56 protein-coding genes, 2 tRNA genes and 1 riboswitch (1 of these 59 cut by a window edge) are annotated in these 55123 nt (G+C 63.6%); of the genes, 29 read left to right on the top strand and 29 right to left on the bottom strand.

Features of this window, described 5'->3' with window-relative positions:
* From DMX12_RS22530 to DMX12_RS22515, 3 genes are all read right to left on the bottom strand, one after another.
* Positions 1-309, bottom strand: the 5' portion of a protein-coding gene (locus DMX12_RS22530; protein WP_110679485.1) for a DUF1329 domain-containing protein. 1056 nt of this gene lie to the left of the window's left edge; the window shows 309 of its 1365 coding nt (coding positions 1-309); it begins with the start codon at positions 307-309; its stop codon lies beyond the left edge, outside the window.
* A gap of 25 nt (positions 310-334) precedes the next feature.
* On the bottom strand, positions 335-2221 hold the full coding sequence (locus DMX12_RS22525) for a DUF1302 domain-containing protein (RefSeq protein WP_110679484.1): 1887 nt from the start codon (positions 2219-2221) through the stop codon (positions 335-337).
* A 331-nt stretch (positions 2222-2552) separates the two neighbouring features.
* A complete protein-coding gene (locus tag DMX12_RS22515; protein WP_009682934.1) occupies positions 2553-4235 on the bottom strand; it encodes a fatty acid--CoA ligase in 1683 nt (560 codons plus the stop codon).
* A 209-nt stretch (positions 4236-4444) separates the two neighbouring features.
* Here DMX12_RS22515 and DMX12_RS22510 point away from each other — a divergent pair, with 209 nt between their 5' ends.
* The 3 genes from DMX12_RS22510 to DMX12_RS22500 all read left to right on the top strand — a co-directional run bounded on the left by DMX12_RS22510 (position 4445) and on the right by DMX12_RS22500 (position 7315).
* Positions 4445-5410, top strand: a complete 966-nt coding sequence (locus tag DMX12_RS22510) for a 2-hydroxyacid dehydrogenase (RefSeq protein ID WP_110679486.1) — start codon at positions 4445-4447, stop codon at positions 5408-5410.
* Between the two features lie 54 nt (positions 5411-5464).
* Entirely contained in the window at positions 5465-6463 is a 999-nt protein-coding gene (locus tag DMX12_RS22505; RefSeq protein ID WP_110679483.1) for a class I SAM-dependent methyltransferase, read from the top strand.
* A gap of 39 nt (positions 6464-6502) precedes the next feature.
* Positions 6503-6641, top strand: a riboswitch (yybP-ykoY riboswitch).
* A gap of 89 nt (positions 6642-6730) precedes the next feature.
* Positions 6731-7315, top strand: coding sequence for a TMEM165/GDT1 family protein (locus tag DMX12_RS22500; RefSeq protein WP_110679482.1), 585 nt, complete (start codon positions 6731-6733; stop codon positions 7313-7315).
* A 43-nt stretch (positions 7316-7358) separates the two neighbouring features.
* Here the strand turns inward: DMX12_RS22500 and DMX12_RS22495 are convergent, their stop codons facing one another.
* The 4 genes from DMX12_RS22495 to DMX12_RS22480 all read right to left on the bottom strand — a co-directional run bounded on the left by DMX12_RS22495 (position 7359) and on the right by DMX12_RS22480 (position 9355).
* Positions 7359-8177: a M48 family metallopeptidase gene (locus DMX12_RS22495; RefSeq protein WP_110679481.1), complete on the bottom strand. Its 819-nt coding sequence runs from the start codon at positions 8175-8177 to the stop codon at positions 7359-7361.
* A 99-nt stretch (positions 8178-8276) separates the two neighbouring features.
* On the bottom strand, positions 8277-8897 hold the full coding sequence (locus DMX12_RS22490; protein ID WP_110679480.1) for an SOS response-associated peptidase: 621 nt from the start codon (positions 8895-8897) through the stop codon (positions 8277-8279).
* Between the two features lie 15 nt (positions 8898-8912).
* Entirely contained in the window at positions 8913-9173 is a 261-nt protein-coding gene (locus DMX12_RS22485) for a putative signal transducing protein (RefSeq protein WP_029887158.1), read from the bottom strand.
* The gene (locus tag DMX12_RS22480) at positions 9173-9355 is read right to left on the bottom strand and encodes a CPXCG motif-containing cysteine-rich protein (protein ID WP_009682943.1); all 183 of its coding nucleotides are present in this window, start codon (positions 9353-9355) and stop codon (positions 9173-9175) included. Before DMX12_RS22480 ends, DMX12_RS22485 begins: the two co-directional genes overlap by 1 nt.
* Positions 9356-9479: 124 nt before the next feature.
* Between DMX12_RS22480 and DMX12_RS22475 the strand changes: the two genes are divergently transcribed.
* Entirely contained in the window at positions 9480-10646 is a 1167-nt protein-coding gene (locus tag DMX12_RS22475; protein ID WP_054912104.1) for a 1-acyl-sn-glycerol-3-phosphate acyltransferase, read from the top strand.
* A gap of 33 nt (positions 10647-10679) precedes the next feature.
* Here the strand turns inward: DMX12_RS22475 and DMX12_RS22470 are convergent, their stop codons facing one another.
* Positions 10680-10940 (bottom strand): hypothetical protein, encoded by a 261-nt coding sequence (locus DMX12_RS22470; RefSeq protein WP_110679479.1) that lies wholly within the window; start codon positions 10938-10940, stop codon positions 10680-10682.
* A 160-nt stretch (positions 10941-11100) separates the two neighbouring features.
* Here DMX12_RS22470 and DMX12_RS22465 point away from each other — a divergent pair, with 160 nt between their 5' ends.
* A complete protein-coding gene (locus DMX12_RS22465; RefSeq protein ID WP_009682946.1) occupies positions 11101-11307 on the top strand; it encodes a hypothetical protein in 207 nt (68 codons plus the stop codon).
* Between the two features lie 95 nt (positions 11308-11402).
* Here the strand turns inward: DMX12_RS22465 and DMX12_RS22460 are convergent, their stop codons facing one another.
* Complete coding sequence (locus DMX12_RS22460) at positions 11403-11987, bottom strand: YajG family lipoprotein (protein WP_029886852.1); 585 nt, start codon at positions 11985-11987, stop codon at positions 11403-11405.
* Between the two features lie 765 nt (positions 11988-12752).
* Here DMX12_RS22460 and mqo point away from each other — a divergent pair.
* Positions 12753-14261, top strand: coding sequence for a malate dehydrogenase (quinone) (gene mqo, locus DMX12_RS22455; RefSeq protein ID WP_054881708.1), 1509 nt, complete (start codon positions 12753-12755; stop codon positions 14259-14261).
* 268 nt (positions 14262-14529) lie between these two features.
* On the opposite strand, the gene DMX12_RS22445 is transcribed toward mqo, so the two are convergent.
* From DMX12_RS22445 to DMX12_RS22435, 3 genes are all read right to left on the bottom strand, one after another.
* Positions 14530-14820, bottom strand: a complete 291-nt coding sequence (locus tag DMX12_RS22445) for a PA4642 family protein (protein WP_009682950.1) — start codon at positions 14818-14820, stop codon at positions 14530-14532.
* Between the two features lie 68 nt (positions 14821-14888).
* The gene (locus DMX12_RS22440; protein WP_054912102.1) at positions 14889-15359 is read right to left on the bottom strand and encodes a hypothetical protein; all 471 of its coding nucleotides are present in this window, start codon (positions 15357-15359) and stop codon (positions 14889-14891) included.
* A 44-nt stretch (positions 15360-15403) separates the two neighbouring features.
* Positions 15404-15961, bottom strand: a complete 558-nt coding sequence (locus DMX12_RS22435; protein WP_009682952.1) for a hypoxanthine-guanine phosphoribosyltransferase — start codon at positions 15959-15961, stop codon at positions 15404-15406.
* A gap of 158 nt (positions 15962-16119) precedes the next feature.
* On the opposite strand from DMX12_RS22435, the gene upp reads away from it, so the two are divergent.
* Together upp and DMX12_RS22425 are read left to right on the top strand one after the other, a co-directional pair.
* Complete coding sequence (gene upp, locus DMX12_RS22430; RefSeq protein WP_009682953.1) at positions 16120-16758, top strand: uracil phosphoribosyltransferase; 639 nt, start codon at positions 16120-16122, stop codon at positions 16756-16758.
* Positions 16759-16760: 2 nt separating this feature from the next.
* Positions 16761-18035, top strand: a complete 1275-nt coding sequence (locus DMX12_RS22425; protein ID WP_009682954.1) for a uracil-xanthine permease family protein — start codon at positions 16761-16763, stop codon at positions 18033-18035.
* Positions 18036-18113: 78 nt separating this feature from the next.
* Here the strand turns inward: DMX12_RS22425 and hemH are convergent, their stop codons facing one another.
* Both hemH and DMX12_RS22415 read right to left on the bottom strand, forming a co-directional pair.
* A complete protein-coding gene (gene hemH / locus DMX12_RS22420; protein ID WP_110679478.1) occupies positions 18114-19136 on the bottom strand; it encodes a ferrochelatase in 1023 nt (340 codons plus the stop codon).
* 13 nt (positions 19137-19149) lie between these two features.
* Complete coding sequence (locus DMX12_RS22415) at positions 19150-20055, bottom strand: TIGR01777 family oxidoreductase (protein ID WP_110679477.1); 906 nt, start codon at positions 20053-20055, stop codon at positions 19150-19152.
* 187 nt (positions 20056-20242) lie between these two features.
* Between DMX12_RS22415 and DMX12_RS22410 the strand changes: the two genes are divergently transcribed.
* The 5 genes from DMX12_RS22410 (at position 20243) to DMX12_RS22390 (ending at position 25319) form a co-directional block, all read left to right on the top strand.
* Positions 20243-21229, top strand: coding sequence for an NAD(P)/FAD-dependent oxidoreductase (locus DMX12_RS22410; protein WP_009682957.1), 987 nt, complete (start codon positions 20243-20245; stop codon positions 21227-21229).
* Positions 21230-21328: 99 nt separating this feature from the next.
* Positions 21329-22297 (top strand): DUF523 and DUF1722 domain-containing protein, encoded by a 969-nt coding sequence (locus tag DMX12_RS22405; RefSeq protein WP_110679476.1) that lies wholly within the window; start codon positions 21329-21331, stop codon positions 22295-22297.
* Positions 22287-23186 (top strand): MerR family transcriptional regulator, encoded by a 900-nt coding sequence (locus DMX12_RS22400; protein WP_110679475.1) that lies wholly within the window; start codon positions 22287-22289, stop codon positions 23184-23186. The genes DMX12_RS22405 and DMX12_RS22400 overlap by 11 nt, the downstream gene beginning before the upstream one ends.
* Positions 23177-24598, top strand: a complete 1422-nt coding sequence (gene phrB / locus DMX12_RS22395; RefSeq protein WP_029886859.1) for a deoxyribodipyrimidine photo-lyase — start codon at positions 23177-23179, stop codon at positions 24596-24598. The genes DMX12_RS22400 and phrB overlap by 10 nt, the downstream gene beginning before the upstream one ends.
* A gap of 19 nt (positions 24599-24617) precedes the next feature.
* Positions 24618-25319, top strand: coding sequence for an SDR family NAD(P)-dependent oxidoreductase (locus DMX12_RS22390; RefSeq protein WP_110679474.1), 702 nt, complete (start codon positions 24618-24620; stop codon positions 25317-25319).
* Between the two features lie 65 nt (positions 25320-25384).
* Here DMX12_RS22390 and DMX12_RS22385 read toward each other — a convergent pair whose 3' ends face one another.
* From DMX12_RS22385 to hemA, 6 genes are all read right to left on the bottom strand, one after another.
* Positions 25385-25903, bottom strand: a complete 519-nt coding sequence (locus DMX12_RS22385) for an acyloxyacyl hydrolase (protein ID WP_033744719.1) — start codon at positions 25901-25903, stop codon at positions 25385-25387.
* Between the two features lie 104 nt (positions 25904-26007).
* A complete protein-coding gene (gene murI, locus DMX12_RS22380) occupies positions 26008-26805 on the bottom strand; it encodes a glutamate racemase (RefSeq protein WP_029886862.1) in 798 nt (265 codons plus the stop codon).
* Positions 26798-27553, bottom strand: a complete 756-nt coding sequence (locus DMX12_RS22375; RefSeq protein ID WP_110679473.1) for a molybdopterin-synthase adenylyltransferase MoeB — start codon at positions 27551-27553, stop codon at positions 26798-26800. Before DMX12_RS22375 ends, murI begins: the two co-directional genes overlap by 8 nt.
* Positions 27547-28377: a peptide chain release factor N(5)-glutamine methyltransferase gene (prmC, locus tag DMX12_RS22370; RefSeq protein WP_110679472.1), complete on the bottom strand. Its 831-nt coding sequence runs from the start codon at positions 28375-28377 to the stop codon at positions 27547-27549. The genes DMX12_RS22375 and prmC overlap by 7 nt, the downstream gene beginning before the upstream one ends.
* Positions 28377-29459, bottom strand: coding sequence for a peptide chain release factor 1 (prfA, locus tag DMX12_RS22365; protein ID WP_110679471.1), 1083 nt, complete (start codon positions 29457-29459; stop codon positions 28377-28379). Before prfA ends, prmC begins: the two co-directional genes overlap by 1 nt.
* The gene (gene hemA / locus DMX12_RS22360) at positions 29456-30733 is read right to left on the bottom strand and encodes a glutamyl-tRNA reductase (protein ID WP_009682968.1); all 1278 of its coding nucleotides are present in this window, start codon (positions 30731-30733) and stop codon (positions 29456-29458) included. The genes prfA and hemA overlap by 4 nt, the downstream gene beginning before the upstream one ends.
* Positions 30734-30962: 229 nt before the next feature.
* Here hemA and DMX12_RS22355 point away from each other — a divergent pair, with 229 nt between their 5' ends.
* The 11 genes from DMX12_RS22355 to DMX12_RS22300 all read left to right on the top strand — a co-directional run bounded on the left by DMX12_RS22355 (position 30963) and on the right by DMX12_RS22300 (position 41694).
* Positions 30963-32684 (top strand): tetratricopeptide repeat protein, encoded by a 1722-nt coding sequence (locus DMX12_RS22355; protein ID WP_110679470.1) that lies wholly within the window; start codon positions 30963-30965, stop codon positions 32682-32684.
* A 4-nt stretch (positions 32685-32688) separates the two neighbouring features.
* Positions 32689-33306 (top strand): lipoprotein insertase outer membrane protein LolB, encoded by a 618-nt coding sequence (gene lolB, locus DMX12_RS22350; RefSeq protein ID WP_047149785.1) that lies wholly within the window; start codon positions 32689-32691, stop codon positions 33304-33306.
* A 4-nt stretch (positions 33307-33310) separates the two neighbouring features.
* Positions 33311-34171, top strand: a complete 861-nt coding sequence (gene ispE / locus DMX12_RS22345; protein WP_110679469.1) for a 4-(cytidine 5'-diphospho)-2-C-methyl-D-erythritol kinase — start codon at positions 33311-33313, stop codon at positions 34169-34171.
* A 21-nt stretch (positions 34172-34192) separates the two neighbouring features.
* Positions 34193-34267, top strand: a tRNA-Gln gene (locus DMX12_RS22340).
* A 48-nt stretch (positions 34268-34315) separates the two neighbouring features.
* Positions 34316-35257: a ribose-phosphate pyrophosphokinase gene (locus tag DMX12_RS22335; RefSeq protein ID WP_003247410.1), complete on the top strand. Its 942-nt coding sequence runs from the start codon at positions 34316-34318 to the stop codon at positions 35255-35257.
* 120 nt (positions 35258-35377) lie between these two features.
* Positions 35378-35977: a 50S ribosomal protein L25/general stress protein Ctc gene (locus DMX12_RS22330; RefSeq protein WP_009686184.1), complete on the top strand. Its 600-nt coding sequence runs from the start codon at positions 35378-35380 to the stop codon at positions 35975-35977.
* Positions 35978-36056: 79 nt separating this feature from the next.
* The gene (pth, locus tag DMX12_RS22325; RefSeq protein ID WP_009686183.1) at positions 36057-36641 is read left to right on the top strand and encodes an aminoacyl-tRNA hydrolase; all 585 of its coding nucleotides are present in this window, start codon (positions 36057-36059) and stop codon (positions 36639-36641) included.
* Positions 36642-36665: 24 nt separating this feature from the next.
* On the top strand, positions 36666-37766 hold the full coding sequence (gene ychF / locus DMX12_RS22320; RefSeq protein ID WP_064314338.1) for a redox-regulated ATPase YchF: 1101 nt from the start codon (positions 36666-36668) through the stop codon (positions 37764-37766).
* Positions 37767-38269: 503 nt separating this feature from the next.
* On the top strand, positions 38270-38659 hold the full coding sequence (locus DMX12_RS22310; protein WP_029887927.1) for a nuclear transport factor 2 family protein: 390 nt from the start codon (positions 38270-38272) through the stop codon (positions 38657-38659).
* 92 nt (positions 38660-38751) lie between these two features.
* Positions 38752-40251 carry a cytosine permease gene (locus tag DMX12_RS22305; RefSeq protein WP_110679467.1) on the top strand — a complete coding sequence of 500 codons (1500 nt, stop codon included), beginning with the start codon at positions 38752-38754 and terminating at the stop codon, positions 40249-40251.
* A 12-nt stretch (positions 40252-40263) separates the two neighbouring features.
* Complete coding sequence (locus DMX12_RS22300; RefSeq protein WP_110679466.1) at positions 40264-41694, top strand: aldehyde dehydrogenase family protein; 1431 nt, start codon at positions 40264-40266, stop codon at positions 41692-41694.
* A gap of 77 nt (positions 41695-41771) precedes the next feature.
* Here DMX12_RS22300 and DMX12_RS22295 read toward each other — a convergent pair whose 3' ends face one another.
* Genes DMX12_RS22295 through DMX12_RS22285 form a run of 3 tightly spaced genes read right to left on the bottom strand, consistent with a single transcriptional unit; the run spans position 41772 to position 45979 of the window.
* Positions 41772-44183: a DUF3772 domain-containing protein gene (locus DMX12_RS22295; RefSeq protein WP_110679465.1), complete on the bottom strand. Its 2412-nt coding sequence runs from the start codon at positions 44181-44183 to the stop codon at positions 41772-41774.
* Positions 44184-44239: 56 nt separating this feature from the next.
* Positions 44240-45298, bottom strand: coding sequence for a bifunctional DNA-binding transcriptional regulator/O6-methylguanine-DNA methyltransferase Ada (gene ada, locus DMX12_RS22290; protein ID WP_110679464.1), 1059 nt, complete (start codon positions 45296-45298; stop codon positions 44240-44242).
* 54 nt (positions 45299-45352) lie between these two features.
* Positions 45353-45979 (bottom strand): DNA-3-methyladenine glycosylase, encoded by a 627-nt coding sequence (locus DMX12_RS22285; RefSeq protein ID WP_009686122.1) that lies wholly within the window; start codon positions 45977-45979, stop codon positions 45353-45355.
* Positions 45980-46149: 170 nt separating this feature from the next.
* Here DMX12_RS22285 and DMX12_RS22280 point away from each other — a divergent pair, with 170 nt between their 5' ends.
* Together DMX12_RS22280 and DMX12_RS22275 are read left to right on the top strand one after the other, a co-directional pair.
* Positions 46150-46665, top strand: coding sequence for a sigma-70 family RNA polymerase sigma factor (locus tag DMX12_RS22280; RefSeq protein WP_009686121.1), 516 nt, complete (start codon positions 46150-46152; stop codon positions 46663-46665).
* On the top strand, positions 46658-47608 hold the full coding sequence (locus tag DMX12_RS22275) for a FecR domain-containing protein (protein WP_110679463.1): 951 nt from the start codon (positions 46658-46660) through the stop codon (positions 47606-47608). The genes DMX12_RS22280 and DMX12_RS22275 overlap by 8 nt, the downstream gene beginning before the upstream one ends.
* A 73-nt stretch (positions 47609-47681) precedes the next feature.
* On the opposite strand, the gene DMX12_RS22270 is transcribed toward DMX12_RS22275, so the two are convergent.
* The 3 genes from DMX12_RS22270 to DMX12_RS22265 all read right to left on the bottom strand — a co-directional run bounded on the left by DMX12_RS22270 (position 47682) and on the right by DMX12_RS22265 (position 50381).
* The gene (locus DMX12_RS22270; protein ID WP_054903914.1) at positions 47682-48839 is read right to left on the bottom strand and encodes an MFS transporter; all 1158 of its coding nucleotides are present in this window, start codon (positions 48837-48839) and stop codon (positions 47682-47684) included.
* A gap of 83 nt (positions 48840-48922) precedes the next feature.
* Positions 48923-49060: a hypothetical protein gene (locus DMX12_RS29540; RefSeq protein ID WP_165944152.1), complete on the bottom strand. Its 138-nt coding sequence runs from the start codon at positions 49058-49060 to the stop codon at positions 48923-48925.
* A 106-nt stretch (positions 49061-49166) separates the two neighbouring features.
* Positions 49167-50381, bottom strand: coding sequence for an MFS transporter (locus DMX12_RS22265; RefSeq protein ID WP_009686117.1), 1215 nt, complete (start codon positions 50379-50381; stop codon positions 49167-49169).
* A gap of 182 nt (positions 50382-50563) precedes the next feature.
* Here DMX12_RS22265 and DMX12_RS22260 point away from each other — a divergent pair, with 182 nt between their 5' ends.
* The gene (locus DMX12_RS22260) at positions 50564-51496 is read left to right on the top strand and encodes a FecR family protein (RefSeq protein WP_110679462.1); all 933 of its coding nucleotides are present in this window, start codon (positions 50564-50566) and stop codon (positions 51494-51496) included.
* Positions 51497-51591: 95 nt separating this feature from the next.
* Positions 51592-51668 (top strand) — tRNA-Met (locus tag DMX12_RS22255).
* A 105-nt stretch (positions 51669-51773) separates the two neighbouring features.
* Here the strand turns inward: DMX12_RS22255 and DMX12_RS22250 are convergent.
* Positions 51774-52388, bottom strand: a complete 615-nt coding sequence (locus DMX12_RS22250) for a LysE family translocator (RefSeq protein ID WP_110679461.1) — start codon at positions 52386-52388, stop codon at positions 51774-51776.
* A 187-nt stretch (positions 52389-52575) separates the two neighbouring features.
* Between DMX12_RS22250 and DMX12_RS22245 the strand changes: the two genes are divergently transcribed.
* Complete coding sequence (locus tag DMX12_RS22245; protein WP_110679460.1) at positions 52576-53493, top strand: LysR substrate-binding domain-containing protein; 918 nt, start codon at positions 52576-52578, stop codon at positions 53491-53493.
* A 27-nt stretch (positions 53494-53520) separates the two neighbouring features.
* On the opposite strand, the gene rimI is transcribed toward DMX12_RS22245, so the two are convergent.
* Together rimI and DMX12_RS22235 are read right to left on the bottom strand one after the other, a co-directional pair.
* On the bottom strand, positions 53521-53976 hold the full coding sequence (gene rimI / locus DMX12_RS22240; RefSeq protein ID WP_029887538.1) for a ribosomal protein S18-alanine N-acetyltransferase: 456 nt from the start codon (positions 53974-53976) through the stop codon (positions 53521-53523).
* Positions 53973-54758 carry an energy transducer TonB gene (locus DMX12_RS22235; RefSeq protein ID WP_110679459.1) on the bottom strand — a complete coding sequence of 262 codons (786 nt, stop codon included), beginning with the start codon at positions 54756-54758 and terminating at the stop codon, positions 53973-53975. Before DMX12_RS22235 ends, rimI begins: the two co-directional genes overlap by 4 nt.
* Between the last annotated feature and the right edge of the window lie 365 nt (positions 54759-55123).

The following is a 55123-nucleotide window of genomic DNA, read 5'->3' as shown; positions in this document are numbered from 1 at the left end:
GGCCATCTGGCCTGGCGAGAGCTTGTCCTTGTACTGCTCGGCGTTTTGCGCAGTGATGGTGAACAGTGGCTTCTCACTGCCGTACGGGTCGGACAGGAAGCCTTTGCCATCGACGCTGCCTGCGGTTTTCGACAAGGGCTGCCATGGGCCGATCGAACCATCGGCGTTACCGGCCTTTTCGGCGCCCATCGGGGTCAGCGTGCTACCCAGCTTGGCCGCCTCGTCGGCGGATACCGCAGCCATGACGCTGGTCGCCAGCAGGGACAGGCCCAGCACACCGGCTTGCAGCAGACTTCTGGTCTTGTTCATGTCGTGTTGTCCTGGATCTGTGGGCTTAGAAGTTCACGCCGAAGCTGAGGGCGACGAAGTCGCGGTCATCCACGGTGCTGTACTTGCCGTCGAAGAAGTTGGTGTACGACAGGCTCGCCGTGTAGGTGTTCTGGTACTCGGCGTCCAGACCCAGGCTGACTGCCTTGCGGCCTTCCTCGAAGTTGCCGCCAGGGCCTGGCGAATAGCCCGACACGTCGTGCGACCAGGCCACGCTCGGTTTCAGGTTGACCCCGGCGAACACGTCGTTGTAATCCCAGATCACGCGGGCGCGGTAGCCCCACGAGGTACTGGTGGTGTAGCCGTCGTTCTCGCAATTGCGGTTCAGGTTGGCGGTGAAGGCCCCTGCACCCGCGCCGGCGATGGTGCTGCTGTTGAGTGCCTGGCAGGTATCTGCGCCGCCGGTAGCGGGCAACGGGCCTGGGCCGAATACCGGGTCACGGCCGTAGCGGGTATCGTGCGCGTTCTCCAGGCCACCGACGTGGGTCACACCCAGCTCGCCGACCACGGTCATGCGGCTGGCGCCCATCACCTGGTCGAAGAAGTGCGTGAGGGTCGTCTGGAACTGAGTGATCTCCTTGCGACTATAGCCATGCAGGTCCTGGCCAGGGGTGCCTGTCAGCAGCGAGGCGTTGCTCAACGCGCCACCAATCGGGCGAACCCCGGCAAACAGGATGTCCGTGGTATTGAGCTGCACCGGTGCGTTGGGCCGGTAGCTGATTTCGCCGCTCCAGGCGGTGCCAGTGGGCAATGTGGTGGAGAAGCTCAAGCCATACAGGCGAATGTCTTCCGGGTATTCGACGAAGTACTCGGAATTGCCGGCCACGATCAGCGGCGCCAGCGCCCGCAGTTGCGCAGGCAGCGCGCTGAGCCCTGCAAATACCGAAGGTGCGGCCCCTGTGGCGCTGAAGATTGGCGCACGGCTGTGGTAGTTCATGAAGTAGGCACCGAACTCGGTGTCCAGCGGCTCGAACATGTAGCGCATGGCCACACCGAACTGCCCGCTGTCACGCGCATCGCGGTCGGCACCACGGCGCACCATCACGCCCTCTTCGTTGATGTTCACGCCGCGCGTGGCAAGAAACTGCTGGGCGGCGCCCGGTACCGTGCGGCTGCTGTTGAGCACGCGCAGGTTGTCGGTACAGCCATCGGCGATGATGTCGGGTTGCGAGAAGAACGTGCCGCAGTTGTCGACGACCGTCTGGTCCCACTCCAGCTGATAGAAGGCCTCGGCCGACAGGTTGTCGGTCAGGCTCTGCGAGATGTAGAACATGTTGACCGGAATCAGGCCTTCCTTGATCTCGGCACCCGGGCGGCGGAACGCCGACACGTCGATGGGGTTGATCGCGTTGATGCCGCCACCGATGAAGGTACTTTCGCCCCAGCTGACCACCTGCTTGCCGAGGCGAACCGAGCCCGGCTGATCACCGATCGAGTAGTTGTGGTAGACGAAGGCGTCGAGCAGTTCGGCGCCGGACGACTTGGCCCCTTCCTTGCGGTTGGAATCGCTGATGTCCTTGAATTCGCGACCTTCGTCCTTCAGCTCGAAGTCATACCAGTACTTGCCGCGCACGAATACGCCGGTATCACCGTACTTGAGCTCCAGGTCATGGATACCCTTGAAGATCTTGGAGAAGGTTTCGCCCTTCTTGAAGTTCAGGTGACCGTCGTCGGAGGTCTGCGACAGGCCCTTGCCGCCGTTGTTCACCCCGATCAGGTTCCGGTTGGGGTTGGCGGTCGACCAGCTGGCGCCAATGGAGAGCGACGAGTCGAACTGGCCTTCGATTTCACCGATGTTGAAACTGACAGCGAAAGCAGGACTTGCGAGCGTGGAAGCGATGCTGACGGCCAAGGGCAGCTTGGCCCGGCGCCAGAACGGATTTGCAGATTTCATCGACGCTACTCCATGTACTTTATTGTTATGGCAGTGAGTCCTTTCAAGAACGGCCCGAGTGACCGGTTTGCAGGCTTGCGCCCGCGGCGGCACGGCTAGCGCGTGACGCCCTCCCCCATTCCTGAAAATCCCCTGGCCCCGACTATAGCCAGCAAGGCACAGGCGCTTGATCCCTCTAAAGTGTGATTTGCGCTCCGTGCCAACCACTCGTTGGTTTTTTCCTTGATCGCGTGCTGGCAGTGCTCAAGGATGGCGCATTTTTACCATTTGGCAAGGCGCCAGCCGCTCTAGAACGCGGGTCGCGTTCTGTCGCACGCGACCCGCCCCGGGTTTACAGGGTGGACAGGAAGGCGCTGTTGCTGGCCTGCCACTGCACGATGTCCTGGCGTATGCGCTTCTTGTCCAGCTTGCCGACACTGGTCTTGGGAATTTCAGTAACAACGGCGATCTGGCTGGGAATCGCCCATTTATTGATATGGCCTTGCTCGACGAACGGCTTGAGGTGGTCCTTCAGCGCTTTCGCATCGATCGCCATGCCCTCGCGCACCACCAGCAGGGCAAACGGGCGCTCGCCCCACTGCGGGTCGGCCACCCCCACCACCGCGACTTCACGCACGGCCGGGTGGCGGCTGACCAGGTCTTCCAGGTCGAGTGACGACACCCACTCGCCCCCGGTCTTGATCACATCCTTGATACGGTCGCGTATGTCGATGTACCCCATGTTGTCGAGGGTGGCGACGTCGCCGGTGTGCAGCCAGCCGCCCAGCCACAGCTCTTCGCTCTTTTCCGGCTCCTTGAAGTAACCCTGGGTCAGCCACGGTGCACGCAGCACCAGCTCGCCCTGGGTTTCGCCATCGGCGGGCAGGAAGTTGCCGTCGCCGTCGACAATCGCCGCCTCCACCAACGGCACCGGCACCCCGGCCTTGATACGGTAGGTGACGCGCTCATCCTCACTGCCGGCCTGCAACTCGTCGTTCAGGTGCGCGGCGGATATCAGCGGGCAGGTCTCGGACATGCCGTACGCTGCGGTCAGCTGGATGCCGCGGGCCAGCGCCGCCTGGTACAGCGACCGGTTCAGCGAGCTGCCGCCGATGATGATCTTCCAGCCGCCGAAGTCCTGGCCTTGGGCAGTCGGGCAGTTGAGCAGCATCTGCAGGATGGTCGGCACACAGTGGGAGAAGGTGACGTTCTCTTCACGCCACAGCCTGATCAGCATCTCGGGCTCGTAACGACCGGGATACACCTGCTTCATGCCGAGCATGGTGGCCGCGTAGGGAATGCCCCAGGCATGCACGTGGAACATCGGCGTGATCGGCATGTAGACGTCATCGCTGCCCAGCAGGCGCACGCTGTCGATACTGCCGGTGACCGAAGCCTCGGCCAGGGTATGCAGCACCAGTTGCCGATGGGTGAAGTACACGCCCTTGGGGTTGCCGGTGGTGCCAGTGGTGTAGAACGTGGTCGCCACCGAGTTCTCGTCGAAGTCGGGGAAGTCGTAGCTCGGGCTGGCGGCGGCGAGCAGTTGTTCGTACTCACCCACCAGCCCGGGCAGGTCGGCGACCTGGGCCGGGCCATCGGTCAGCAGTACGGTCTTGTCGACGGTGGTCAATTGCCCGGCGATGGCCTGGTACAGGCCGACAAAGTCACTGTTGACCAGCACCACCCGGTCTTCGGCGTGGTTCATGGTGTAGAGGATCTGCTCGGGTGACAGGCGCACGTTGATGGTATGCACCACGGCGCCGATCATCGGGATGGCAAACATGCATTCCAGGTAGCGGTGGCTGTCCCAGTCCATGACCGCCACGGTGTCACCGGCCTTGACCCCGGCCTCGGTCAGCACGTTGGCCAGCCGGGCGATACGCTCGTTGAGCTGTGGGTAGGTCAGCCGCATCTGGTCGCGGTAGACGATTTCGCGGGTCTTTTCGTAGCGGCTGCCAGACATCAGCAGGCGCTTGATCAGTAATGGATAGGCATAGGCGCCCTCGGCGGGCTTGATGATGCGGGTCTGCAACATGGGTATCCCTTTCTTGGAAGCGGGCCGGAAAAGTCTGTGGGGAGCTGATCTGGGGAGTTACTGTAGTTCGCCAATGTGACGGCCAAATCAGCCGAAGGAATGATTTGCCTGGCCAAGGTATGAGCCGCAAGGCGTTGACGGGCGGCGAGGTTGAGCTAGACACTGCGCCGGGAGCCCACCACAAACCCGCCCCTGCCCAGGAGATGTTCATGCCCAGCCCGCGTCGCGCCGTGTTTCTCGACCACCAGTCCCTGGACCTCGGCGACCTGGATCTGTCGCCCCTGCAGCAGCAGTTCGACCAGTTCGAGCTGTTCGCCGCCACCGCCCCGGAACAGGTCGCCGAGCGCCTGCAGGGCGCGGTAGCAGTGGTCAGCAACAAGGTTGTGCTCGACGCCGCCGTGCTGGCCGCCAACCCGCAATTGAAGCTGATTCTGGTGGCTGCCACCGGCACCAACAACGTCGACCTGGCCGCCGCCCGCGCCCAGGGCATCACGGTGTGCAACTGCCAGGGCTACGGCACGCCGTCTGTCGCCCAGCACACCCTCGCGCTGCTGCTGGCGCTGGCCACGCGGCTGTGCGACTACCACCAGGCGGTGGCAGAGGGGCAATGGGCCAAGGCCAACCAGTTCTGCCTGCTGGATTTCCCGATTGTCGAACTGCAGGGCAAAACCCTTGGCCTGCTTGGCCACGGTGAGTTGGGCGGCGCGGTGGCGCGGCTGGCCGAAGCGTTCGGCATGCGCGTACTGAGCGGGCTGATCCCCGGCCGCCCGCAGCGCGCCGACCGGCTGCCGCTGGAGGCGTTGTTGCCGCAGGTTGACGCGCTGACCCTGCACTGCCCCTTGAACGAGCACACCCGGCACATGCTGGGGGCGCGCGAGCTGGCCCTGCTCAAGCCTGGGGCGCTGGTGGTGAACACCGCGCGCGGCGGCCTGATCAATGAGCAGGCCCTGGCCGATGCGCTGCGCAGTGGCCACCTGGGCGGCGCTGCCACCGACGTATTGAGCGTGGAGCCGCCGGTCAACGGCAACCCGCTGCTCGAAGCCGGTATCCCGCGCCTGATCATCACCCCACACAGCGCCTGGGGCGCGGTGGAGGCGCGCCAGCGTATCGTCGGCCAGCTCAGCGAGAACGCCCAGGCCTTTTTCGCCGGGCAGCCACGCCGCGTGGTCAGCTGAGCCAGGCGCCGGGCTCTGCTACACTGCGCCACTTTTTTCTAGGAGGCGTCGTTCATGGACCCGCGCAGTGAAGTATTGCTCCGCCAGGCGGAGCTGTTCCAGGGCCCGCTGCTGCTCGCAGGCGCCCCCGCCGACGGCTTGCTCGGGCAGTTGCCCGAAGCTCGCGCCTGGTCGTGGCACGCCGGCGACCAGGCCGTGCTCGAAGGCTGCTTTGCGGGCCGCAGCCAGTATGGCGTAGAGCCCCCGGCGGGCGCGTTCGACAGCGCCGTGCTGTTCCTGCCCAAATCCCGCGAATTGGCCGCCTACCTGCTCAACGCCCTGGCTTCCCGCCTGGCGGGTCGCGCGCTGTACCTGGTCGGTGAAAAACGCGGTGGCATCGAGGGCGCGGCCAAGCTGTTGCAGGCTTTCGGCAAGCCGCGCAAGCTTGACAGCGCGCGGCATTGCCAGCTGTGGCAGGTGACGGTCGACCAGGCCCCGCAGGCGACACCGCTGCAGAGCCTGGCCCAGCGCTTCGAACTGGCCTTGGAAGACGGCCCGCTGCAAGTGGTCAGCCTGCCCGGTGTGTTCAGCCACGGCCGCCTGGACCGCGGCACTGCGCTGCTGCTCAAGCACCTGGACAACCTGCCCAGCGGCCACATGCTGGACTTCGGTTGCGGTGCCGGGGTGCTGGGTGCCACGGTCAAGCGCCGTTACCCGCACAACCGGGTGACGTTGCTGGACGTGGATGCCTTCGCCGTGGCGGCCAGCCGTCTGACCCTGGCTGCAAACGGCCTGGAAGGTGAGGTGATCAGCGGTGATGGCATTGATGCAGCACCGCTCGACCTGAGCCTGATTCTTAGCAACCCGCCGTTCCATACCGGGGTGCACACCAATTACCAGGCCTCGGAAAACTTGCTGAGAAAATTAGCGGTTCATCTGCGAAAAGGGGGCGAAATGCGCTTGGTCGCCAATAGCTTCCTGCGCTACCAGCCGCTGATCGAAGGGGCGCTGGGCAACTGCCAGATACGCGATGAGGCGGAAGGCTTCCGAATCTACCAGGCCGTGCATGGCTGAAAACAGCGCTTGCCGAAAGCGTTTTGCCAAGGCAGAATCCGCTCCGTCCTAGGGGAGTAGTCTCCCGCGAGCCCACCGCTCGCCCGGTACGCGTCAACATACTTGGTCCACAGACCATGGCGCGTGCGACCCCCATGCCCACGTGCATGGAGAGATCCGCATAGACGGATCCGGGGTTTGACAAGACCTATGACACGCACACCTTACCCGGGGCGGGAAGGCTGTACGTGTCATAGCCGTGTCGACCCGCCCCCCGTAGGAATCCTGATGCTGGAATCTCTGTTGGTCCCCACCGCCATCGTTGCGCTCGCCGAAATCGGCGACAAGACGCAGCTGCTCGCACTCATTCTCGCCGCGCGCTTCCGCAAGCCATGGCCGATCATTGCCGGCATCATCGCCGCCACCCTGGCCAACCATGCCGCAGCCGGTGCCGTGGGGGCGTGGGTCGGTAGCGTCTTCAGCGATTCGGCCCTGCACTGGATCCTGGCCGCGAGCTTCACCGCCACGGCGCTCTGGACCCTGGTACCGGACAAAATGGACGATGACGAGAACCCGGCGCGCCGCTTCGGCCCGTTCCTGACCACGCTGATTGCGTTCTTCCTCGCCGAAATCGGTGACAAGACCCAGGTCGCTACCGTGATGCTGGCGGCCCAATACCCGCACCTGATCATGGTCATCATCGGCACCACCCTGGGCATGCTGATTGCCAACGTACCCGTGGTGCTGGCGGGCAACTTTGCAGCCGACAAGCTGCCGCTGACGCTGATCCGTCGCCTGGCGGCCGCGGCGTTCTTCGTACTGGCGATCGTGGCCGTGTACTCGGCGATGAAGGCCAGTGGCTGGGTCGGGTAACCGGAAAACACGGGGGCGCCGTGCGCCCCCACGCTTCAAGCGATCATGGCTTGGCCGCGGCCTGATACAGCGGCATCACCTTGGGAATGGCCGCCTGCAGCGATGCAATGCGGCTGGAAGATGCCGGGTGAGTGCTCATGAACTCGGGCGGGGCGCCTTCGGACGCCTTGCTCATCTTGTTCCACAAGGTAATTGCGGCGTTCGGGTCGTAGCCGGCACGGGCCGACAACTCCAGGCCGATCAGGTCGGCTTCGTTTTCGTTGGCCCGGCTGTTGGGCAGGGTCATGGCGTAGTTCACCACGGTGTCGGCCATGGCCATGCTGTTCTGGCCCAGGCCAAAGATGGCACCCGCCCCCTGGCGCGCCATTTCCACACCATAGGCCTTGGACATCGCCTCGCGGCTGTGCTCACGCAGGGCGTGGGCGATTTCGTGACCGACAACGGCGGCAATTTCCGCGTCGGTGAGCTTGAGCTGATCGATCAGGCCGGTATACACGATGATCTTGCCGCCAGGGCCGCAGTTGGCGTTCAGCTCGTCGCTCTTGATCACGTTGACTTGCCAGTCCCACTGCGCGGAATCCGGGCGGAACTTGGGGGCCTGGTCAATCAGCCGGCTGGCGATGGCCTGCACACGCTTGGCATCGGCACTGGACTTGTCGAGCACCCCCTTGCTGGAGGCTTCACCGAGGGTCTGCTGGTACGACTGGGCGTACATCTGGTTGACTTCATCGGTGGAGAGCATGCTGAACATGTACTGCTGGCGCTCGACGCCGACAGCACCGCCACTGGTGGTATTCACCGCCTGGCAGCCGCCCAGCACGATGCCAGCACTCAACAGGCTGACGACAAAAGACTTACGCATGAAAACACTCCCTTTTTTGCATGCGCCGTATCCTAGGCCGACTCGCCGGTAGCCGCCATAGCCGCAGGGAAGATTTTCATCACCAGCACCGGCCACCCATCAAAGCGGGGTAAGACACTCCGGCGCATCCAGCTTCGGGTCATTGACTAAATTCGCCAAGGCCCTTTCGCGCAGTGGCGCAGGCGGGCTGGCCAGCAGTTCGTGCAAGCGGGTAACCGGCGTATCCGGATCGAGCCAGGCAGCCTGGCCCGCATCGTCGAGGATCAGCGGCCGGCGCTGGTTCATGGCCGCCTGGGTCACCACCGCGCAACTCAGCCACACCTGGTCCTGCACGGGGTAGGCTTCCCATATGGCCGCAAAGTACAACGAGGCGCCCTCCCCCGGCGTCAGCCAATAAGGACGCTTGCGTACCGTGCCCCGCCACTCGTAAAAGCCGTTGGCCGGCATCAGGCAGCGGCGCTGGCGAAACGCCTCACGGAACATCGGTTGCTCGGCCAGGGTTTCGGCGCGGGCATGAGCGGGGGTGCGGGACAGGTCGGTGAGCCACGCCGGGGTCAGCCCCCAACGCGCCATGGCCAGTTGCTGCTGGCCGTCAAGCTGGCGCTGGATCAGCACCGATGCCCCAGGTGCGATATTCCATTGGGCCGGCTGGCCCGCGGGGAACCCCGGCAGACTGGCAAGGGCCTGGGGCCAGCGAAACAGGGCGTAACGTCCACACATGAGCGAATTCAGAACCTAGCAGATCAAGGTACCGGGGATACTCTCCGGTTCGTCGCCAACCAGTGGCTGGGCCTCATTGTACGCATCGATCAGCTGCCGTGCGTACTCGGCCTGCTCATCGGCGACCGCAAGCCCTAGCAACCCTTGCATGGGCAGCTCGCCGACTGCACCGATCAGGTCACGGCCCACCACCTGCACCGCGATGCCTTCACTGGCGAGCATCCCGGCCAGCATTTCGGCTTCAAGCAGGTTTTCCGGTTCGTAGATCCGCCGCATCATTCGTTCTCGCCGTAGACATCCAGCATCCATTCCTCGCCATGCACCTGCAGCACGAAACGAATCGGCCTGCAGCACACCTGGCAGTCCTCGATGTACTCCTGATCGCCACCGGACAGGTCCACCGTGGTTTCGACCTCTTCGCCGCAATAAGGGCAATCGTAGAACGCAGTTTCGAGCATCGCGGCCTCCGGGGTGACTTATGCGTATAATTGTCGGTCTGTTTACGGGGCCCGTGTGCGTCCGAGCCGTTTTTCGGAGCCTGCCCCTGTTTATTACCCTAGCCGTTTCCAACAAGAGAGCATGATGGGCGAATTCGATGCCATCCGACCCTACGACGACGCTGAGGTACCTGCGGTTCTGGCCCGCCTGCTCAGCGACCCGGCATTCCTCGATATCCTCACCCACTTCCGCTTCCCGCGGGCAGCCGGGGCTTTCGGCTGGCTGCTCAAACCGCTGATCGCCCGCCGCCTGCGCAAGGAATTCGCCGGTGTGACCTGCGTTTCCACCCTGCAGGACAAGGTCGAGTACTACGTTGACCAGACCATCGACCGCGCCACCGACGGCGTCACCTATTCCGGTGTGGAGCAGCTGAAGGCAGGTACGGCCTACCTGTTCCTGGCCAACCACCGCGACATCGTGATGGACCCGGCCTTCGTCAACTACGCGGTGTACCACGCCGGCCTGCCCACGCCGCGCATCGCCATTGGCGACAACCTGCTGCAAAAGCCGTTCGTCAGCGACATGATGCGCCTGAACAAGAGTTTCATCGTGCACCGTTCGATCAGCGGGCGCCGTGAAAAGCTGGCGGCTTATCAGCTGCTCTCGGCCTACATCAACCACTCGATCCGCAACGACGCCACCTCGATCTGGATCGCCCAGGCCGAGGGCCGCGCCAAGGACGGTGACGACCGCACCGACTCGGCGATCCTCAAGATGTTCCACATGAGCCGCAAGGACGAGGCGTTCGGCGCCGTCATCCAGAGCCTGAACCTGACGCCGGTGTCGATCAGCTACGAGTACGACCCGTGCGACCAGGCCAAAGCCCGCGAGCTGTATATCCGCGCCACCACTGGCAGCTACCAGAAGGCCCCAGGTGAGGACGACAACAGCATCGCCAAGGGCATTACCGGCTACAAGGGCCGGGTGCACATCAACTTCGCGCCACCGGTGACCGAGTACTACGAGGATACCAAGCAGTTGGCCGCAGAAATCGACCGTCAGATCCTGGCTGGCTACCGCTTGTTCCCGGTGCATTACCTGGCCTACGCAATGTGGGAGGGTAAGGACGAAGCCCTGCAGGTACCTGGCGCAGAACAGGTGTTCCCGGCCGACGAACTGGCCAAGGCCAAGGAAGAATGGCAACGTCGGCTGGCCGCCTGCCCTGAAGAGCAGCGGCCGTACCTGGTATTGCAGTATGCGACACCGGTGCGCAACCAGTACCAGGTCAGGCAGCAGGCGCCGGTTGCCTGACCGATTGCGGGGCTGCCTTGCAGCCCCCCAATCTCAAACCCAGGTGCTGAGCCAGGACAGCAGCAGCGCCATGGCCAGGCAAGCGAAGCCCAGAATGTAGAAGTACTTGGGCACCCGCAGGTCGAAGGCATCCACTACCCCCTCCTCAAACGCCAGGCTCTCGCGGGTTTCGGCCGCGCGCCGCCGCGCGCTTTGCAGCAGCAACCCGCCCGGGCAGGTCAGCAGCAGCGCCAGCACATTGATCAACTTGGTGGGATGGGCGGCCAGAAAAACCCAAAGCACTTGCAAGGACATCACGCAACCTCGGTGTAAGCGACGGCGAAGGCCCGCATTCTACGCAACTCGCCCTTCGCTGCCCGGCATTGGCGACAAACTGTCATTTAATTTCATCTGTCATCGGCTCGTCATCTGAGCAGGCCACCCTGTCGACCTTCCCATGAACCGGAGCTACTTCATGCTGCACGCCGAAAACCAGGACCGCCTTTACCTCGTTGCCCAAAGCGAGGAGCAACAGGCGCTGATCGATGGTTTTGCCATCAATGTGCAAGACCGCCAGTGGCTGGTCTACTGCGCGCTGGGCGGGCATGTGCATGCAGACCTGCCGGAGGTGGACGCCGGCACTGGCTTCAGCCTGCTGGATTTCCACATAGAGGCGGCGTGAACCTGCGCCGGCCACCCCACCGGCAAGCGTGGGCGAGGCACAAAAAAACCCGCTGCCTAGCGACCAGGCAGCGGGTTTTCAGCAGCGCAGAGGGCTTACTGGGCCAGGATCTGGCCAATGCTCGGGTCTTTGAACATGCGGGTCAGCGCATCGCTCAGAACGTCGCCTACCAACTGGGTGTTGGTGTCCTGGTTCGGTGCCATGCCGAAGCGCTGGTCGAGCGACGCGCCGTAACGGCCGCTGTAGCTGCGGCCGCCATTCTTCACGTCGGCACGGAAGGTGGCACCGATCGTGGCTTCGGTCACGTACAGGTTGTCTTTGGGCGACTGGTACTTCAGCTCGGCCAGGGTCACGGTCAACTGCGGCGCGTTGTAGGCGTTGGCCGTAGGCGTGAAGCCGAGCAGGCGCACAGCCGCTTCAGCCTGGGCTTGCAGCTTGGGCACCACGTCGTTGCCACTGACGCTGATGGTGCTGGTTTCAGGGTACATGCCACCACGGGTACCCAGCGACTGCGATGGGCGACCGTCAACCACCCGGACCACCACCGGCTGGCCATGACCGACCGGCGCGAGTTGGGCCTTGAGCGTGGGTTGCGGGTTGAGTTGTTGCGGGCTGTGGGCACAACCGACCAGGCTGAGGCTGGCCACGGCAAGCAAACCGAACAACAGACGTTGCAACATGCGCGTTTCTCCAGAAAATGCGGCTAAGGCGCACAGTATACCCAGCCCCGCATCGGCCAGTCATCGGTCCCAGCCCGCTTGTGACAATGCTTTCATGCACTGCCCGGGCCTGTGCTTTGCGCCCGCGCAAGCCGGCATTGGCAGCCGCGCATGCGCCTGGCCTGACAAACGCTGCAATAAAAACCACGAATGGCGACATTTCTGCCCGCGACATCGTTATAATCTCCCCCCGATTATAAGGACGTCTCCTGATCGGGCCCCGCACTCGCCGATTGACCCCGGCAACTTCAACGCTTCGCCCACAGAGAGCCTTCCACTGAGGTCTTGCATCGGCTGTCGTGCCTGCTTTTCCGGCCCTTCACGCTGCATGAACCTGCGGGTTGCCATCGCGCAGTCCCTTTTTGAGGTTCACGTCTCCAAAAGAGCGTGAAAAAACGGTTTTCACAACTTCACAAGAGTGTGGCGAGCAAATGAACAGTCTGGCATGTGTAAAAGCGGCAGATGTGTCCCGAACAGCCCTGAACAGGCGGCAAATGCGCTCATCCTGCATGAGTGCCTGACCCGCTCCATAACGCACGCACGACACCTTGACCATAAGTCGAATTGCCGCAGCCCTGGCAAACGGCGTTCAATACCTGAACCCGAAGACTGGTTGGCGGTGTCCGCGGAAGTTGCAAGAACTGCGAAAAGCCGGACATGGCGACCCTGGCAACCCCAGGTCCTATGCTGTCAATTAGGTAGCTGTAGATTGTGGAGACGCGTTAAATGGCGCAGAACGAATCGGTTGATGTGGTACTGGTAGGCGCGGGCATCATGAGTGCCACCCTGGCCGTACTGCTCAAGGAGCTTGACCCGACCCTGAAGCTTGAGGTCGTCGAGGCGATGGACTCCGGAGCCGCGGAAAGCTCCAACCCCTGGAACAACGCAGGCACCGGCCACGCCGGCCTGTGCGAGCTGAACTACACGCCGCAGGCCGCCGATGGCAGCATCGACATCAAGAAGGCCGTGCACATCAACACCCAGTTCGAGGTTTCGCGCCAGTTCTGGGCCTACCTGAGCAAGAAGGACAACTTCGGCTCGGCGCGTGCGTTCATCAACCCTGTCCCGCACCTGAGCTACGTCGAGGGTGACAAGGGTGTTGCCTTCCTCAAGAAGCGCTTCGAGCTGCTCAAGCAGCACCATGCCTTCTCCGAGATGGAGTACACCGAAGACAAGGCCGTGATGAACGACTGGATGCCGCTGATGATGCCTGGCCGCCCTGCCGACCAGCACATCGCCGCGACCCGCGTGGCCAAAGGCACCGACGTCAACTTCGGCGCCCTGACCCTGAAGCTGCTGAAGCTGCTGGGTGACGCGCCGGACGCGCAGGTCAAATACAGCAAGAAGGTCGTCGGCCTGCGCCGTAACGGCAGCGGTTGGACCGTCAGCATCAAGGACGTCAACAGCGGCGGCAGCCGTGAAGTGGACGCCCGCTTCGTGTTCCTGGGCGCCGGCGGCGCGGCCCTGCCGCTGCTGCAGATGTCCGGCATCCCGGAGAGCAAAGGTTTTGGCGGCTTCCCGGTCAGCGGCCAGTGGCTGCGCTGCGACAACCCGGAAATCGTCAAGCAGCACCAGGCCAAGGTTTACAGCCAGGCCGCCGTGGGTGCGCCACCGATGTCGGTACCGCACCTGGACACCCGGGTTGTAGACGGCAAGACTTCGCTGCTGTTCGGCCCTTATGCCGGCTTTACCACCAAGTTCCTGAAGCACGGTTCGCTGATGGACCTGCCGCTGTCGGTGCGCATGGGCAATATCGGCCCGATGCTGGCCGTGGCCCGCGACAACATGGACCTGACCAAGTACCTGGTCAGCGAAGTGATGCAGTCGATGGAACAGCGCCTGGAAGCCCTGCGGCGCTTCTACCCGCAGGCCAAGGCCGAAGACTGGCGCCTGGAAGTCGCAGGTCAGCGCGTGCAGATCATCAAGAAAGACCCGAAGAAAGGCGGCGTGCTGCAATTCGGCACCGAGCTGGTCTCGGCGCAGGACGGCAGCCTGGCTGCACTGCTCGGCGCGTCGCCAGGTGCCTCGGTGACCGTTTCGATCATGCTGGAACTGATCGAGCGTTGCTTCCCTGAGCAGGCCAAAGGGGCCTGGGCCGACAAACTCAAGGAAATCTTCCCCGCACGCGAGAAGACCCTGGCGACCGATGCTGCCCTGTACCGCAAGATCAGTGCAGATAACGACGCGGCACTGGACCTGGTGGAAAGCAGCCCGGCAGCCAAGCATTACGCCTGACTGGCCCGGTAACGAAAAAACGCCCTTCGGGGTAATGCCTGTCAGTTAAGTAATTGGGGGCCGCTTTGCGGCCCTTCGCGGGCACGCCCGCTCCCACAGGGGTCGCGCATTTATTGAGTGCAGCGCCAAACGTGTGGGAGCGGGCGCGCCCGCGAAGGGCTGCAAAGCAGCCCCAATAACGCTTAAAGGACAGGCATCCCCCTTCGGGGCGTTTTTTTGCCTGCGTGTTGGTCAGCCTGGGCCGCGAGAAGGCGGCACAGGCCAACGATCAACCACGGGCCTGGGCGATGATCTCGATGTATTCCTGCGCATTGCGCTGGTCGGCGATCTGCTCGACGAAGGTTTTGCCGTGTTCGTCCTTGCCATCCAGGTCCAGGCCGGCTTCGACGAAGAACCCGACAAAACGCTGGAAGTCGTCCACACGCAGGCCGCGGTAGGCTTTCACCAGTTTGTGCAGCGAGGGTGAGGTGACGCCATCGGCCGGCTCGAACTGAAGGAACGACTTGATGTAGTCGTCGCTGATTTCGTCACCGATTACCTGTTTCTTGTCTTTACGCATTGCCGGCTCCATCTGGACCATCACGGAATTTCGAAGGCCGGCAGTTTACCCCCCGCAGGCCGCGCGCCTCAACGCGTACGTACGGTGCCCGTGTGCAGGTCGGCCCAGATGTGGCCGTTGCCATAGGTGAGGAACTGCACATACAGCGTTTCGTTGCGCAGCAGGTCCATGATCACCCGGTAGTCGCTGAGGGGGTAATTCAGGCTCAAGGTGCGGGTCTTGTCGTCGTACACCGGTTTCTTGAGGCTCTTGGCGGCCTCACCGTCGAATGTCAGCAGCACCTGGGCAATGGTCGCCCCCTTGCTCAGCGGCTTGCCCTTCAGGCGCACTTGCAGCGACGAGGTGATCGGGATCGGCTGCTGGTCGGACTGCCGCTGGGCACCGACTACCACCGAGTAGTCGGTCACTTGCAGCAACTGCTGGCTGGTGGGTGCTTCCTGACGCAGGGCCAGGTCGTCCGGGGGCAGGAACTGGCTGTGCAGCGGTGCAGCGGCCAGCGGCAGGCTGACGGCCACCAGAAGGGGGAGAAACGCACGCATGTGAGGCTCCTTGTATGAAGCCCCACTCTAGCACGTGGCCGTTTTTACAGGCCCTTGACGGCGAAGATGCCGTTGGCGTTGCGCCAGTAGCCTTTGTAGTCCATGCCATAGCCGAAGATGTAGCGGTCGATGCAGGGCAGGCCCACGTAGTTGGCCTTGAGGTCCGGGCTGGCTTTGCGGTCGTGGTCCTTGTCGATCAGCACGGCGGTGTACACCGAGCGCGCGCCGGCGTGCTTGCAGAACTCGATGATGGCACTGAGGGTATGGCCTTCATCGAGGATGTCGTCGACGATCAGCACGTCGCGGTCGATGAACGACACCTCGGGCTTGGCCTTCCAGAACAGCTCGCCGCCACTGGTCTGGTTGCGGTAGCGCGTGGCGTGCAGGTAGGAAGCTTCCAGCGGGAACTGCAGGTGGGTCAGCAGTTTGCCGGAGAAGATCAGGCCACCGTTCATCACGCAGAAGACCACAGGGTTCTTGTCGTGCAGGTCCTTGCAGATCTGCTCGCCCACCTTGGCGATGGCCGCTTCGACCTCGGCTTCGGTGTACAGGCAGTCAGCTTCACGCATGACTTGACGGATATGCTCGAGATCGGCGGACATGGCGCGCTCCGGGGGATTTTGGAAAAGCGGGCAAAGGTACGCATCCGCTCGTCACAGATCAAGCGTTTATGGACTAACGTGCAGAATGACCAGACGACAGCGCAGGCTGAATAGATTAATCTAGCGCGGTTTTTTTGCCCGCCTTTCGGAGCCCCCCTATGCCCACTCGTGAGATCCGCCACCCGCTGATCCGCCACAAGCTCGGCCTGATGCGCCGTGCCGATATCAGCACCAAGAATTTTCGCGAACTCGCCCAGGAAGTCGGCGCTCTTCTGACTTATGAAGCCACCCAGGACCTGCCGCTCGAAACCTACGAGATCGATGGCTGGTGTGGCAAGGTCGCGGTAGAGAAAATCGCCGGCAAGAAGATCACCGTAGTGCCCATTCTGCGTGCCGGCATCGGCATGCTCGACGGCGTACTCAGCCTGATCCCGGGTGCCAAGGTGAGCGCGGTCGGTGTTGCCCGCAACGAAGAGACCCTCGAAGCCCACACCTACCTGGAAAAGCTCGCCCCGGACATCAACCAGCGCCTGGCATTGATCATCGACCCCATGCTGGCAACCGGCGGCTCGATGGTTGCCACCATCGACCTGTTGAAGAAGGCGGGCTGCAAAGAGATTCGCGCCATGGTCCTGGTCGCGGCACCAGAAGGCATCGACGTGGTGGAAAAGGCTCACCCCGATGTACAGATCTACACCGCCTCGATCGACCAGCGCCTGAACGAGCACGGCTATATCGTGCCGGGCCTCGGCGATGCCGGTGACAAGATCTTCGGCACCAAGCAAAAGGACGCCTGAACATGCAGGACGGCTTCAACGACCCGCTCTGGCGCCAGGTCGTTTCGGGCGCGCAGATGCTCTTCGTGGCATTCGGTGCGCTGGTACTGATGCCACTGATCACCGGCCTGGACCCGAACGTCGCGCTGTTCACCGCGGGTATCGGTACCTTGCTGTTCCAGTTGGTCACCGGCCGTCAGGTCCCGGTGTTCCTGGCTTCCAGCTTCGCCTTCATCACCCCGATCATTCTCGCCAAAGGCCAGTTCGGCCTGGCCGAGACCATGGGCGGCGTGATGGCCGCAGGTTTCGTGTATACCTTCATGGGCCTGATGGTGAAAATCAAAGGCACCGGTTTCATCGACCGCATGCTGCCGCCCGTGGTGATCGGGCCGGTGATCATCTCCATCGGCCTGGCCATGGCGCCGATTGCTGCCAACATGGCGATGGGCAAGGCTGGCGACGGGAGCGTGCTGCTGCCGTACAAGACAGCCATGCTGATCTCCATGCCGGCGCTGCTGACCACACTGATCGTCGCCGTGTTCGGCAAAGGCATCTTCCGCCTGGTGCCGATCATCGCTGGCGTGCTGGTGGGTTTTGCCCTGTCATTTGCCTTTGGCGTGGTCGACACCGCCAGAATCGCCGCTGCCCCCTGGCTGGAAATGCCCAACTTCACGGCACCAGCGTTCAACTGGCAGGCCATTCTGTTCATCGTTCCGGTAGCCTTGGCACCTGCGATCGAGCACATTGGCGGGGTTATCGCGGTTGGCAGCGTAACCGGCCGTGACTACCTGAAGAAGCCCGGCCTGCACCGCACCCTGCTGGGTGACGGCCTGGCCACCACCGCCGCCGGCCTGTTCGGCGGCCCGCCCAATACCACCTACGCCGAAGTGACCGGTGCGGTGATGCTGACCAAGAACTACAACCCGAAGATCATGACCTGGGCGGCGGTATTCGCCATTACCCTGGCATTCATCGGCAAGTTCGGCGCGCTGCTGCAGAGTATTCCGGTGCCGGTGATGGGCGGCATCCTGTGCCTGCTGTTCGGCTCGATCGCCGCGGTAGGCTTGAACACCATGATCCGCCACAAGGTCGACCTGGCCGAAGCGCGCAACCTGGTGATCGTGTCGGTGACCCTGGTGTTCGGTATTGGCGGGGTACTGATCGGCAGCGGTGATGGCCCGGATGACTGGGGCCTGAAGGGGATTGCACTGTGTGCCATCGTGGCGATTGCCCTGAACCTGATCTTGCCTGGCAATGACGGCTGGAAGCACAAGAAGCTCGAGGATCAGCAGCCTTGAGCCACCCTTGACCTGAGCGCCCACAGGGCAGCAAAACACCCTGTGGGAGCGGGTTCACCCGCGAAAAGGCCGGTTCACTCAGGCCTTTTCACACATGTCCGCCAACACCCTTACCCACTGCGGGTGGTCGTTCAAGCACGGCACCAGCACCAGCTCCCGCCCGCCGGCCTCGACAAACTGCTCACTGCCGCGCATGCCGATTTCTTCCAGCGTTTCGATGCAGTCGGCCACGAATGCCGGGCACATCACCAGCAACTTCCTGACCCCCGCCTTGGCCAGCTCGTCCAGGCGTGTTTCGGTGTACGGTTCGATCCACTTGTCACGCCCCAGCCGCGACTGGAAACTCACCGACCACTTGCCGTCGGGTATACCCAACTGCGCCGCAAACGCTTTGGCGGTCGCCAGGCACTGACCCCGGTAACACACCGCGCGCACCTCGGCGCTGGCATCTTTGCAGCAGTCGGCTGCACGCAGATCATGCTTGCCGCGCGTGCCGCGCGGGTACAGCTTTTTCAGGTGCCGCTCCGGCAGCCCATGAAAACTCAGCAACAGGTGGTCGTAATCCTGTGCCAGGTAAGGTTCGGCGCTGGCCGCCAGTGCCTGGATATACGCGGGGTGCTCGTAGAACGGCTGCAGCACCCGCATTTGCAACGGCAACTGGCGCTCTTGGATGGTCTGTTTCGCCAACTCCACGACCGTGGTCACCGTACTGTCCGCGAACTGTGGGTACAACGGCGCCAGGGTAACCCTGCGCACGCCCTGCGCTGCCAGACGCGCCAACACATCCTCCAGCGCCGGCTGGCCGTAACGCATGGCTATTTCAACCGGCCCATGCGGCCAATGCTCGACCATGGCAGCCTGCAGGCGGCGGGTCAGCACCACCAACGGCGAGCCCTCTTCCCACCAGATGGACGCATAGGCATGGGCCGACTGCTCCGGTCGCTTGATCAGGATCAACGACACCAGCAGCCGCCGCAGTGGCCAAGGCAGGTCCACCACGTATGGGTCCATCAGAAACTGGTTGAGGTAGCGGCGTACATCGGCCACCGAAGTGGAGGCCGGGGAACCCAGGTTGACCAGCAGCAGGGCGTGATCAGTCATGCAGCGTCCTATGTCAGAGGCGGCTGGACAGGTCGTCCAGGGCCGATTGCAGATCATTGAAGCGGAAGGCGAAGCCCGCCTCCAGCAAACGTACCGGGCGCGCACGCTGGCCGCCCAACAGCAAGGTCGACAGCTCGCCCAAGCCGGCCTTGAGCAGCAGTGCCGGCACCGGCAATAGCGCCGGCCGATGCAGCGCACGGCCCAGCCGCCTGGCGAACTCGCGGTTGCGCACGGGCGTTGGAGCGCAGGCATTATAAGGACCGCTGGCGTCCTTATGCTGCAAGAGAAAATCAATCAGGGCGACCTGGTCGTCTATATGGATCCACGGCATCCACTGCCGACCGTTGCCCAACGGCCCACCCAGCCCCAGCTTGAAGGGGATGCGCAAGCGCGACAAAAAGCCGCCATCGCTGGCCAGCACCAGCCCGGTACGCACCAACACCACACGGATGCCCTGGGCCTGCGAGCGCTGGGCTGTTTCTTCCCAGGCTATACACAACTGGCTGGCGAAATCTTCCCGCACCGGGGGCGAGGCCTCGGTCAGTTCGCGCTCACCGCCGTCTCCGTACCAGCCCACCGCTGACCCGGATAGCAACACCTCAGGGCGCTGTTCGCGGGTGCCCAGCCAAGCCAGCAGCTGCTCGGTCAGGGCAATGCGGCTAGCCCACAACAGGTTGCGCCGGGCGGCCGTCCAGGGCCGGTCGGCAATCGGCGCCCCCGCCAGGTTGACCACTGCATCGAGCTGATCGTCTGCCTCCAGTTGCTCAAGCCGGGCGATGCCACGCACCCCGGCGCCGCAGAGTTTCGCCACCTCCTGTGGCCGCCGGCTCCACACTGTCAGCCGGTGGCCCTGGCTGAGCCAGTACTGGCACAGGTGCTTGCCAATCAACCCGGTACCGCCTGTCAGCAATATATGCATGCCTGTGTCCTCGCAGATTGCAGCGGTGGTCTATTTTTAACATCAAGGCACTTTTTTGACCCGACGCTCTCGGATAAACATAGGCCAACCTGTCCGGCAAAGCGGAATTACCTTATACAATATTTTTGCTTTGTACAGGTTTTCCTGACAGCGTAGTCTGCTCATAGCAAGGTTTGAAGAGGCCATCATGACAGTACCTATTGCCATCATTGGTGCCGGTATCGCCGGCTTGTCTGCCGCCCAGGCTTTGCAGAAGGCCGGGCAGTCGGTGCACTTGTTCGATAAAGGCAAGGGCAGCGGCGGGCGCATGGCCAGCAAGCGCAGCGAGGCCGGCGCCCTCGACCTTGGCGCGCAGTATTTCACTGCCCGCGACCGGCGCTTTGTCGAGCAGGTCCAGCAATGGGTGGCTGCAGGCTGGGCAGAGCAGTGGAAACCCCAGCTGTACAACTACCGCGACGGCACCCTCAGCCCCTCCCCCGACGAGCAGACACGCTGGGTAGGCGTGCCGCGCATGAGCGCGATCACCCGCGGCCTGCTCAAGGACGTGACGGTGAATTTCGACTGCCGCATTGCCGAGGTGTTTCGCGGCAAGCAGTACTGGCACCTGCAGGATACCGACGGCTGCAGCCACGGCCCCTTCAGCCGCGTGGTAATTGCCGTGCCGGCGCCCCAGGCGACACCGCTGCTGGCCGCCACGCCCAAGTTGGCTGCCGTGGCGGCCGGCGTGCAGATGGAACCCACCTGGGCCGTGGCCCTGGCATTCCAGGCCCCGCTGGATACACCGATGCAAGGCTGCTTCGTGCAGGACAGCGCCCTCGATTGGCTGGCACGCAACCGCAGCAAGCCTGGCCGCGACGAGCAGCCCGATACCTGGATATTGCACGCAACGGCAGACTGGAGCCGGCAGCATATCGACCTGCCCAGAGAGGCAGTGATCGAGCATCTGTACGGCGAATTCGCCGAACTGATCGGCTGCGTGGTGCCCGCGCCCGCGTTCTCCCTGGCCCACCGCTGGCTGTATGCCCGCCCGAGCAGCAACCATGAGTGGGGCGCCCTGGCCGATGCCGACCAAGGCTTGTATGCATGCGGCGACTGGTGCTTGTCGGGGCGTGTAGAAGGCGCCTGGCTCAGCGGCCAGGAAGCAGCACGGCGACTGCTCGAACACTTGGACTGATTTCGCCTTATACAAAAAAACTGGTTTGCATAACTTCCGCACTGTGCTGGAATAAACCTGTACAAGTTTTTACAAACGTACAGGTTTTTGGAGGCAGTCATGCTAAACCCGCCCACCCACAGCAAGCCGCGTATTGCCATCAGCGCCTGCCTCACCGGGCACAGCGTGCGCTATAACGGCGGCCACAAGGCCTCCGACCTGTGTCGCACGCAACTGGAAGAACATTTCGAATGGCTGCCTGTTTGCCCAGAGGTAGCCATCGGGCTAGGCGTGCCTCGCGATCCGATCCGCCTGGTTGGCGACCCGAACAACCCTGAAGTGGTCGGCACCCGCAACCCGGGCATGGACCTGACCGGGCCGCTACGCAGCTATGGCGAGCAGATGGCCGCTGAGCTGGGTGACATCTGCGGCTATATCTTCATGCAGAAATCGCCCTCCTGCGGCTTGGAACGGGTCAAGGTCTATCAGCCAAACGGCCACCCTGCGGTGCAGAGTGGTCGCGGCGCCTTTGCCCAGGCTTTCTGCGCGCTACGCCCCGACCTGCCGGTGGAAGAGGAAGGCCGGCTGCATGACCCGGTGCTGCGCGAGAACTTCATAAGCCGTGTCTATGCCTATGCCGACTGGCAACGCCTGCTGGCCGAAGGCCTCAGCCGGGGTGCCTTGGTAAGCTTCCACTCGCGCTACAAGTACCTGTTGATGGCCAACAACCCTCAGGCCTACCGCACCCTCGGGCGCCTGCTCGGCAGCATGAGCAAGGACGATGACCCGCAACAGGTGGGCCAGCGGTATTTCAGCCAGCTGATGCAGGCGCTGCGCCGCTGTGCCAGCCGTGGCACCCACTGCAATGTGCTGCAGCACCTCAGCGGCTATTTCAAGGACACCCTCACCCAGCAGGACAAAGCCGAGCTGCAGACGATCATCGGCCAGTACCAGCAGGGCGTCGTGCCGCTGGTGGTGCCACTGACGCTGCTCAAACACCACCTGCGCAAGCATCCGGACCCGTACCTGCTTCAGCAAACCTACCTGCAACCCCACCCTGAAAGCCTGGGTTTACGCAATGCGGTCTGAGGTGCTGTTGCCAATAGGCGAGTTGGCCCGCCGCACCGGGGTGAACCCGGTCACGCTGCGCGCCTGGGAGCGCCGTTATGGCCTGCTGAAACCACAACGCACAGCGAAGGGGCACCGCCTGTACCCACAAAGTCAGGTGGAACGGGTGGAAACGATCCTGGCCTGGTTGCAGCGGGGTGCCTCTGTTGGCCAAGTGCGCGAATTGCTCGACAAACCAACCAGCAGCGCGCCCAAAGGCGACTGGCAAGCCCGTCAGTACGAGCTGGTCGAAGCCATCGCCAGCCTGTCGCAACGTAACCTGGACCAGCAACTCAACCAGGCCATGGCGCTGTATCCGGCTCTGACCCTGTGCGAACAATTGCTGCTGCCCTTGCTCGACCTGCTCAACCTGCGCTGGGGCAGCTACTTCAACGCGCGGCTGGAGCAGGTGTTCTTCTACGGCTGGCTACGCAGCAAGCTGGGCGCCCGCGTCTACCACGACAACCAGTTGCTGCACGGCCCCGCCGTGCTTCTGGCCGAAGACAGCGAGCGCGCCTTCAGCCCAGGGCTGTGGCTGTGCGCCTGGTTGTTCGCCAGCAATGGCATCCCCGTTGAGGTGCTCGAGCAGCCCGTCAGCGCGGCGCAACTGCAAAGCGCAGTCAACATCTTCCAACCCCGGGCCGTGCTACTGCACCTGGGCCCGCGCATGGACGACAAAGCCTTGCTGCGTGCCCTGCAAGGGGTGCCGGGGCCGAAGTTGCTTGGTGGCAGCATGGTTGCACTGCATGAAACCCGCCTCAAAGACAGCGAACTGCCTGACCTTTTCCTGTTCGATACCCCGCAAGCGGCCTTGCGCCTGCTTCAAGCCCATGACCGCCAGCCTGTAGAGATCAATGCCCCATGCACCTGACCTGGCTGCGTAGTGACCTGCGCATCGATGACAACACCGCACTGAGCGCTGCGACCGAGCGCGGGCCGACCATCGCCTTGTGGCTGGTCAGCCCCGGGCAATGGCGCGCGCACGACGATGCTGACTGCAAAGTCGATTTCTGGCTACGCAACCTGCGCGACCTGCGCCAGGCGCTGGAAAAGCTGAACATCCCGCTGCTGATCCGCAAGATCGACACCTGGGACCAGGCGCCTCAGGCCGTACTCGATGTTTGCCAACAACACCAGGTGCAAAGCGTGCACTGGAACGAGGAATACGGCATCAACGAGCAGCGCCGGGACGCTGCTACGCGCAAGCTGCTGGAAAAAGCGTCTGTCCAGGCGCACAGCTATCTCGACCAACTGCTGTTTCGCCCAGGCACCATCCTGACCCGCAGTGGCGATTATTTTCAGGTATTCAGCCAGTTCAAGAAAACCTGCCTTGAACACCTGCACCGCAGCCTGCCTGCGCTGGCCCGGCGGGTAAAGCGCCAGGCTGCGCTGAAGATCCACAGTGACCCGATCCCGCAACATATCGACGGCTTCGAAAAAACCCCGCGCGCCTTGCGTGAGCACTGGCCGGCGGGCGAGGCCCATGCACAGCAGCGCCTGTCGCAGTTTCTGGACGAAACCATCGACGATTACCTTAAAACCCGGGATCTGCCGGCAATGCCGGGGACCAGCCAGCTTTCGCCTTATTTGGCCGCCGGGGTAATTTCCCCGCGCCAGTGCTTGCATGGGGCCCTTGCCGCAAACAAGGGCGAATTCGACAGCGGTAGCACGGGTGTGCAGACCTGGGTCAACGAACTGCTGTGGCGCGAATTCTACAAGCATATCCTTACCGGCTACCCACAGGTCTCCCGGCACCGCGCCTTCCGCAGCCATACCGAAGCCCTGCCCTGGCGCGATGCGCCGGGCGATCTCGAGGCTTGGGAGCAGGGCCGCACCGGCTTCCCGATCATCGACGCGGCCATGCGCCAGCTGCTGCACACGGGCTGGATGCACAACCGGCTGCGCATGATCGTCGCCATGTTCCTCAGCAAAAACCTGTTGATCGACTGGCGCAAGGGCGAGCGCCACTTCATGCGCCACCTCATCGACGGTGACCTGGCCGCCAACAATGGCGGCTGGCAGTGGAGCGCCTCCACCGGCACCGATTCGGTGCCCTATTTCCGTATTTTCAACCCGGTCTCGCAATCACAGCGTTTCGACCCTCAGGGGCGTTTCATTCGCCACTGGCTGCCGGAGCTTCGCGATATCGATGAAAAAACAATTCATGGTCCGATGAAATCTACGGATCTTTTCGCTGGTAATTCGTATCACAATCCAATAGTGGATCTGGGCAGTAGTCGCCAACGTGCATTGGAGGCCTTCAAGGGCCTGCCGCGACGGTAACATCAGGGGGCAGAACGTCTTGAATAACTCACGCAGTTTTTGGGTTACAGGCGCAGGCAATGGACTTGGCTTGGCGTTGTTGCAAGGGCTGCTCGACCAAGGCCACCGGGTGGCCGCGAGTGGCAAGGATGCGCCTGTGTTCGAAGCGCTGGGCGAACGCTATGGCCAGCAATTCCTGCAAGTGCCCTGGCAGTTGCACGATGCACAGCAAGCCGCTGACGCTTGTCAGTTGATCGCCCGTCAATGGCACTCACTGGACGGCGTGATCATCAATGCCGGCACCAGCGATTACCTGCCGGGCGATGTGGCTGACAGCGAATTGATCGAGGCCATCGTCACCAGCAACCAGCTGGCGGGCAAGCACTGCCTGACAGCGGTGACGCCCTTGCTGGCAAAGGGTGACTCACCCCAGGTGATGGCTATTTTCAACCGTTATTCGGCCCTGCAGTTGTACGCGCCAAGCCAGGTAACCGCCGGTTGGAACCACCTGCCGCAGTGGGTACGTGAGCAACGTGATGCGCTCAAGGCGTTGGGGATATCGCTGACCGTTGTAGGGCCGCAGTCGCTGAAAACGCCAGTGACGCCTGCGCAAGCCTTTCCGGAGCAGTGGACGCCGCAAAGCGCCGCGCAGGAGTTGTTGCGGCGCTGGCCCGCGGCTGAGCCCGAGTTGGTACTGGAAACGCTTGACCTCAGTGGGCTATGGCCGCTGCCGCCAAGGTGACGGCAGGCTCCCCGCCAAGCGCGAACCTGGGTCGCGCTTGGCGGTTGATGGTTGACCCGATCGGGTCAGAGCGCCATGCGGTAATGCAAGCTGTAGCTTTCAACCCCGTCATTGGGCTCTTTGATGCCGGCGTTCGAGTAGTGAATCGCACGCACACCAATTTCATGCCCACCGGCGAAGCGCAGGCCGAAGCCGATGCGGTCTTCGAACTGGAACGACGAACCCAGTTCGTTGCTTTCCAGCTCGGTGCTGGAGAAAGCTGCCACGCCGATGCCCGCCTCGATGTAGGGCTTGACCGACTGGCCGGCAAACTCGTACACGAACACGGGTGCGAACGACAGGCTGTGGTTGCTAGCCGTGTCGTCGCCGTCCCAATAGGTGTAGGCACCGTCCCAATAGCCGGTCACGCGGCCGACGCTGGTCTGCCACCAGCTGGCATCCCAGTTCGACTGCAGCCCCAGCCGGTAGACCATCGTCGAGTCACCGGTCTGCCCTACCGAAACCGATACATCAGCAGCCTGCGCCAATACTGCCTGCCCCATGGTGAAAACGGCAGCCGCCGCCAAGCCCAGCAGTTTCTTCATGAGAAACATCCTTCATCCTAGTGCTGTTTTAATGATCGCCTCATCTCAGGCAAGGCATAGAAAGCGGCAGTGGTACGATAGTTCAGCTTTTCTTCACGTTTTTTTCACATGGCAAAGCTTTGCACATCGTCAGACTTATGCCACAGCACAGGCAGGATTTTTTTCAGGGAAGAGGGATCGGCGCTGGTCCAGAAGCGGGTAGCCTGCGCCGGTCCGGCGGCCAGCAGGCCATTGTTGCCTAGCAGCCGCTGCAACTGGCGGGCGACGGCGGCACCGGTATCGATGATGGCCACATCTGGCGGCACCATGCCGGCCAGCAGCGGCCGCAGGAAGGGGTAATGGGTACAGCCCAGGATCAAGGTGTCACAACCAGCGGCCAGCAGCGGCTCGACATAGCCCCACAGCATCTGGCGCAGCGTGGGGCTGCACAAGTCGCCGGTCTCGATCAGCTCGACCAACCCCGGGCAAGGCTGGGTGATCACCAGCACGTCGCTGGCGAAGCGGTCGAGCAAAGCCGCGAACTTGGCACTTTGCAACGTGCCGGTGGTGGCCAGCACGCCAACCACGCCTGAGCGTGTCGCAGCCGCGGCAGGCTTTACTGCAGGCTCCATCCCCACCAATGGCCAGTTCGGGTACAGCTCGCGCAGATCCGCTGCGGCCGCCACCGTGGCGGTGTTGCAGGCCAGCACCAGGGCCTTGGCGCCTTGCTCGCGGAAGAACCCGGCAATGCGCCGGCAGCGCTCACGGATGTAGTCCGGGGACTTTTCGCCATAAGGCACATGGCCGCAATCGGCCACGTACAGCAGTGTCTCGTTGGGCAACAGGCGCTGGATCTCGGCGAGCACCGACAAGCCACCAACACCTGAGTCCATCACGCCGACCGGCGCCGAGCGCTCAGCCATCGCGCTTGCCGCACACGGCACACGCCGGGTCGCGCTTGACGCGCAGTTCGCGAATACGGGTGCCGAGGGCGTCGATCAACAGCAGCCGACCGACCAGCGGCTCGCCGAAGCCTGCCAGCAGCTTCATCGCTTCCAACGCCTGCAGGCTGCCGACCAGGCCCACCAGTGGGCCGATCACCCCCGCCTCGCTACAGGTCAGCTCGGCTTCACTGCCATGCCCATACAGGCAGTGGTAGCAAGGGCTGTAGTCGCGACGCGGGTCAAACACCGACAGCTGCCCCTCCAAACGGATTGCCGCACCGCTGACCAAGGGTTTGCCGGCGGCGAAACAGGCGGCGTTGACCGCCTCGCGCGTGGAGAAATTATCGGAGCAGTCCAGTACCAGGTCGACGGCCGCTACCGCGGCTGCCAGGGTGTCGTCGTCCAGCGCCTGGCGGTGGGCAACCAGGGTGACTTCAGGGTTGATGGCCTGCAGGCGCTGCAGCGCCGAGTCGACCTTGCTCATGCCGACACTGTCGCTGTCGTGAAGCACCTGGCGCTGCAGGTTGGTCAGGTCGACGGTATCGAAGTCCGCCAGGTGCAGTTCGCCAACCCCCGCGGCTGCCAAGTACAGGGCGACCGGCGAACCCAGGCCACCCAGCCCGACAATCAATGCCTTGCTGTGCTTGAGGCGTAGCTGGCCGTCGATATCGATCTGCGCCAGCAGCACCTGGCGGCTGTAGCGCAGCAGTTCCTGATCACTCAGCATGGCAGGCGCCCCAGGCTGATGCGTTCATGGCCACCCAGATCGGTCCGGCTGGCCACCTCGTTGAAGCCCTGTTCGACCAGCAAGGCCCGTACTGCCGCGGCTTGATCATAGCCATGCTCCAGCAGCAACCAGCCACCCGGCAGCAGGTGCCCAGGGGCCTGGGTGACGATCACGCGCAGGTCGTCCAGCCCATCGGGGCCAGCCACCAACGCACTGCTGGGTTCGAAACGCACGTCGCCAGCCACCAGGTGTGGGTCTGCGGCGGCGATGTAGGGCGGGTTGCTGACGATCAGGTCGAAACGCTCATCGGCCAGGCTGTCGAACCAATGGCTGAGGCGCACCTGGGTATTGCTCAGGCCCAGGCGCTGCCGGTTGCGCTCGGCAAGCGCAGCGGCCTCTGCCACCCGGTCTACGGCCGTGACCTGCCAGGCGGGGCGCTCGCTGGCCAGGGCCAATGCGATGGCGCCCGTGCCAGTGCCCAGGTCGAGAACCCTGGCTGGGGCTGCGGGCTGCAGTTCAAGGGCGGTTTCCACCAGCAGCTCGGTATCCGGCCGTGGGATGAGCGTGTGCGGCGCGACTTCCAGGTCGATCTTCCAGAAACCTTGCTGGCCAAGGATATACGCCACCGGCTCACCGCCGCGGCGGCGCTGCAGGTACCCGGCGTAGGTCTGCGCGTCTTCGCTGCTGACGATCCGCTCGGGCCAGGTGTGCAGATAACTGCGCGACTTGCCGATGGCCGCTGCCAGCAGCAGTTCGGCATCCAGGCGTTCGGTAGGCGATTCTGGCAACTGTGCGTTGCGCAGCAGGCTGGCGATGATGGTCATCAGTCCCCCAGGGCAGCCAGTTGATCGGCCTGGTATTCGGCCAGCAGCGGCTCGATCACCGCGTCCACGCCACCACTGAGGATGTCGTCCAGCGAATACAAGGTCAGGTTGATACGGTGATCGGTCACCCGCCCCTGTGGGTAATTGTAGGTACGAATACGTTCCGAGCGGTCACCCGACCCGACCAGCAGTTTGCGCTCGCTGGCAATGGCGTTCTGGGCGGCGCTGGTCTGCATGTCGTTGAGCTTCGCCGACAGCCAGGACATGGCGCGGGCGCGGTTCTTGTGTTGCGAGCGCTCTTCCTGACACTCCACCACGATGCCGGTGGGCAAGTGGGTGATGCGGATCGCCGAGTCGGTCTTGTTGACGTGCTGGCCGCCGGCACCGGAGGCGCGGTAGGTGTCCACGCGCAGGTCAGCCGGGTTGATTTCGATGGCCGCTTGTTCGTCTGGCTCGGGCAGTACCGCCACGGTGCAGGCGGAAGTGTGCACGCGGCCCTGGGATTCGGTCTCCGGCACGCGCTGCACGCGGTGTGCGCCAGACTCGAACTTGAGCTTGCCGTAGACGTTTTCACCTTCGACACGGGCGATGATTTCTTTGTAGCCGCCGTGTTCGCCTTCGTTCTCGGACAAAATCTCCAGGCGCCAGCCACGCTTTTCGGCGTAACGCGAATACATGCGGAACAGGTCACCCGAGAAGATCGCGGCCTCGTCGCCACCGGTGCCGGCGCGGATCTCGAGGAACACGTTGCGGCCATCATTCGGGTCCTTGGGCAGCAGCATGCGCTGCAGCTGCGCCTCCAGGGCCAGCAGTTGCTCCTTGGCTTCACGCACTTCTTCCACGGCCATTTCGCGCATGTCCGGGTCACTGTCCTTGAGCAGCGCCTGGGCACCTTCGAGGTCGTCCTGGACTTTGCGCCACTCTTTATAGGCAGCATAGACCGGCTCGACCTCGGCGTACTCGCGGGAATACGCGCGAAAGCGCGTCTGGTCGGAAATGACCTCGGCATCGCCGAGCAAGGCGGTGAGTTCTTCGAAGCGGTCCTGGAGAATTTCCAGTTTGTTCAGCAGCGACGCTTTCATTGCGGGGTTTTGTCCGTCGAGCCCTCGTTGAGGGCAAAGAGTTCCTGGGCCATGGCCAGCGCATCGACGCGCCCCTCGGCCGAGAGCTTTTTCAACTGCACGCTGGGCGCATGCAGGAGTTTGTTGGTCAGGCCCCGGGCCAATTGGGCCAGTACGTCCTCGGGGTTGCCGCCGTTGGCCAGCAGGCGCTGGGCCTTTTGCAGTTCTTCGTCGCGCAGGCGCTCGCTTTGCTGGCGATAGGCCTTGAGCACATCCACGGCAGCCAGTTCACGCAGGCGCAGCATGAAGTCTTCGGCGCCGACTGTCACCAGTTCTTCGGCAGCCTGGGCCGCGCCTTGGCGGCTCTTGAGGTTCTCCGCCACCACATCGTGCAGGTCATCGACGGTGTAGAGGTAGACGTCATCGAGCTCACCGACCTCGGTTTCGATATCGCGGGGCACGGCGATGTCGACCATGAAGATCGGTTTGTGCCGGCGCTGCTTCAGCGCACTTTCGACCGCGCCTTTGCCAAGGATCGGCAACTGGCTGGCAGTGGAGCTGATGACGATGTCGCTGTTGGCCAGCTCCTGGGGGATGTCGGCCAGCAGAACGGCATGCGCACCGAACTGTTCGGCCAGGATGCTGGCGCGCTCCAGGGTGCGGTTGGCCACCACGATGCGGCGCACGCCCTGCTCATGCAGGTGGCGGGCGACCAGGGTGATGGTTTCGCCGGCGCCGATCAGCAGGGCCTGGCTACGGCCCAGGTCGGCGAAGATCTGCTTGGCCAGGCTGACGGCGGCAAAGGCCACCGACACCGGGTTCTCGCCAATGGCGGTGTCGGTACGCACCTGTTTGGCAGCACTGAAGGTGGCCTGGAACAGGCGCCCGAGCAACGGCCCGACAGTACCGGCTTCGCGGGCCACGGCGTAGGCAGACTTCATCTGGCCGAGGATCTGGGGCTCGCCGAGCACCAGCGAGTCGAGGCCCGAGGCCACGCGCATCATGTGCTTCACGGCGTCGTGCTCTTCGTGCACGTAGGCACTGGCGCGCAGTTCGTCGAGGCTGAGGCGGTGGTAATCGGCCAGCCATTTGAGTACGGCGTCGGCGGACAGGTGGTCCTGCTCTATATAGAGTTCACTGCGGTTGCACGTCGACAGAATCGCCGCTTCGCGGCTGGACGTCAGTCGGCAGAGCTGCTGCAGGGCGTCTACCAGCTGCTCTGGGGTAAACGCCACGCGCTCGCGTACGTCTACCGAGGCAGTCTTATGGTTGATACCGAGTGCAAGAAAGGCCATGCGAGGTCGCTGGTTGTGACGGGAAGCCGATAATTGTCCTCTTTCGCAGGTTTCAGGACAACCACCGTTCGCTAATGTGCTGACAGGGCTGCGGCGTTGCGAGCGAACCACGCTGCCGCGCTGCGGTCTGCATGTGCTATGCATGGCTTCATACCTTCGCAGGTGGGTTTGCCCCCGCGCTTGTGTCATCATGCTGCGACCGCCGGTGAGTCCTCCAATAAAGCCTTCTATGAACAAACCATACGCATTGCTGCTTGCCTTCGCCCTGCTTCAGGGCTGCCAGAGCCTGGCCCCGCAAAAGGCCGAGCCTCCCGTTGCCGATGCCGCCAAGGCGGAGGCCGAGAAGCCCGTGGTGTATGGTTCTTTCAAGCAAGACACCCTTTACAGCCTGCTGGTGGCGGAACTGGCCGGGCAGCGCAACCGCTTCGATATCGCCCTGGCCAACTACACCGACCAGGCCGCCAAGACCCAGGATCCCGGCGTATCCGAGCGCGCCTACCGCATCGCCGAATACCTGGGTGCCGATGAGCCCGCCCTGGAAAACGCTTTGGTCTGGGCCCGCAACGACCCACAGAACCTCGACGCCCAACGCGCCGCTGCCATTCAACTGGCGCGCGCCGGCCGTTATGACGACTCCATGGCCTACATGGAAAAGGTACTGCAGGGTCAGGGCGACACCCATTTCGATTTCCTGGCCCTGTCAGCTGCCGAAACCGACCAGAGCACACGTGACGGCTTGCTGCAGAGCTTCGAGCGGCTGCTGGCAAAATACCCCGACAACGGCCAGTTGGTATTCGGCAAGGCCCTGCTGCTGAACCAGGACGGCAAGACCGAAGAAGCCCTGGAACTGCTCGAGTCGCACCCGCCGCAAAACGGCGAAATCGCCCCGATCCTGCTGCGCGCCCGCCTGCTTCAGGCACTGGACCGCGGCCCCGAGGCCCTGCCCCTGCTGCGCGGGGCCATTCGCGACAACCCGGACGACAAACGCCTGCGCTTGACCTACGCCCGCACCCTGGTCGAGCAGGACCGTATTGCCGATGCCAAGGGCGAATTCCTCAGCCTGGTCCAGCAGTACCCCGACGACGACGAACTGCGCTACTCCCTGGCCCTGGTGTGCCTGGAGAACAAGGACTGGGACGAGGCCGAGGGCTACCTGCAGGAACTAATCGAGCGCGACAGCAATGTCGACGCCGCGCACCTCAACCTGGGCCGTATCCGCGAAGAGCGTCACGACCCCGCAGGTGCCCTGCGTGAATACGCCCTGGTCGGCCCGGGCCCCGACTACCTGCCGGCGCAACTGCGCCAGGCCGACATTCTGATCGCCAACGGCCGTGGCAGCGAGGCCTCGCGCCTGCTTGCCGAGGCCCGCGAAGCGCAGCCGGACTACGCCATCCAGCTGTACCTGATCGAATCGGAAAGCTACAGCAACAACAACAAGGACGCCCAGGCCAACCAGGTGCTGCAGCAGGCCATTCAGCGCTACCCGGACGACCTCAACCTGCTTTACACACGCGCCATGCTGGCCGAAAAACGCGACGATCTGGCGCAGATGGAACAAGACCTGCGCGCGATCATCGCCCGCGAGCCGGAAAACGCCATGGCCCTGAATGCCCTGGGCTACACCCTGGCCGACCGCACGACCCGCTACGCCGAGGCCCGGACGCTGATCGAAAAGGCCCACCAGCTGACCCCCGACGACCCGGCAGTGCTCGACAGCCTGGGCTGGGTGAATTACCGCCTGGGCAACCTCGACGCGGCTGAAACCTACCTGCGCCAGGCGTTTGCCAACTTCCCCGACCACGAAGTGGCCGCCCACCTGGGCGAAGTGCTGTGGGCCAACGGCAAACGCCGCGAAGCCCGCCAGGTCTGGGCCAAGGGCTTCGATGCCCAGCCCGACAGCCCCCTCCTGCGCAAGACCCTTCTGCGCCTGACCGGATCCGAGACCCTTTAACGCCATGTTTCTGCGCCATTGCATTACCTTCACCCTGATCGCCCTGCTCGCCGGCTGCGCCGGCTTTGGAAGCCGCGAGGCCCTGCAGGGCCATGGCGACCCACAGCAGTGGCGCGCCCATAAAGAGCAACTGAGCAGCCTCGACGGCTGGCAGATCAACGGCAAGGTCGGCATCCGCGCACCACGCGACTCCGGCAGCGGCACGCTGTTCTGGCTGCAACGCCAGGATTACTACGACATTCGCCTGGCCGGCCCGCTGGGCCGAGGTGCCGCCCGCCTCACCGGTCGCCCCGGCGGCGTGGTGCTGGAAGTGGCCAACCAGGGCCGCTACGAAGCCCCCAGCCCCGAAGCCCTGCTGGAAGAGCAACTGGGCTGGCGATTGCCGGTCTCGCATCTGGTGTGGTGGGTACGCGGCCTGCCCGCCCCTGACAGCAAGAGCACACTGAGCCTTGACGGCGACAGCCGCCTGGCCACCCTCGACCAGGATGGCTGGCAGGTGCAGTACCTGAGCTACACCGAGCAGAACGGCTACTGGCTGCCCGAGCGCCTGAAGCTGCACGGCCAGGACCTGGACGTGACCCTGGTGATCAAGGACTGGCAGCCGCGCCAGCTGGGGCAGTGAGCCCATGCACACGCTGACCCTGCCGGCACCGGCCAAGCTCAACCTGTGGCTGCACATCGTTGGCCGCCGCGCCGACGGCTACCATGAGCTGGAAACGGTGTTTCAGTTTCTCGACCACGGCGACGAACTGCGCTTCGCCCTGCGCGATGACGGCGTGATTCAGTTGCATACCCCTATCGAGGCGGTGCCGCACGACAGCAACCTGATCGTGCGTGCTGCGCGCAAGCTACAAGCGCAATCAGGTACCCCATTGGGTGCGGACATCTGGCTGACCAAGGTCCTGCCCATGGGTGGCGGTATCGGCGGCGGCAGTTCGGATGCTGCCACCACCCTGCTGGCCCTCGCCCACCTGTGGCAGCTGGATTGGGACGAAGACCGCCTGGCCGCCTTGGGCCTGAGCCTGGGGGCGGATGTACCGGTATTCGTGCGCGGCCATGCAGCCTTCGCCCAGGGCGTGGGCGAACAGCTGACCCCGGTCGACCCGGAAGAACCCTGGTATGTCGTGCTGGTGCCGCAAGTGTCTGTCAGCACAGCAGAAATTTTTTCACATCCGCAGTTGACACGTGATTCACTGCCCCTTAAGATGCGCCCCGTTCCCAAGGGAAACAGTCGAAATGACTGCCAACCGGTGGTAGAGCAGAATTACCCAGAAGTTCGAAACGCATTGAATTCACTGGGAAAATTCACCGAAGCTCGATTAACCGGCACTGGAAGCTGTGTGTTTGGGGCCTTCCCAAGCAAAGCCGAAGCTGATAAAGTTCTGGCCCTTCTTTCAGCGACCCAAACAGGGTTTGTGGCGAAAGGAAGCAATGTTTCGATGTTGCATCGCAAGCTGCAAAGTCTGGTCAAGAAGTCGGGCGCATAAGCGTTCGCAAGCAACAGATACAGGGGCGTCGCCAAGCGGTAAGGCAGCAGGTTTTGATCCTGCCATGCGTTGGTTCGAATCCAGCCGCCCCTGCCATTTTCCTTATACTCATCCAGGTATACCCTCAGCCTCCAGGTACTGCGCGTGTCCAAGATGATGGTCTTTACGGGGAACGCTAACCCCGATCTGGCTCGGCGTGTAGTACGTCAGCTGCATATCCCTCTCGGTGACGTCTCTGTCGGTAAATTCTCCGACGGCGAGATCAGCACTGAGATCAATGAAAATGTTCGCGGTAAAGACGTTTTCATTATTCAGCCGACCTGTGCCCCGACCAACGATAACCTGATGGAACTGGTAGTGATGGCCGACGCCTTCCGCCGCTCCTCAGCATCCCGAATCACCGCCGTGATTCCTTACTTCGGATATGCCCGCCAGGACCGCCGTCCGCGTTCGGCACGTGTAGCCATCAGCGCCAAAGTCGTCGCTGACATGCTCACTGTCGTCGGTATCGACCGTGTACTCACTGTCGACCTGCACGCTGACCAGATCCAAGGCTTCTTCGATATTCCCGTCGACAACATCTACGGCTCGCCCGTACTGGTAGACGACATCGAAGACCAGCGTTTCGAGAACCTCATGATCGTATCCCCGGACATCGGTGGTGTTGTGCGCGCACGCGCCGTCGCCAAGTCCCTGGGTGTCGACCTGGGTATCATCGACAAACGCCGTGAAAAGGCTAACCACTCCGAGGTCATGCACATCATCGGCGACGTCGAAGGGCGCACCTGCATCCTGGTAGACGACATGGTCGACACCGCCGGCACCCTGTGCCACGCGGCCAAAGCCCTGAAAGAACACGGCGCTGCCAAGGTTTATGCCTATTGCACGCACCCTGTCCTGTCGGGCCGCGCGATCGAGAACATCGAGAAGTCGGTACTGGACGAGCTGGTGGTGACCAACACCGTACCGCTGTCCGCCGCTGCTCAAGCCTGTGACCGTATCCGCCAGCTGGATATCGCACCGGTTGTCGCTGAAGCGGTACGCCGTATCAGCAACGAAGAATCGATCAGCGCGATGTTCCGCTAAGCGGAACCCGTGTTGATATGAAGCGCCCCGCCCCAACCTGTGTTGGGGCGGGGCTTTTTTGCCATCCCCGTCTGGCGCTGGTCGCAAACGCCATTCGGGAGGCTATTTTGGAGAAGTAAAATGACCGATTTCATCCTGAACGCCCAAGCGCGTACTGACCTGGGGAAAGGTGCGAGCCGCCGCCTGCGTCACTCCGCCAGCATCCCTGCCGTAGTTTACGGTGGCGATAAAGAAGCCCAGTCCCTGACCATCGTGGCCAAGGAAATCGCCAAACTGTTCGAAAACGAAGCTGCCTTCAGCCACGTTATCGAACTGAACGTCGACGGCGCCAAGCAGAACGTCGTGGTCAAGGCCATGCAGCGTCACCCAGCCAAAGGCTTCATCATGCACGCCGACTTCGTTCGCGTCGTAGCTGGCCAGAAGCTGACCGCTGTTGTTCCAGTGCACTTCATCAACGAAGAAGCACCGGTCAAGAAAGGCGGCGAAGTTTCGCACGTTGAATCGCAGATCGAAGTTTCCTGCGAAGCCAAAGACCTGCCAGAGTTCATCGAAGTCGACCTGGCCAACGCTGAAATCGGCACCATCATCCACCTGTCGGACCTGAAAGCTCCGAAAGGCGTAGAGTTCGTCGCTCTGGCCCACGGTGATGACAAAGCTGTTGCCAACGTTCACGCTCCGCGCGTTTCCGCCGAAGCTGCTGAAGAAGGCGCTGCCGAGTAATCCACTCGCACGCCGGCGTTGATCGGGTTACAGTGCCGCGCGCACTGTAGCCCACCAACTCCAAGGAAGAGCCCCTGACGTGACCGCCATCCAGTTGATCGTCGGCCTGGGTAACCCCGGCCCCGAATACGAACAGACCCGGCATAACGCAGGGGCTCTTTTCGTTGAACGCATTGCCAGCGCCCAGCGTGTTTCGCTGACCGCTGACAAAAAATATTTCGGCCTGACGGCTAAGTTCAGCCATCAGGGCAACGACGTTCGTTTGTTGATCCCCACCACCTACATGAACCGTAGCGGCCAGGCCGTGGCGGCCTTGGCCAATTTCTTCCGCATCAAGCCGGAAGCGATCCTGGTGGCGCACGACGAACTCGACCTGCCCCCGGGCGTTGCCAAGCTCAAGCGCGGCGGCGGTCATGGGGGGCACAACGGCCTGCGCGACATCATCGCGCAGCTCGGCAACCAGAACGACTTCCACCGCCTGCGGCTTGGCATCGGCCACCCGGGCGACGCCAAACTGGTCTCCAACTTCGTCCTGGGCCGCGCGCCGCGCGCCGAGCAGGAGAAGCTCGACGCCAGCATCGATTTTGCCCTCGGCGTGCTGCCGGACGTGCTTGCCGGCGATTTCGCCAAGGCGATGCGCGAACTGCACAGCCAGAAGGCCTGATTTCCTTTAGAGAGGGGAATACCCATGGGTTTCAATTGCGGCATCGTCGGCCTGCCCAACGTCGGCAAGTCCACCCTGTTCAACGCCTTGACCAAATCTGGCATCGCGGCGGAGAACTTCCCTTTCTGCACTATCGAGCCGAACAGCGGCATCGTGCCGATGCCCGACGCGCGCCTGGCTGCGCTGGCTGAAATCGTCAAGCCGAACCGCATCCTGCCGACCACCATGGAGTTCGTCGACATTGCCGGCCTGGTGGCCGGTGCATCGAAAGGCGAAGGCCTGGGCAACAAGTTCCTCGCCAACATCCGCGAGACCGACGCCATTGCCCATGTGGTCCGCTGCTTCGAAGACGAGAACGTGATCCACGTTTCCAACAGTGTGGACCCCAAGCGTGACATCGAGATCATCGACCTCGAACTGATCTTCGCTGACTTGGACAGCTGCGAGAAGCAACTGCAGAAGGTCGCACGCAATGCCAAGGGCGGTGACAAAGAGGCGCTGGCACAGAAGGCCATCCTCGAGCAGCTGATCCCGCACTTCACCGAAGGCAAGCCAGCACGCAGCCTGATGAAGAACATGAGCGCCGAAGACAAGGCGGTCATCCGCGGCTTCCACCTGCTGACCAGCAAGCCGGTGATGTACATCGCCAACGTCGCCGAAGACGGCTTCGACAACAACCCGCACCTGGACGTGGTCAAGGCCATTGCCGAGGAAGAAGGCGCGGTCGTGGTGCCGGTGTGCAACAAGATCGAAGCAGAAATCGCCGAGCTCGACGATGGCGAAGAGAAAGACATGTTCCTCGAGGCCCTGGGCCTGGAAGAGCCAGGCCTGAACCGCGTGATCCGCGCCGGTTACGAACTGCTCAACCTGCAGACCTACTTCACTGCTGGCGTGCAGGAAGTTCGCGCCTGGACCGTACGCGTGGGCGCCACCGCACCCCAGGCGGCCGGGGTTATCCACACCGACTTCGAAAAAGGCTTCATCCGCGCTGAAGTCGTGGCCTATGACGACTTCATCCAGTTCAAGGGTGAAAGCGGCGCCAAGGAAGCCGGTAAGTGGCGCCTGGAAGGGAAGGACTACATCGTCAAAGATGGCGACGTGATGCACTTCCGCTTCAATGTCTAAGCGGTAGCCTGCAGTAACCAGAAACCCCTTGCGGCTTATGCCTCAAGGGGTTTTCGTTTTATGTGGCCCGTGCCGGCCTTATCGCTAAGGCGGCGGCCGGGCTTTTGCAGGACAATATATAACTTTTTGATTTAACAGGGCCCTTGTGGGAGCGGGCGTGCCCGCGAACACCGGCGCAGCCGGTGCCAGACACCGCGGCGCCTGCTTCGCGGGCACGCCCGCTCCCACACAGGCCGCGTCGCGCTTACGAATTGAGTTCTCTGCGCGACAGCCCAGCCCGTAGCGCTGCGTAATCTCCCACAATGAATCGCGCAGGCTTTGCGAATTTTGAGAAAGACAGTTGCTCCGACCTGCTCCGCCAGTCGGGTATGGCCAAACGCCGGGCTGCCAGCGCATCACTTCACAAATTCCTGAACTGATTATTTGTCGCCAGCGATTTTTCCCACCGGCAAGCCCCACCAGAATCGCTTCACCACAATCATAAAAACCCGTGAGGCCACCCCGTGGACCAGACCCTGCAGGTACGGCAAGCCGCCGCCGACCTTGTTGCCGCCTTCGCCAGCAACGACACCGCCCGCTACTTCGCCTGCTTCAGCGAAGACGCCACGTTCCTTTTCCATACCTTGGCGCAACCCCTGCTGTCACGCCGGGCCTATGAGAAGGTCTGGGCCCAGTGGCAGGCCGAAGGGTTTGCCGTGCTCGCCTGCGCGTCCAGCAACGCCCAGGTCAGCCTGCAAGGCGACGTGGCGATCTTCATGCATGATGTGGCCACGCATCTGCGCATCGGCGGTGCCGAGCACCAGCTGAACGAGCGCGAGACCATCGTGTTCCGCCGCCACGCTGACCAGTGGCTGGCCTGCCACGAACACCTGTCGGCCGTGTCGCCGGCCTGATCACCTTTTTGCGGCCCTGCCGCCCTGCCATCGCACCCACAAGAAGGCTTGCGCACTGCGCCGGCCCACAACAACCGCGCTGGAGCAGTACCATGAGCCACTCGACCGGTATCGAGACCAACGGCGTAGAACAGATCCCCGCCGATCAACGCGACGCCTCCCCGCTGGACCTGTTCCGCCTGATCTTCGGCGGCGCCAATACATTCGCCACCGCCGTGCTCGGCAGTTTCCCGGTGCTGTTCGGGCTGTCGTTCCAGGCGGGGGTGTGGGCCATCGTGCTCGGCGTTGCCGTTGGCGCGCTGATCCTGGCACCGATGGGCCTGTTCGGCGCGCTGAACGGCACCAACAATGCGGTCTCATCGGGCGCACACTTCGGCGTGCACGGGCGCATCGTCGGCTCGTTCCTGTCGCTGCTCACGGCAGTGGCATTCTTTTCGCTGTCGGTATGGAGTTCGGGCGATGCCCTGGTCGGCGGCGCCAAGCGCCTGGTCGGCCTGCCGGAAACCGACCTGACCCTGGGCCTGGCCTACGGCCTATTCGCGGTGCTGGTGCTGGTGGTGTGTATCTTCGGCTTCCGCTTCATGCTGTGGGTCAACAAGATTGCCGTGTGGGCGTCGAGCCTGCTGTTCCTGCTGGGTATCGCTGCTTTTGCCGGGCCGTTCGACGCGGGCTACGCCGGCAGCGTCAACCTGGGCCAGGCGGGCTTCTGGGCAGCTTTCGTCGGCGCTGCGATCCTGGCGATGAGCAACCCGGTGTCATTCGGCGCCTTCCTCGGTGACTGGTCGCGCTACATTCCACGCGAAACCCCCAAGGCGCGCATCGTGCTGGCGGTGATAGCGGCCCAGGGTGCCACGCTGATTCCATTCCTGTTCGGCCTGTGCACCGCCACCCTGGTGGCTACCCAGGCACCGGACTACATTGCCGCCAACAACTATGTCGGCGGGCTGCTGGCAGTCGCCCCCAGCTGGTTCTTCCTGCCGGTGTGCCTGATTGCGGTGATCGGCGGTATGTCCACCGGCACCACGGCGTTGTATGGCACAGGCCTGGACATGTCCAGCGTGTTCCCGCGCCTGCTCAGCCGTGCCGGCGCCACGCTGCTGATCGGGGTGCTGGCGATCGGTTTCATTTTCATCGGCCGCTTTACCTTCAACCTGGTGCAGAGCGTGTCGACCTTCGCCGTGCTGATCATCACCTGCACCAGCCCGTGGATGGTGATCATGATCCTCGGCCTGGTCACCCGCCGTGGTTTCTACCACGCCGATGACCTGCAGGTATTCACCCGCGGCCAGCGGGGTGGCCACTACTGGTTCCTGCACGGCTGGAACTGGCGCGGCATGGGCGCTTGGGTCCCCAGCGCAGTGGTCGGCCTGTGCTTCGTGAACCTGCCGGGGCAATTCGTCGGACCGTTGGGCGACCTGGCCGGTGGCATTGACCTGAGCCTGCCGGTCACCCTGGGGTTGGCCGGGGTGCTGTACCTGCTGCTGCTCAGCCTTTTCCCCGAACCTGCCGGCGTGTATGGCCCGCAGGGCCCACGCTGGGTGCGTTGCAAACAGGCTGCGCACACGCCTGTAACCACTGCCGAAATGGCCTGACTGGAAACCACCATGACCACTTCCCACTACATTGCCGGCCGCTGGGTCGACGGCCAGGGCAGCGACTGCATCAGCGTCAACGACCCTGCGCTGGGCCAACCGTTTGCCGAACTGATGGCTGCCAGTGCCGAGCAGGTCGACCAGGCCGTGGCCGCCGCACGTGCAGCCCTGCCCGCCTGGAAATGCACCAGCGCCAGTGAGCGCGCAGCGTATCTGCGCGGCTTCGCCGAACAGCTTGGGCAACGCCGCGAAGCGCTGGTCGCCCTGCAGATGCGCAACAACGGCAAGCCGCGCCACGAGGCAGAAGTCGACCTGGACGACGCCATCGCGACCTTCGGCTATTACGCCGAACTGGCTGAACAACTGCCTGGGCAAAACCGCGACGTACCGCTGGCTGCACCCGGCTTCACCGCCCGCACCCGCCTGGAGCCGGTGGGCGTGGTCGGCCTGATCGTACCCTGGAACTTCCCACTGGTGACCAGCGCCTGGAAGCTTGCCCCGGCCCTGGCCGCTGGCTGCACCGTGGTGCTCAAGCCCTCGGAAGTAACCCCACTGTGCGAACTCGCCTACGGCCAGATCGCCGACACCCTGGGCCTGCCGGCCGGGGTGCTGAATATCGTCAATGGCAAAGCCGAGACGGGTGCAGCGCTGAGCAACCACAACGGCCTGGACAAACTGTCGTTCACAGGCAGCAATAACGTTGGCAGCCAGGTGATGCGCAGCGCAGCGGCGCAATGCCGGCCGGTCACGCTGGAGTTGGGCGGCAAGTCGGCGATCCTGGTGTTCGATGACTGCGACGTCGACGCGGCGGTGCAATGGATCGTTGCCGGCATCTGCTGGAACGCGGGCCAGATGTGCTCGGCCACATCACGCCTGCTGGTACAGAACGGCATCGCCGACGCCCTGCTGCCACGCCTGCAGGCAGCGCTGGAAAACCTGCGGGTGGGCAGCCCGCTGAGCGAAGAAGCCGACATGGGCCCACTGACCAGCCAGGCCCAGTGGCTGAAAGTGGCCGGCTACTTTGCCACGGCGCGGGAGGAAGGCTTGCAGTGCCTGGTCGGCGGCAAAGTGCTGGACCGTGGCGGCTGGTTCGTCAGCCCTACCCTGTATGCCGATGTGCCTGAAGACAGCCGCCTGTGGAACGAAGAAATCTTTGGTCCGGTATTGTGCGCACGGCGCTTCGCCAGCGAACAGCAGGCGATTGCCGAGGCCAACGACAGCCGCTTCGGCCTGGTGGCGACAGTGTGCACCACAGACCTGGCGCGCGCCGAGCGGGTGGCCGATGCGCTGGAGGTGGGCCATGTGTGGATCAACTCGGTGCAGGCGGTGTTCGTCGAGACCTCATGGGGTGGCACCAAGGGCAGCGGTATAGGCCGTGAGCTGGGACCTTGGGGCTTGTCGGGCTACCAGTCGGTCAAGCATGTGACACAGTGCCTGGGGTGACTGTGCGGGGCCGTTTAGCGGCCCCTTTCGACAGCTTCTGCCATTCATCTAGTCGCGTGCCACTGGCATGAAACGCATCACGGCGCTTCGTCAGCCGGGCGCGCAGCTTCCTGTACCAGCACCATGCTCTGCGGCGAAGACAAGGCGATACCCTCGTCACGCAGCCGTCCAAGGATGGTGAACAGCAGGTCACTGCGGGTACCCGACACCTGGCGCGGCCCGGCCACATAGCCACTGACCGCGATCACCATGCCATTGCTGGTCAGGTCCTTGAACGACACCGAGCTGGCGGGCGCGTCCAGAATCGCCTCGTGTTCATGGTAGGCCGCCAGCAGCAACTCACGTACACGGTTGGCATCCGTATCCAGCGGCAGGGTCAAGGTGATGCCGACCACCCCCAGGGCGTTGCCCATGGTCACGTTGCGCACGTTCTGCGAGATGAACTGCGAGTTGGGTACGATCACCGTGGAACGGTCGGACATCTGGATTTCGGTAGCGCGCACGTTGATGCGGCGGATGTCGCCCTCGACGCCGGCCAGGCTGACCCAATCGCCGACCTTCACCGGGCGTTCGGTGAGCAGGATCAGGCCCGAGATGAAGTTCTGCACGATCTGCTGCAGGCCAAAACCGATACCGACCGACAAGGCACTGACCACCCAGGTCAGGCTGGTCAGGTTGATGCGCAGGGTCGACATCACCAGCATGGCCAGGAAAATGAACCCGAGGTAGCCCACCAGGGTGACCAGCGAGGCGCGCATGCCGGCATCCATGTCGGTTTCCGGCAACAGCCGTTCGCTGAGCCAGCGCTTGACCACCCGGATGGCGAACAAGCCGCCGAGCAGAATCGCCATCGCCAGCAGAATGTCCTGCGGCACGATGTTCAGGTTGCCCAGCAATTTGCCACCGGTACCGTCCCAGTCGCCCAGGCTGAGCAGCAGTTCGCTGGGGCTGGTGCCCGACGGCATCAACGCCAGCAGCAGCGCCAGGAACAGCACTACGGTGCGGCCGATACCGGCCAGGATGGTGCTGGCCTGGGCCTGGTGACGTGGCGCCAGCCCCAGGGTCGACGCCAGTGCCAGGCCGCCGGGTTGGCGTGGCGACAGCAGGGTTTCGCACAGGTCGCCGAAGAAGCTGGTCAACAGGTAGGCGCACGTGATCACCAGGCTGACCCACAGCAACTTGGCCGTAAGGAAGTAGGCAAGGGTCAGGTACCCGGTCACCATGGCCAGCATGATAACCCCCAGCCAGATGACCATCACGAACGGGATCAACCCGCCCAGGCCGGTGGGGCGTTCCAGCTCATGCTTGCGCAGGGTGCGGCGGTAGCGCTGCAACGCGCCAGCGAAGATCATCGCCACTACCAGCGCGGTCAGGCCGTTCACCGCCACGGTCAGCGCCAGGCTGGCACCGATCACGGTGTTGATGCGCTCCATGGTCATCATGACCATCAGTGCCAGGGCCAGCACCTTGGGGAACCAGCCCAGCGCGCTGGCCACTTCGTCGTGAATGGCCGGCAGGCGCCAGGACGGGCGCTGCAGCATCAGCATGGCACGGCCCAGGCCCGCGATGAACGCGCTGAACACCACCAGCGCCAGGATGTGGTTGACCAGGCTGGCGATATCGCTGCCCAGTTCGGCATTGCTCTCCAACCCCCAGCGCAGCAGGGAAACCGAGCCGGCGATGGTGCCCAGGGTTGCCAGGCTGACCCCCAGCGCCAGGGCACTGCGGCGCAGCCGGCCTTCGGGCAACCAGCGGACCATGGCACGGGCCAATAGCCGCTCTATCCACAGGCGTACCAAGGTCCAGACCAGGATGGCCGCTACCAGGCTGGCCATGAACGGCCAGCGGTGTTCGGGGCTGAACGCGCTGCCAATGGCAACGGCTGCTTCGCCCCGCAGGTCGCGCAGGCGCGCCACGTCATCCTGGGTGGGGCGGATGATGCTCTGCCAGAATGCCGGGCTCAACGGCGAGGCGGCGCGGCTGGTGATCTGCGAGTTGAACTGGCTGCGGCGCAAGTTGACGATTTGCGTGGACAGGTCGCGGGCCGACTGAGTCAGCTTGGTGGCCTGGTCCTGCTGGGCGACCAGGGCCTTTTTCTCGGCCTCCAGGGCCTTGCGCTGCTGGGTCAGGGCCGCAGGCTCGTCAGGCTGGGCCGGGCCAACCACCTTGAGCTTGTCGTCGAGCTTTTCCACATCGGTGGTGCGCTGCGCACTCAAGGCATCAGCCTGGCGCTGAACCTGCATGGCCGCCAGCCGCAACTGCGACAGCAGGTCGTCGTTGGCGTTACTGCTGACGCCTTGGCGAATCTGGTCCAGGCTATCGCTCAACTGCTCGATACTGGCGTTTTCATCCACTGCCGGGGCTGCGGCGTTGGCCGGGTTGGACAACGGCGTGGCGGGGGCCGCCGCGACCGGGCCGGTGAGCACCAGCAGCAGCGCCAGCATGGCCATCAGGCCAGGGCAAAAACGAACAAGGCTCAGACGCCTCATCGAATATTCCTCTTTACAATCCGATTTGGCGGGGGATTCTACGCGGCTTCAAGGCATCAGGAGAGTGCCGTTTCCCGCGTCAGCAGTTGCTGCTTGCGCGCCACGCCCCAACGGTAGCCGCTGATGTCGCCATCGCGGCGCACCACGCGGTGGCAGGGGATGGCCACGGCGATGCGATTGGCCGCACACGCCAGGGCTACCGCCCGCACCGCCTTGGGCGCGCCAATGCGTTCGGCAAGGTCGCTGTAGCTGATGCGGCTGCCAGCCGGCACCTCGCGCAGGGCTTGCCACACGCGCTCCTGGAACGCTGTGCCTTGTACATCCAGCGGCAGGCCGAGGCCCAGCGCCGGGGCCTCGACGAACCCCACCACCTCGGCAACCAGTTGCTCATAACCGCGGTCACCGCCGATCAACCGGGCCTTGGGGAACTGATCCTGAAGTTCATGCAGCAGGGTTTCAGGGTCGTCGCCCAGCAGAATCGCGCAAATGCCTTTGTCGCTTTGGGCCACCAGGATGGCGCCCAAGTAGCACTGGCCGAGGGCAAAATGAATGGTGGCCCCTGCGCCCCCGGCGCGGTACTGCCGGGGGCGCATGCCCAGGCGCTGGTCGGCGCTGGCATAGAAGTGGCTGTTGGAGGTGTAGCCGGCGTCGTAGATGGCATCGGTGACCGAGCACCGAGCATCTTCCAGGTGTGCGCGCAGGCGCCGGGCGCGAAAAGCGCTGGCGTAGGCCTTGGGGGTAACGCCGGTTTCGGCTTTGAACAGCCGGTGCAGGTGGTACGGGCTGACGGCCAGTTGCGCAGCGAGCTGGTCGAGGCTGGGGCTGGGGTCGCTGGCTTCGATCAGGCGGCAGGCGCGGATGACTAGCTGGCTATGGCGCGCCGCACTGGGCTTGGCGCCAGCGGTGCAGCGCTTGCACGCACGATAGCCAGCGGCCTCGGCTAACGCAGGGGTATTGAAGAACTCGACGTTGCCGCGCTTGGCCAGCCGCGACTTGCAGTTCGGGTGGCAATAGATGCCGGTGGTGCGCACGGCATAGACGAAGTGCCCGACCGCAGCGGGGTCGCGGGCTTCGACGGCTTGCCAGCGTTGGTCGGGGGTGGTGTAGGCGGTCATTGGGTATGCTTCCAGACTCGTGCGGCCGGCTCCGGCCTTGGCGGTGTAAAAACCTCAGGCGCGCCACAGGTACCAGGCCGCCACGGTTCGGTATGGCCGCCAGGCGCCGCCCAGCGAACGCATCTGCGCCGGGGTCGGCGCCTTGTCCAGGCCCTTGAGGCGGCGATACCCCTCGCGCACGCCAAAATCGTCGACGGGCAGGATATCCGACCGCTCCAGGCTATAGATCAGCAGCATTTCCACCGTCCACCGCCCTACCCCGCGCAGCGCTACCAGGCGTTCGATCAGAGCGTCGTCACTCATGGCCAGTGCTGCTTCGCGGGTCGGCACCAGGCCGTCCAGCCTGGCTTGGGCAATGCCCTGGATAGTCGCCAGCTTGCTCGCCGAAAAACCGCAGGCGCGCAGGGTTTGCGGGCTTGCGGCCAGTAACTGCTCGGGCGGCGGAAACGCATGCTGCGGGAACAACGCCAGCAACCGGCCCAGGATAGCCTCGGCCGCCCGGGCATGCAGCTGCTGGTAGGCAATCGCGCGCACCAGTGCCTCGTAAGGTTCGCGGCCAGGGGTGGCCTGGTGCAGGCATGGCCCGGTCGCGGCGACATGCCGCGCCCAGTCAGGGTCGAGCGCCGCCAGGTATTCGCCGGCTTGGCGGTAAGCCGCAGGGGAAAGGTCGGCCAGAATCATGGCGGCTCCATCAAGTCGAGTGCAGGTGCAGCTTAGCGCAGCCGTTCATCGGGGGAACGCCGGTTCTTGCGCGGCTAATTCCTGGCCCACCATTGCCCCGCGCCATCCTCCGCGCATAGAATTGAGAACTGTTCACATTCGCACACCTCATGGGACCGGCCTTGGCAACGATGCAGATCAACGACACGCTCAAACCGGCCGAGGTCGCTCTGCTCTACCAGTCCCACCATGCCTGGCTGCGTGGCTGGCTGCGCAGCCGCGTGGGGTGCAGTGAACATGCGGCCGATCTGGCCCAGGATACCTTCGTGCGGGTATTGCGCGCGCGCCAGGCATCGCCGTTGAAAGAACCGCGCGCCTACCTGAGCAGCATTGCCCGCGGCTTGATGATCGACCAGTTCCGCCGACGCGCACTGGAGCGGGCCTACCAGCAGAGCCTGGCCCAGGTGCCAGAAACCGAAGTGCCCAGCGAAGAGGCCCGGTTACTCATCCTCGATGCCCTGGCGCGCCTGGACCGCGCCCTGCATCAGCTCAAACCGCGGGCGCGCCAGGCCTTCCTGCTGGCCCAGCTGGACGGTTTGAGCATTGTCCAGATCGCCCGGCAGCTGCACGTGTCGCGCGCGACCATCGAGCGCGACCTGGCCAGCGCCCTGGGTGTCTGCTACCGGTTGCGCTACGCCGATGCCTGATGCCACCCCCACTCAAGCCCAGGTTGACCAGGCCATCGACTGGCTGGTGAAGCTGCGCTTCGACAGCCCCTGCCCGCGTACCCGGCAACAGTTTGAGCAATGGCTGGCCAACCACCCGCATCACCCACTGGCCTGGCAGCGCGTAAGCCTGCTCAGCGACGAACTGGCAGGGCTGCCCAAGGACCTGAGCCGGCGCACCTTGGAAGGCAGCCAGCAGCAGCGTGGCAGCCGACGCAACCACCTCAAGCTGCTGGCGCTGCTGGCCGTCGGCGGCAGCCTGGGCCTGGCGGCGCGTGAACCACTGGGTTTACCTGAGCTGCTGGCCGACAACAGCACCGCCGTCGGCGAGCGTCGCCAGGTGCAGGGGCGCGACGGCAGCCGTATCCAGTTGAACACTGCCAGCGCCATCGACCTGGACTACAGCGTTGAACAGCGCCAGCTGGCGCTGCTACGCGGTGAAGTGAGCCTGGAGAGCAACGCCAACGACCACCGGCCGTTCCTGATCGAAACGCCGGTTGGGCGGCTGGTCACCCTGGACGGCCAGTTGCTGCTGCGTGAAAACCGCCAGGGCCTGCTGCTGGCGGTGCGCCGTGGCCAGGTCACGCTGTTCCCCGCCTCGGCACTGCGCAGGCAAGTGCAGCCGGGCGAGACCTTGCAGGTGTGGCGCGACGGCCGTGTCCAGGCCGTAACGTTGCACAGTGACCCGTGGGGCTGGACTGACGGCGTACTCAGCGTGCAGCAGATGCCGCTTGGCGAGTTTGTCGCCGAACTGGGCCGTTATCGCCCGGGCCTGCTGCGCTGTGCGCCGGAAGTGGCCAGCCTGGTGGTGTCTGGCACCTTTCAGTTGAGCGACACCGGCGCCATCCTGCACCTGCTCAGCCGTAGCCTGCCGGTGCGGGTCGAGTACCATACCCGGTATTGGGTCAGCATCGCAGCCGCCTGACGCGTGCGGGCGCGGCCTTGTATCGCGATGGGCCGCAACGCGGCCATTCATGACCGAAGCAACCCCGAAGCCGTCAGTCCGCCAACGCGCGCAGGCGGCCCGCAGCCCGAAACGACTGCCGGGCAAAGCACACGAACAGCCCGGCCATCAGCGCCAGCGCCATTGGCAGGCCATGCGGCGCCACGCCCATCGCCGCGCCACTGACCAACGGCCCTACCAGGCTGCCTACGCCCCACAGCAGGCCCACGCTGGCATTGGCGGTGACCAGGTCCTGGCCCTTGAAGCGCTGGCCGATCAGCACCAACGCCAAGGTATAGATCCCCCCGGCCACCGCCCCCAGCACCACCAGCAACGGCCACAACAGCCACGTCAGGTCCAGCAACCAGGGCAAACCTATACCGATCGACATCGCCACCAGCCCGCACACCAGGTGCAGCCCGGTGCGCTCGACCCGATCGGCCAGCCAGCCAAGCGGCAGCTGGAACAACATGTCGCCGGCAAACACCACCGTCACCATCAACGCCGCCACACCCACGGCGAAGCCATGGCTGCTGGCGTATACCGGCAGCAACGACAGCACCACGGCGTCGAAGAACGAGAAGAACAGCACCGCCATGCACAACGCCGGCGCCACCCGGAAGAACCCCGCCAGGCCAAAGCTTTTCTCGCCTTCTTCGTGCGCCACATGGTCATTGGGCACCGTCAGCACGATGCACAGCAAGGCCAGGCCATAGCCAACGGTGACCACGCCAGTGATCCATGGGCTGTCCGCCCCCAGTACTGCCAGCATGGCCGGGCCGAGCACCTGGAACCCGGTAAAGCTGGTGGCATACAGGGCCATGATCTTGCCGCGGTTGTGCTCCGGGCACAGTTCGTTGACCCACGACTCGCCCAGAATGATGGCGATACCCATGCCCAGCCCCAGGCCAAGGCGCAGCAGCGCCAGTAGCCACAGCGAGCCAAAGGCCGCTTCGAGCAGGGCGATGCTGAGTGTGCACAGGCTGAAACACAGCAGGTAGATGGTGCGCCGGGTGAGGTGGCGGCAGCAGGCATCGACCAGGAATGCCGAAAGCATCATGCCGGCAGCAGGAATAGCCGAGATGATGCCGATTTCCAGGGTGCCCGCCCCTGCTTCATGCAGGCGCAACGAAACCAGGGGCAGGCTCGCCCCCAGGCTGAAACCCACGACCGAAACGGCGAACAACAAGCCCGCCAGCAAACGCATGTTCATGTACCACTCCTTGCAAACCGGAAAAACGTGCAGACACAGGCGCGCAGGCCAAAGTGGCCAGCGGCGCGAACGCGCAGATCAGGTCAGGCGAAGTGTGGCGAGAAGGTGAAGGCAAACAGCACGCTGCGTCGGCGCTTGAGTACCGTGTCGCTCGGCCACGCATGGCGCAAGCCCTGAAGGGCAGGCTGGCGGGCGCTGGGCAGTGACGGGGTACGGCGCATTGCTTGGCTACTACGCAGGTGGGAGGGGAAAGTGGCGGCACTCTAGGCCAAGGACAGTCCGGCCGTCAATCGGCAGGGGCCGCCGCATGCAGCGGCCCCGACGAAATCAGCGCTTGCCCGTATTGGGCAGGAACACCGCCAGCAATCCGAACAGCGGCAGGAACGAACAGACGCCATAGACGTATTCGATGCCCCGCAAGTCTGCCACGTACCCCAGCAGCGCCGCACCGATGCCGCCAAAGCCGAACATCAAGCCGAAGAAGATGCCGGCAATCATGCCCACGCTGCCCGGCACGAGCTCCTGCGCATACACCACGATGGCGGAAAACGCCGAAGCCAGAATGAAGCCGATCACCACGCTCAGTACCGTGGTCCAGAACAGATCGGCATAGGGCAGCGCCAGGGTGAACGGGGTCACGCCCAGGATCGAGAACCAGATCACCGCCTTGCGACCGATACGGTCACCGATCGGCCCACCGAAGAAGGTCCCCGCCGCCACGGCCCCGAGGAACAGGAACAGGTGCAACTGCGAGCTGGCTACCGATACCGCGAATTTCTCGATCAGGTAGAAGGTGAAGTAGCTGGTGAAGCTGGCCATGTAGAAGTACTTGGAGAACACCAGCAAGCCCAACACGATCAGCGCCACGATCACCCGCTGGCGGGAGATGCCATGGGTGGCCTGCACCGCCTTGCGTGCTTTGGCCTGGTTGAGGTGTTCCTTGTACCAGCCACGCAGCATCAGGGTTACGCCAAGGAAGAACAACGCCGCCAGGCCGAACCAGGCGACGTGGGTCTGGCCGAACGGAATGACGATGGCCGCCGCCAGCAAGGGGCCCAGCGCCGAACCGGTGTTGCCCCCCACCTGGAAAGTTGACTGGGCCAGGCCGAAGCGCCCGCCGGAGGCCAGCCGCGCGATACGCGAAGTTTCGGGGTGGAACGTGGAGGAACCGATGCCCACCAGTGCAGACGCCAGCAGGATCATCGGGAAGCTGCCGACGAAGGCCAGCATCACGATCCCCACCAGGGTGCACAAGGTGCCCAGCGGCAGCAGGTTCGGTGCCGGCCGACGGTCGGTGAAAAAGCCGACCCAGGGCTGCAACAGCGAGGCGGTGATCTGGAACGTCAGTGTGATCATGCCGATCTGGGCGAAGCTCAGGTTGTAATTGGCCTTGAGCATCGGGTAGATCGCCGGCAGTACCGACTGGATCAGGTCGTTGATCAGGTGCGCCAGCGCGCAGAAACCGATGATACGCATCACCAGCGGCGTGGCCTGGTTGGCCGGTGCCTGGCTGGATGCGGTGGAGGCGCTACTGGTGGCCATTTGCCTAAATCTCCGTCCTCAGGTTTGGGATCCGATTATCGGGAAACAAATAGATACTTAGCTACCTTTTTTTCCCTCCGTCGTGACGTTCTTGAAAATGGTTCTCAATATAATTAGCATCCCTGTCTACTTCCCCTGTCATCGTTGGGCCCACGGGCCCCTCTCGCGAGCAGACCGTACCCATGAGCCCGTTGCCCGCCAAACAGCTGCAACCCGACCCCGAGCAGGAAGCGCTCGAGTGGTTCTCGGCGCTGCGCCACCCCAACTGTGACGACGCCCAGCGCCAGGCCTTCGCGGCCTGGTGCCAAGCCGCGGAAAACGCCCAGGCCTATGCCGAGCTGGAGCGTTTCTGGCAGCAGGTGCAGCCCTCACCCGCCCGCCCTCGCCCACGGCCGCCAAGCGAGCGCCGCAGTCACCTGGGCAAATGGGTGGCGCTGTTCTTTCTCTTGGGCCTGGCCGCCGCTACCTACCTTTACTGGCCGTGGATGCAGCGCCTGGCCAGCGAGCTGCACACCGATGTGGGCGAGCGGCGCAGCACGCGCCTGGCCGATGGCACGACCTTGAGCCTGGACAGCGCCAGTGCGATGAACGTGGACCTGCGCGGCCGTACCCGCCAGCTGCATCTGGTACAGGGCCAGGTGTACCTGCAGGTGGCGCTCGATGGGCGCGCCCTGGAGGTGGCAGTGGGTAACGCACGCATCCAGGTGTTCGGCACCCGCCTGCAAGTCACCCGCCATGCCAACCATGACGAGCTGGTGGTCATCAGTGGCAAGGCCATGGTCGTGCAGGGGGGTGAGCAGCGCCTGGTCTCGACAGGTGAACGGGTAACCTTCGATGACACGCGCATCGGCGCGGTACGCCCAGCGGACCTGAAAACCGTAGACAGTTGGCGCAGCGGCTACCTGAAGGCCAGCGACATGCCGCTGGGGCAGGTGCTGGAGCGCCTGGCCAGCTACCAGGGCCAGCGGGTATGGCTTATGGATGAACAACTGGCCCATCGCCGTGTAAGCGGCGATTTCAACCTCGACCGCGCCGGGGAAACCCTGCAATCCCTGGCCGCCGCCCAGCATCTGCAGCTACAAGGCGTGCTCGGGCACTGGCTTGTGGTGCGCTAGAACCGGCCCTGGCCGCTAAGTTTTTGAAAGCGTGCAAATTTTTTTTGAAATGAGTGTTGACAGGGGGGGCGTTCAAGAGAATAATGCGCGCCATCGGCTACATAGCTCAGTTGGTTAGAGCATAGCATTCATAATGCTGGGGTCCGGGGTTCAAGTCCCTGTGTAGCCACCAAACAAGACAAAGGGCTTACCGCAAGGTAAGCCCTTTTTCTTTGCCTGCGAGAACTGCCGCATCGAAAGCAGCCCGGGGCTGCTACCCCCTCTTGCCCCCTGGGCGTCAGCGGATGCCGCTCACTGCCACGGTCAACCCGAGCCCGATCAGCGCCAGGCCGATCACCCGGTCCACCAGCACTTGGCGGTCGATCATGGCCTTGCGCAAGGCAGTGCTGGAAAAAAACACCGCGACCAGGCTGAACCACAGCCAGTGCGCGAACGACATGAATGCACCATAGGCAAATGCCAGCTGCAACGAGCTGCCCGGTTGCACGACCTGGGTGTAGGCACTGACCACGAACAACATGGTCTTGGGGTTCAGTGCGTTGGTCAAAAACCCCGTGCGCAGGGCTTGCAGCACCGAGGCACTGTTAGGCGCCCCACCCTCAAGGCTGATGCGCCGGGTATTGGTGACCGACTTGTACCCCAGGTAGATCAGATACCCGGCGCCCACCACCTTCATGGCCAGGAACAGCATCGGGCTCTGGCTGATGATCACGGCAATGCCTAGTACCGTGTATAGCACGTGCACCTGGACCCCCAAGGCGATCCCCACTGCGGCAGCCAGCCCGGCCTTGCGGCCTTGTGCATAACTGCTGCGGGTCACCATGGCGAAGTCGGCACCGGGGCTGATGACGGCAAGCAGGGTGAATACGGCGACGGCGACGAGTTCGGTCATGGGGATAGCTCTCGATAGGCGATGAAAATGCACAGACCGAGGATTATCGGGAGCTTACGGCGCAGGAAAAATCGATTTATCGTGGTGCAAATCTGATAGTTTCAGTCACAGATAGCTAGCGCCTGCTCCAGCCAGCGTGTGATTGTGCAGGCTGGCCAACGCTGCAGTGCCGGCTTGGAGAGCTGCCATGAAACTGCCCCCACTCAACGCCTTCCGCTACTTCGACATCGCCGCCCAAAGCGAAAGCTTCGTGCGCGCCGCCGAACACCTGCACGTCACCCACGGCGCCGTCAGCCGGCAAGTGCGCTTGCTCGAAGAAAGCCTTGGCGTAGAACTGTTCGAGCGCCGCAACCGGGCCATTTTTCTCACCGCCGCCGGCCGCGCGCTGCACGGCACCACCCAGGCGATCTTCGAACAACTGGAAGGCGCCGTGCAGCGCTTGCAACACCAGGCCCGCGACAATGTGCTGGTGCTGTCCTGCGAACCGACCATCGCCATGCGCTGGCTGATCCCGCGGCTGCCGCGTTTCCATGCAGCCCACCCCGACCTGCAGTTGCACCTGGTAGCCGCTGGCGGTCCGCTGGACTTCGCCCGCGGCGGCGTCGACCTGGCCATCCGCCGTGACGACTTCCATTGGGGTAACCAGTTGTTCAACCAGAAGGTCTGCGATGAGTGGGTCGGCCCGGTGTGCCGCCCCAGCGCCGGGTTCCGGCTCGACGGCCAACGCCTGCTGCACAGCACCACTCGCCCCGCTGCCTGGCCCACTTGGCTGCGCCTCAGCGGCCAACGGGCGCGGCACTGCGAACGCAGCGACTACGAGCATTTCTATCTGTCGATCCAGGCTGCCAGCGCCGGTTTGGGCGTGGCCATGGCCTCTGCCTTGATGGTGCGCGACGAACTCGACAGCGGGCAGTTGCAGGCGCCGTTCGGGTTTATCCGCGATGGCTCGGCCTACCACCTGCTCAGCCCCCAGCCGCTGAACGATGGTGGCAAGCGCCAGCGCTTCACAGGCTGGGTCATGGAAGAGTGCCACGCATGTCTGGCTCATTTGGGCTTGTTGCAGCCTGACGCCCCAGCACCACCGGTGCCGGGGCAGCCGCGCTAGGCGATGTTAACCAGGCAGCACGCAGGGTCAGTCTTCAAGCAGGGTACAAGCCATCACCAGGGCATCTTCACGGCCACCCGCCACTGGGTAATAGTCACGGCGACGGCCGATTTCGTTGAAGCCATAGCGCTCGTACAAGCGGTAGGCCGACTGGTTGCTGGCGCGCACTTCCAGGAAGCATTCGCGGCCATTGAGCTGGTAGGCACGGGCCATCAGGTGCTCCAGCAGGCGCAGGCCCAGGCCGCAGCCTTGGTTCTCGGGTTTGACGGTAATGTTGAGCAGGTGCGCTTCGTCGATGATCACGTTGATCACCCCGTGGCCCACTTGCTGCTCGCCATCGAACATCAGCCAGACTTCGTAGGATTTGAGCGCATCCTGGAAAATCCCGCGGGTCCAGGGGTGGCTGAACGCGGCATATTCGATCTTAAGTACGGCATCCAGATCCGCCTCGGTCATCGGGCGAAAACTGATCGAGTCACTCATTCAACGCTCTTCCAGCGCGCCATCAGCTGGCGCATGGCTTTCCAGACGTCCGCCTTGCGCTGCGGCTCGTCCATCAACAGTTCAAGGCCCGGCAAGACCCAGGCATCGCCCAGGCCGTCGAGCTTCAGGGTTTGGTAATAGGCCTGGGCGTCGGCGTTGGCGGCAAAGCGCACCGCTGGCAGGCCCACCAGCCAGAGGCAGGTGCACGGCGCGTCTTCCAGGCGCGCCTGGACAAAGCCCTGGACAAAATCACGTGCCGCCTCCGGGCCCTGGTCCATGTTGCCGCGTACCAGCAACGGCCAGCGCACCGGCTCGCCGATGATCTGCGGTGCATCGGGTAGCCCGGCGGCGCGCAGCATGTCCTTGAGCAGCAGGTAGGAAGGGTCGCGGCTCTGGAACGGCTGGCCGGTGGCCAGTTCGACCAGCAGCAGGCAACTGCCGGCGCGCAGCAACTGCAGCGCGAAACGTGGCGGTGGCACCGGCGCCGGCCTTGCTGGTGCGGGTTGCGCCTCGGCCTCGACCGCCTTGACCGCCGGCTTGGGCCCGCTGCCGGGCCGCGGGATCTCGATTTTGGGCCGCTCGGCGGAGCGCGCCTGGGGTGCGATTGGCTTTTCGTTGCCAGGGGCTGGCGGCAGCACATCGAAGTCGAGGTCCTCGACCGGGGCCACCGGTAGCAGCAACTCGGGGCGCGACGGCGCAGCGAACGGCAGTTCGGCGCGCGGCAGCCAGTGCACCACTTGCATGGCGGAAAGGAAGGCGCGGCGGCGAGGTTCGGTGAGCAAGGGGCAGGGTCCGAGGGGTGGAGGCAGTTGGGCATTCTAACGTGTACGCCTTGGTTTTTGCAGCGTCTATCAGACCGAGCGCCGCCCGCGCGGCGCATCGCGAGCTGCGCTCGCTCCTACGTTTGTTTCGGGCCAATTATGCCTGGGGGATTTGCGCGCGAACGCCTTGGCGCATGCCTCGATATCGCGTCGTATGAACCAGGCGGTCGCGCGCGCCTCTCACAGGCCTCACTGGCCTGAAACAAACGTAGATACTCTGTTGGCGGTCAAGCTTTTCTGAGGTGTTCAGAGCTGAAAAGCTTGGCCGTATCAAATGGCTCATCTCCGCTCATGCACGCCCAGATGCCTGTCAGGTACTTGCGCAT

Origin of the sequence: Pseudomonas sp. MB-090624 (assembly GCF_003205245.1) — a bacterium.
Classification (GTDB): Bacteria; Pseudomonadota; Gammaproteobacteria; order Pseudomonadales; family Pseudomonadaceae; genus Aquipseudomonas; species Aquipseudomonas juntendi.
The sequence above is the reverse complement of the archived record's forward strand: the minus strand, read 5'-3'. Positions and strand labels throughout refer to the sequence as shown.

Excerpts from the sequence above, each read along its gene's own strand:
- DMX12_RS22525 (WP_110679484.1), bottom strand. The coding sequence starts at position 2,221 with ATGAAATCTGCAAATCCGTTCTGGCGCCGGGCCAAGCTGCCCTTGGCC.
- DMX12_RS22515 (WP_009682934.1), bottom strand. The coding sequence starts at position 4,235 with ATGTTGCAGACCCGCATCATCAAGCCCGCCGAGGGCGCCTATGCCTAT.
- DMX12_RS22510 (WP_110679486.1), top strand. The coding sequence starts at position 4,445 with ATGCCCAGCCCGCGTCGCGCCGTGTTTCTCGACCACCAGTCCCTGGAC.
- DMX12_RS22505 (WP_110679483.1), top strand. The coding sequence starts at position 5,465 with ATGGACCCGCGCAGTGAAGTATTGCTCCGCCAGGCGGAGCTGTTCCAG.
- DMX12_RS22500 (WP_110679482.1), top strand. The coding sequence starts at position 6,731 with ATGCTGGAATCTCTGTTGGTCCCCACCGCCATCGTTGCGCTCGCCGAA.
- DMX12_RS22495 (WP_110679481.1), bottom strand. The coding sequence starts at position 8,177 with ATGCGTAAGTCTTTTGTCGTCAGCCTGTTGAGTGCTGGCATCGTGCTG.
- DMX12_RS22490 (WP_110679480.1), bottom strand. The coding sequence starts at position 8,897 with ATGTGTGGACGTTACGCCCTGTTTCGCTGGCCCCAGGCCCTTGCCAGT.
- DMX12_RS22485 (WP_029887158.1), bottom strand. The coding sequence starts at position 9,173 with ATGCGGCGGATCTACGAACCGGAAAACCTGCTTGAAGCCGAAATGCTG.
- DMX12_RS22480 (WP_009682943.1), bottom strand. The coding sequence starts at position 9,355 with ATGCTCGAAACTGCGTTCTACGATTGCCCTTATTGCGGCGAAGAGGTC.
- DMX12_RS22475 (WP_054912104.1), top strand. The coding sequence starts at position 9,480 with ATGGGCGAATTCGATGCCATCCGACCCTACGACGACGCTGAGGTACCT.
- DMX12_RS22470 (WP_110679479.1), bottom strand. The coding sequence starts at position 10,940 with ATGTCCTTGCAAGTGCTTTGGGTTTTTCTGGCCGCCCATCCCACCAAG.
- DMX12_RS22465 (WP_009682946.1), top strand. The coding sequence starts at position 11,101 with ATGCTGCACGCCGAAAACCAGGACCGCCTTTACCTCGTTGCCCAAAGC.
- DMX12_RS22460 (WP_029886852.1), bottom strand. The coding sequence starts at position 11,987 with ATGTTGCAACGTCTGTTGTTCGGTTTGCTTGCCGTGGCCAGCCTCAGC.
- mqo (WP_054881708.1), top strand. The coding sequence starts at position 12,753 with ATGGCGCAGAACGAATCGGTTGATGTGGTACTGGTAGGCGCGGGCATC.
- DMX12_RS22445 (WP_009682950.1), bottom strand. The coding sequence starts at position 14,820 with ATGCGTAAAGACAAGAAACAGGTAATCGGTGACGAAATCAGCGACGAC.
- DMX12_RS22440 (WP_054912102.1), bottom strand. The coding sequence starts at position 15,359 with ATGCGTGCGTTTCTCCCCCTTCTGGTGGCCGTCAGCCTGCCGCTGGCC.
- DMX12_RS22435 (WP_009682952.1), bottom strand. The coding sequence starts at position 15,961 with ATGTCCGCCGATCTCGAGCATATCCGTCAAGTCATGCGTGAAGCTGAC.
- upp (WP_009682953.1), top strand. The coding sequence starts at position 16,120 with ATGCCCACTCGTGAGATCCGCCACCCGCTGATCCGCCACAAGCTCGGC.
- DMX12_RS22425 (WP_009682954.1), top strand. The coding sequence starts at position 16,761 with ATGCAGGACGGCTTCAACGACCCGCTCTGGCGCCAGGTCGTTTCGGGC.
- hemH (WP_110679478.1), bottom strand. The coding sequence starts at position 19,136 with ATGACTGATCACGCCCTGCTGCTGGTCAACCTGGGTTCCCCGGCCTCC.
- DMX12_RS22415 (WP_110679477.1), bottom strand. The coding sequence starts at position 20,055 with ATGCATATATTGCTGACAGGCGGTACCGGGTTGATTGGCAAGCACCTG.
- DMX12_RS22410 (WP_009682957.1), top strand. The coding sequence starts at position 20,243 with ATGACAGTACCTATTGCCATCATTGGTGCCGGTATCGCCGGCTTGTCT.
- DMX12_RS22405 (WP_110679476.1), top strand. The coding sequence starts at position 21,329 with ATGCTAAACCCGCCCACCCACAGCAAGCCGCGTATTGCCATCAGCGCC.
- DMX12_RS22400 (WP_110679475.1), top strand. The coding sequence starts at position 22,287 with ATGCGGTCTGAGGTGCTGTTGCCAATAGGCGAGTTGGCCCGCCGCACC.
- phrB (WP_029886859.1), top strand. The coding sequence starts at position 23,177 with ATGCACCTGACCTGGCTGCGTAGTGACCTGCGCATCGATGACAACACC.
- DMX12_RS22385 (WP_033744719.1), bottom strand. The coding sequence starts at position 25,903 with ATGAAGAAACTGCTGGGCTTGGCGGCGGCTGCCGTTTTCACCATGGGG.
- murI (WP_029886862.1), bottom strand. The coding sequence starts at position 26,805 with ATGGCTGAGCGCTCGGCGCCGGTCGGCGTGATGGACTCAGGTGTTGGT.
- DMX12_RS22375 (WP_110679473.1), bottom strand. The coding sequence starts at position 27,553 with ATGCTGAGTGATCAGGAACTGCTGCGCTACAGCCGCCAGGTGCTGCTG.
- prmC (WP_110679472.1), bottom strand. The coding sequence starts at position 28,377 with ATGACCATCATCGCCAGCCTGCTGCGCAACGCACAGTTGCCAGAATCG.
- prfA (WP_110679471.1), bottom strand. The coding sequence starts at position 29,459 with ATGAAAGCGTCGCTGCTGAACAAACTGGAAATTCTCCAGGACCGCTTC.
- hemA (WP_009682968.1), bottom strand. The coding sequence starts at position 30,733 with ATGGCCTTTCTTGCACTCGGTATCAACCATAAGACTGCCTCGGTAGAC.
- DMX12_RS22355 (WP_110679470.1), top strand. The coding sequence starts at position 30,963 with ATGAACAAACCATACGCATTGCTGCTTGCCTTCGCCCTGCTTCAGGGC.
- lolB (WP_047149785.1), top strand. The coding sequence starts at position 32,689 with ATGTTTCTGCGCCATTGCATTACCTTCACCCTGATCGCCCTGCTCGCC.
- ispE (WP_110679469.1), top strand. The coding sequence starts at position 33,311 with ATGCACACGCTGACCCTGCCGGCACCGGCCAAGCTCAACCTGTGGCTG.
- DMX12_RS22330 (WP_009686184.1), top strand. The coding sequence starts at position 35,378 with ATGACCGATTTCATCCTGAACGCCCAAGCGCGTACTGACCTGGGGAAA.
- ychF (WP_064314338.1), top strand. The coding sequence starts at position 36,666 with ATGGGTTTCAATTGCGGCATCGTCGGCCTGCCCAACGTCGGCAAGTCC.
- DMX12_RS22305 (WP_110679467.1), top strand. The coding sequence starts at position 38,752 with ATGAGCCACTCGACCGGTATCGAGACCAACGGCGTAGAACAGATCCCC.
- DMX12_RS22300 (WP_110679466.1), top strand. The coding sequence starts at position 40,264 with ATGACCACTTCCCACTACATTGCCGGCCGCTGGGTCGACGGCCAGGGC.
- DMX12_RS22295 (WP_110679465.1), bottom strand. The coding sequence starts at position 44,183 with ATGAGGCGTCTGAGCCTTGTTCGTTTTTGCCCTGGCCTGATGGCCATG.
- ada (WP_110679464.1), bottom strand. The coding sequence starts at position 45,298 with ATGACCGCCTACACCACCCCCGACCAACGCTGGCAAGCCGTCGAAGCC.
- DMX12_RS22285 (WP_009686122.1), bottom strand. The coding sequence starts at position 45,979 with ATGATTCTGGCCGACCTTTCCCCTGCGGCTTACCGCCAAGCCGGCGAA.
- DMX12_RS22280 (WP_009686121.1), top strand. The coding sequence starts at position 46,150 with ATGCAGATCAACGACACGCTCAAACCGGCCGAGGTCGCTCTGCTCTAC.
- DMX12_RS22275 (WP_110679463.1), top strand. The coding sequence starts at position 46,658 with ATGCCTGATGCCACCCCCACTCAAGCCCAGGTTGACCAGGCCATCGAC.
- DMX12_RS22270 (WP_054903914.1), bottom strand. The coding sequence starts at position 48,839 with ATGAACATGCGTTTGCTGGCGGGCTTGTTGTTCGCCGTTTCGGTCGTG.
- DMX12_RS29540 (WP_165944152.1), bottom strand. The coding sequence starts at position 49,060 with ATGCGCCGTACCCCGTCACTGCCCAGCGCCCGCCAGCCTGCCCTTCAG.
- DMX12_RS22265 (WP_009686117.1), bottom strand. The coding sequence starts at position 50,381 with ATGGCCACCAGTAGCGCCTCCACCGCATCCAGCCAGGCACCGGCCAAC.
- DMX12_RS22260 (WP_110679462.1), top strand. The coding sequence starts at position 50,564 with ATGAGCCCGTTGCCCGCCAAACAGCTGCAACCCGACCCCGAGCAGGAA.
- DMX12_RS22250 (WP_110679461.1), bottom strand. The coding sequence starts at position 52,388 with ATGACCGAACTCGTCGCCGTCGCCGTATTCACCCTGCTTGCCGTCATC.
- DMX12_RS22245 (WP_110679460.1), top strand. The coding sequence starts at position 52,576 with ATGAAACTGCCCCCACTCAACGCCTTCCGCTACTTCGACATCGCCGCC.
- rimI (WP_029887538.1), bottom strand. The coding sequence starts at position 53,976 with ATGAGTGACTCGATCAGTTTTCGCCCGATGACCGAGGCGGATCTGGAT.